Raw genomic sequence first — 48,110 nt, 5'->3', positions numbered from 1 at the left:
CCTTCGCCCCCGACACCGGCAGCAACGGCTCGATGACCTGCCACTGCTCGTCGGTCAGCTCATGCCTACGCACCACGACCGAAGATCAAAGCAGATCACCCGCACCAGCTTTGAGGACAGGCCCTAGCCGGGCTCCGCGGCCATCCCGTGCCAGAGCAGGTCGGCGAGTTCCGCCGCGTCGCGCTTCCAGTCGCCGTTCGGGTCGAGCCAGAGCAGGCCGCCCATGCCCCGCATGACCAGCACCGGTGTCAGGCCCGGCCGGACCGTGCCGGCCGCCCGGTTGGCTTCGAGCATCGCCGCCACCGCGCCGAGCATGTCCTCGAAGGCGTCACCCGGCAGCTCGCCCCGGGCCGCCGTCGCCGTGCGCAGCGCGTCGGCGAGTCCCTTCTTGGTCATCATGTAGTGGGCGACGTGGTCGGTCACCCACAGTCGCAGGGCCTCGTCCGGGGCGTGCTTCTCCAGCAGCACCGGCACGACCTCCACGATGTGCCGGACCTCCCGCCGGTAGACCGCCAGGATCAGCGCCTCCGGGGTCGGGAAGTGCCGGTAGACCGTGCCGACGCCGACGCCGGCCTGCTTGGCGATCGCGTTGAACGAGACCTCGCCCGTGTCGGCCAGCGAGGCCGCCGCCGCGGCCAGGATGCGTTCGTGGTTGCGCCGCGTGTCCGCGCGGCGCGGGCTGACCGAACCGGTCGTCATCGTTCCTCCCGGTGGTCGTGCCGTCCCGCTGAATCTAGCCGAGTACCGGAGCAACTCCAGCCTGTCCGCTTCGTTGCCAAGCGGATTGTAATCCGCTAGCCTCGCGGCGAGTGAAGCGGATGAGTATCCGCTCCCGCCTTTCACCGCCCCACCACACCGTCGGGCAACCACCCGGCTCCGCGGAAAGAGACCAGTGGACATCTCACTCGAAGTCAACGGCAGAACCGAACACCTGGACGTCGACCCCGGCGTCACGCTCCTGGACGCGCTGCGCGAGCGCCTCGCCGTCACCGGCCCGAAGAAGGGCTGCGACCGGGGGCAGTGCGGTGCCTGCACCGTGCACGTCGGCGGCCGGCCCGTGCTTTCGTGCCTCACCCTGGCCGCCACCGTCAAGCAGCCCGTGACGACCGTCGAAGGACTGTCCACTGAGGACCGTCTGCACCCGGTGCAGCAGGCGTTCGTCGACCAGGACGCCCTGCAGTGCGGGTTCTGCACCGCCGGGCAGATCATGTCGGCGGTCGCCGCCGTCGAGCAGGACGTCGAGGACGTGCGGGAGTTCATGTCCGGCAACCTCTGCCGGTGCGCGGCCTACCCGAACATCGTCAAGGCGGTCGAGCAGGCGAGGCGGGCCGATGCGTCCCTTTGAGCTGAGCGCACCGACCACCGTCGAAGCCGCCCTCGCGACGCCCGGCACGTTCCTGGCCGGCGGCACGACCCTCGTCGACCTCATGAAGCTCGACGTCCTCACGCCGGAACACGTCCTGGACATCAACCAGGTCCCGCTGCGCGGCATCGACACGAGCGACGGCCTGCGCTTCGGCGCGCTGGAGCGGATGAGCGCCATCGCCGCCCACCCGCAGGTCTACCCGGCGATCTCGCGGGCCCTGCTGCTGAGCGCGTCGCAGCAGCTGCGGAACATGGCGAGCATCGGGGGGAACCTGCTGCAGCGCACCCGCTGCTCGTACTTCCGCGACGTCGCGATGCCGTGCAACAAGCGCGAGCCCGGCAGCGGCTGCTCCGCGATCGAGGGCGCCAACCGCATGCACGCCATCCTCGGCACCAGTGACTCGTGCGTGGCGACGCACGCCAGTGACGTCGCCGTCGCCTTCGCCGCGTTCGACGCCCGCGTGAAGCTGGCCGGCGCCGAAGGCACCCGCGAAGTCGCGCTGCGCGATTTCTACCACCTGCCCGGCGACACCCCCGCGCTGGAGAACGACCTGCGCCCCGGCGAACTGATCACCGAGGTGATCGTGCCCCGGCTGGACTGGGCCGCGAACTCCACCTACGTCAAGGTGCGCAACCGGCAGTCCTACGAGTTCGCGCTGTGCTCCGCCGCCGTCGCGCTGGACGTGCGGGACGGGGTCGTCGCCGACGCCCGGATCGCGGCCGGCGGCGTCGGGACGGTGCCGTGGCGGCTGCCGGCCGTCGAAGAGGCGCTGCGGGGCGCGCCGGCGACCCAGGCCACCTTCGAGGCGGCCGCGGCCGCGGCCACCGACGGCGCGCGCCCGTTGTCCGCCAACGCGTTCAAAGTGCCGCTGCTGCAGCGGACCATCGTCCGGGCGCTGCTCGAACTGACCGAGGGGAGTTCCCGATGATCACCCGGCTCGACGCGCCGCTGAAGGTCACCGGCCAGGCCAAGTACGGCGCCGACCACACCTTCCCCGGTCTGGTCTACGGCTATGTCGTGCTCAGCACCATCGCCCACGGCGAAATCGAAGCGATGGACGTCTCCGCGGCGAAGGACGCGCCCGGCGTGCTCGGGGTGTACACGTCGTTCGACTCGCTGACGCTGCGCACCCCCAGCTTGCCGATCTTCGGCGACACCTGGGTGCCGCTGCAGGACAAGGAAGTCACCTACTACGGCCAGCCGATCGGCTTCGTGGTCGCGGAGACCTTCGAGCAGGCCCGCGACGCCGCGGGCCTGGTCGAAGTCGCCTACCGCACGCGGCCGGCCCGGACCTCGCTCGCCGAAGGCCTCGCCACGGCGGAACCCGCGTCACCGGGCTTCGACGGCGCTCCCCCGGAAATCGAGGTGCTCGAAGACGGCGTCGAATCGATCGAAGCCGCCCTCGCCGCGAGCCCGGTGGTCGTCGAGGCGACCTACACGACCGCGACGCAGAACCACGCCGCGATGGAACCGCACTCCGCGGTCGCGGTGTGGGACGAGGGCGAGCTGACCGTCTACAGCGGGAACCAGGCGTCCCACATGCAGGCGGCCGAACTGGCCATGGCGTTCGAGCTGGCGCCGGAAGCCGTCCACGCCGTCAACCCGTTCGTCGGCGGCGCGTTCGGCGGCAAGGGGCGGACGTCCACGCCGGCGTTCCTCGCCGCCGCGGCGGCCCGGGCGCTGAGCCGGCCGGTGAAGGCCGCGCTGACCCGCGAACAGGTCTTCACCGCCACCGCCGGCCGGGCCGCGACGGTCCAGAAGCTCGCGATCGGCGCCGAGCCGGACGGCACGCTGGTCGCCCTGCGGCACGACTCGTGGTGCCACACCGACACCGCCCGCTCGTTCGTCGAGCCGACGTCGCACGGCACCTCGCGCGAGTGGTACGCCACGAAGAACCTGTCCATCACGCAGAAGATCGTGCCGCTGAACGTCCCGCCGACGACGTTCATGCGCGCCCCCGGCGAGGCGCCGGGATCGTTCGCGCTGGAAAGCGCGATCGACGAGCTCGCCGTCAAGCTGGGCATGGACCCGATCGAGCTGCGCGCCCGCAACAACTCGACCGCCCCGCCCGGGCACGACCTGCAGTGGTCGAGCAAGCACCTCGACGAGTGCTTCCGGATCGGCGCGGACCGCTTCGGCTGGGCGCACCGCCCGGCGGGCAGCCGCACCGACGGCGACTGGCTCGTCGGCATGGGCGTGGCCACCGCGGTGTTCCCCGCCCTGCGCTTCCCGGCGACCGTCGGCGTCACGCTGCGGGCGGACGACACCGCCGTCGTCGCGACGAGCGGCGCGGACCCCGGCACCGGCCTGCTGACGGTGCTCTCCCTGGTGGGCGCCGAGTCGCTGGACATCCCGGCGGACCGGATCGTGCCGCGCCTCGGCGACTCGGCCCTCCCGCCGGGCGGCATGTCCGGCGGCTCGACCGCGACGGCGAGCGCGGGCACGGCGATCATGCTCGCCGCCACGAAGGCGATCGACGAACTGACCGCGCTCGCCGCCGATCCGGGCGCGCCGTTCGAAGGCCGCCAGGTCACCTACGCCGACGGCCGCGTCTTCGCCGACGGCCACTCGATGACCTTCGGCGAGCTGCTGCGGGCCGTGGGCCGCGAATCGCTCGAGGTGACCGGCACGTCGGCGCCCGGCGAGGAGATGACCAAGCACTCGTTCGCCTCGTGGGGTGCCCAGTTCTGCGAGGTCCGGGTGCACAAGTGGACCCGGGAGGCGCGGGTGTCCCGGCTGCTCGGGGTGTTCGACGCCGGCCGGATCATCAACGACAAGGCCGCCCGCAGCCAGCTCATGGGCGGCATGATCTGGGGTGTCTCCGCGGCACTGCACGAGGGTCTGGAGATCGAGGCCAACGGCCGGCTCGCCAACGGCGACTTCGCGAGCTACCTGCTGCCGGTCAACGCCGACATCCCGGAGGTCGACGTCCAGTTCGTCGAGTACCCCGACACCCTGCACAACGCGGTGGGCGCGCGGGGCCTCGGCGAGATCGGCACGGTCGGCATGGCGGCGGCGATCGCCAACGCCGTGTACAACGCCACCGGCATCCGGGTCCGGCACATCCCGATCACCATCGAGGACCTCCTCGAAGGCTGAGGGCGTGGGGAAGGGCGGCTCCGGGCGTCCTTCCCCACCCCGCACCGGAAATTCACGGCGTCTTCGTCCGCTTGGCGGATCCGGGCCGGACGCCGTTATCCATCCGCGACAACGCGGGAGACGGATCGCCCATGACGGCGGCCCGTCCGCGGTCCTAGGCTGACGGGCGCTTCCCCCGACAGTCCACGAAGGGACCCTCCGCATGACCGACCCCGTCGTCCCCACCACGTCCGGCGCGGTCCGCGGTCAGATCACCCCCGCCGGCGTGGCGCTCTTCCGCGGTATCCCCTACGCCGCCGCGCCCGACGGCGAACTCCGCTTCGCCGAGCCCGTCCCCGCGCCGCCGTGGGAGGGCGTCCGCGACACGCGGAGACCCGGGCCGACGGCGCCGCAACGCCGTCACGACGTGCCGGGCCTCGACCTCACCCCGTTCACCGGCACCGGCTGGCGACCCGGGCCGGAGTACCTGACGGTGGACGTCTGGACGCCGCAGCCGGGCGGCGCGGCGCTGCCGGTGCTGGTGTTCGTGCACGGCGGGGCGTTCCTCGGGGGTGCCGCCTCCGCCGCGGTCCACGACGGCACGGCGTTCGCCCGCGCCGGCGCGGTGCTGGTGACCGTGCAGTACCGGCTCGGCATCGACGGGTTCCTGCCGCTGGACGGCGGGGCGACCAACCTCGGCCTGCGCGACCAGCTCGCGGCCCTGCACTGGGTCCGGGAGAACATCGCCGCGTTCGGCGGCGACCCGGCCAACGTCACCCTCTTCGGCTCGGCTTCCGGCGCCGTCAGCGTCGCCTGCCTGCTGGGCTCGCCGCTCTCGGCCGGGCTGTTCCGCCGCGCGATCGTCCAAAGCGGACACCCGGACATGGTCCGCGACGGCGTCCAGGCCCGGCGGCTGGCCAAGGTGGTCGCCGACGAACTGAAGGCGGAACCGACCGCGGAGGCGTTCCGCAAGGTGTCGACCGAGCAGCTGCTCGACGCGCAGGACGCGGTCCTGCGCCCGGGCGGCGCGCCCGACCTGCGGGACGCACTGGGCTACGACCGCGGGTACGGGCTGAGCCCCTTCCTCCCGGTGGTGGGCGACGACGTCCTGCCGCACCACCCGGGCAAGGCGATCAAGGCGGGCGCGGGCCGCGACGTCGACCTGATCGCGGGCAGCTGCAGCGAAGAGATGCGGCTCTACCTGGTGCCGACGGGCGCGCTGGAAGCGGTCACCGACGACCAGGCGGTGGCGTCACTGGCGGTGTCGCACCCGGACCCGGCGGGCGTGCTGTACGCGTACGGTCTCGGATCCGGCCGGACGGCGGGCGAGGTCCTGGTCGAGGCCCTGACGGACCTGGTCTTCCGCGACGGCGTGCGCGACCTGGCCGAGAACCACAAGGGCCGGACGTTCCGGTACGAGTTCGAGTGGGGTTCGCCCCTGCTCGAGGGCCGGCTGGGCGCGTGCCACGGGCTGGAGCTGCCGTTCGTGTTCGGCGCGCCGGACGCGGTCTCGGGCCCGCGCGGCCTGCTCGGCGAGAACCCGCCGAAGGAGCTGGCCGCCGACCTGAACGGCGCCTGGCTCCGCTTCGCGACGACGGGTGCCCCGGGCTGGGCGGAGTACACGGGCGAGGACACGATGTTCCACGCGTACTGAACAGGGCGGCGCGGCCCGGTGAACCGAGCCCCGCGCGGCCGCGGCCCGAACCCGGCACCGGCGTGCCCGGGCGCAGATCACGAACTGGTCGAGGGCTTTGCTCCCGCGGGCTGGCTCCGGGCCCGGACAGTTGACGACCGGCCTGCCGCGCTGCCAGGCTCAGGCCGCCCGGACGGCCGGATGAATGGGGACCACCGATGCCCGAGGCGGGCTCTGCCGCACCGCCACGCGCCTTAGTCCGCACACTGCTGCGCAGCGGCACACCCGCGGAGCCCGCCGAGCCCGTTTCCGACAGCGGCGACCTCACCGCCGTCGGGGACGCGACGCTCGCCCGGGCCTCGCGCTACTGGGTGGTCGTTCCGCTGGCCTACCGGATCGCCGCGTTCGTCAAGGTGTTCATCGGCTTCACCGCGGCGAACGGCGTGCTCGGGCTCGGGCCGGTGCTGGGCGCCACCGTGTTCGCCGTCGTGGTCAACACCGTCGCGGTGCTCTGGGTGCTGCGTGCGGGCGGGTTACGGGCGCGGCTCACCGGGCGCGCCCTCGGTCTGGACCTTTCGCTCGGCGTGGCCCTCAACCTCGTGGTGGCGATGACCGCGCCCGCCCCGGTGCAGCCGTTCGCCGTCGACGTGTCCTGGACCTGGCTCGTCGGCTCGGTCGCGATGTGGGCGGGGACCTCCGGGCTGCCCGCGGCACTGTGGCTGTTCGCCGCGGCCGTCCCGCTCCGGGCCGCGCTGACGCTGGCCGGCGGCCTGCCGCTGGGCAACCAGCTCGCCCTGACGCGGTCGATCGGCTGCATGGTGGCGCTGGCCGTGGCGATCGTGCTCGCCGTGGCCATCCTGATCCTGCTCGGCGTCGGCACGCGGTTCGCGGTCGACATCGGGCTGCGGCGCGGGCGCGAAGCCGAACGCCACCGGACCCGGCGCATCATGCACGACAGCGTGCTGCAGACCCTCGAGGCGCTGGCCATCTCGGCGCCCGGCGACGACGCCCAGGCCGCCGCGCGGCTGTCGGAGCTGCGCTCGGTCGCCAAGGCGGAAGCGGCCGAGCTGCGCCGCCGGATCACCGAGCCGGTGCCGAGCGGGACGACGCGGAGCTTCGCGGTCGAACTCGCCGACGTCGCCACCGACCTGGCGCGCGACGGCCTGCGCACCCAGCTCGTCGCCGCGGACTTCGCCGACGACCACAAGGTTTCCCAGGACCGGCGCACCGCGTTGTGCGAAGCGGTCCGGGAAGCGCTGCGCAACACGGTCAAGCACTCGGGGACGAAGCAGGTCGTGCTCCGCGTGGAGGAGCGCGACGGCGGCATCGCGGTGGTGGCCCGCGACCAGGGCCAGGGCTTCGACGTGGGCGCCCGGCCGCCGGGCTTCGGCATCAGCCAGTCCATCATGGCCCGCTTGGCCGAGGTCGGCGGACACGGCACAGTGGATTCGCAGCCGGGCCGCGGCACCCGCGTCACCATGTGGGTGCCGGGCTGAGCCACGCGACGGCGGCTCCCGGCCCTGGTTGGCCGGATCCCGGCGGTTCGTGGCAATCCAGCCACTCCCCCACGCCCGCGAAGATCGCTAACTTCGGCGCGTGTCGAAAATCCTGCTCTCGATCCACGTCCTGGCGGCGATCCTCGCCGTGGGCCCGGTCGCCGTCGCGGCCAGCATGTTCCCCGCCGCGGTCCGGCGGGACGACGTCAAGGCGGCGACCCTGCTGCACCGCATCTGCCGCGTCTACGCCTACGCCGCCATCGCGGTTCCGGTGTTCGGCTTCGGCGTCGCCGGCACGATGCACGTCATGGGCGACCCGTGGCTGCTCACGTCGATCGGCCTGACGGCGGTCGCGGCCGCCGTGCTCGCCCTGCTGATCCTGCCGCGCCAGCGGCGGGCGCTGGCCGAGGAGTCCACTTCGGACACCCTCGGCCGGCTGGCCATGCTGACCGGCGTGTTCAACCTGCTGTGGGCGGCGGTGACGGTGCTGATGATCGTCCGGCCCGGGTCGTCGACCGGTGTCTAGACCCCGACCGCCAGCGGGACGCGGACCGCCACGAAGTCCGGCCGGTGCCGCAGGGCGAAGCCCAGGGAGAGGTAGAGGCGGATCGCGGAGGTGTTGCCCGCCGCCGCGTGCATCATCGGGATTTCGCCGCGCTCGCGGATGCCCGCGGCCACCGCGAGCACCAGCCGGGTCGCCAGCCCCTGGCCGCGGTACGCCGGGTCCGTGCAGACCGCGCTGATTTCCGTGTGGCCTGGAGGGTGCAGCCGCTCGCCGGCCATCGCGACCAGTGCGCCGCCGCGCCGGATGCCCAGGTACGTGCCGAGCTCGACGGTCCGCTTCCGGAACGGTCCCGGCCGCGTCCGCTCGACGAGGTCGAGCATCTCGGGCACGTCCGCGGGCCCGAGCCGGACGGCCTCCGGGTCGGGCGCGGCCGCGACCCCCTCGTCGACCAGCTGCACGCCGGGGATCTCGTCGAGCACCTCCCAGCCGGACGGCGGCCGCGCGGTGGCCGCGGCGATCACGACGGTCGCCCCCGGCCCGGCGAGCTCGGCGACGTCCAGCCAGTCCTGCTCGCGGGGGCCGTCGGGCAGGGCCAGGAACGGCGCGACGTCCTCCGGGTAGCGCAGCACGCGCCCCTGCCGTTCCGCGAAGTGCGCGTGCGGGCCGGTCAGCGATGCCCAGGTCGGGTTGTCCAGCGGAGAAGCCATGGCTCCAGCATGCGGACACCCGGCCGGTGGCCGCGGTCACTCCCACATCCTGGGTCGGGGGCCGCCCTCGGGCTCGGCGGGCAGCCGGTGGACGGGCTGTCCTGCGCTCAGCCGACCGTGGTCAGCTCCTCGTTCGAGAGCACTTCCGAGCCGGCCGACACGACCAGCCTGCCGCCGCCGACCTGGTAGCGGTAGTCCCCGTTCACCGCGACGAAGCCGTCCCCGGACGCCTCGGCCGGCAGCGTGATGTGGGTGTCGCCGGAGGCCGCCTGCCCGCGGGCCTGGCCGTCGTAGAAGAGCCGGCCGTCGGGGGTCCGGCAGATCGTGACGACGGACTTCCCGGTCTGCCCGACGAGCAGGGCCGTTCCGGTGCCGCCCGGCAGGTAGCGCGCCGCGTCCGGCGGGCACGGCTTGTCCTTCGCCGTCGTCGTCGTCGACGACGGCGTGACTGACGGCGTGACCGGCGGGGTGACGCCGTTCGCGGTCGTGACCACGGTTCTGGTCGTCGGCAGCACGGGTGTCGTGTACTGCGGGAACGGCCCCGACGCGGCCGGCGCGGGCCGCGGGCGCCCGGTGAACAGCAGGACCCCGCCCACCGCGAGGCCGGCGACCAGCATCAGAGTCAGCAGGACCCACAACGCCCGCGCGCGGGCCCGGCCCGGCGCCAAGCCGCCGCAGGTGCCGCAGCGGCCGGCGGCGGGGTCGTTGACCGCGCCGCACTGTGCACACGTCCAGGGAAAACCCGCCATCGGGCCTCCTTCGGCCCGGCGCCACGCCACGCCGGTGCCCCCATCGTCACCGACGGGGGCACCGGGTGCAACGGCTCGCGGTCAGCCCTGCACGACGTTGACCATCCAGGGGATGCCGAACTTGTCGATGCAGGCTCCGAATTCGTCGCCCCACATCTGCTTTTCGAACGGAACCGTCACCGTGCCGCCGTCACTCAGCTTGTCCCAGTAGCCGCGCAGGTCGTCGGCGTCGTCCCCGCTGAGGCTGACCGAGATGTTCGTGCCCGGGTTGTGCTCCATCCCGGTCGGGGTGTCCGACGCCATCAGCGTGAAGCCGTTTTCGGCCTCCAGCTGGGCGTGCATGACCTTGTCCGTGTCCGCGCCTTCGGGTGCCCCGAATTCCCCGAACGTGTTCAGGGTGAGCGTGCCGCCGAAGACACCCTTGTAGAACTCCATGGCCTGCCGCGCGTCGTCGCGGAAGCTCAGGTACGGGTTGAGGCGAGAAGCCACGGCCATCTCCTTCGATCGGACGAGACCAGCATCCTCGCAGAGCGCCGGGCCTGCGCCAATCGGCGGATTTTCACAGGCCGCGGCCGGTCCGGCGGCACGGTTCAGAGCACGAACCGCCGCTGCGCGACGGGTTCCATCGGCAGCGAGCCGTGCAGCGCGGCGCGGGCCCGCAGCTCGAGGGCCCGGTCCAGCGGCCGGGCCCCCGGCGCCGCGGTGTGGAAGGTGCCGCGGTCGAACAGGTAGACCAGCGCCAGCTTCCCCTCCCGGCGCCCGGCCGGCTCGGCGAACTCGACGGTCGCGAACCGCAGGCAGCCGCCGTAGCCCGCCCTGGCCAGCCGGTCGGCGACGTCGACCAGGTCGCCGGTCAGCACGCGCAGGTCGCGGTTGCGGCGCCAGCACCGGACCGTCGAACGGCCGTGGAGGTCCTGCGTCACCAGCGGGTGCACCGGCAGCCGCGCCGACGTCGCGGCGATCAGCTCCGCCCGGGTGCGCGCCAGCGCGTCCCCGTCGACCTTGAAGTCGACCGTGCCGCCGCCGGTGGGCGCGAGGCCGAGCGCGGCGCGCACCCGCGGGGCGGCCGCGGCGAGGCTGTAGAGGGACTGCAGGTGCGGGCGGGAGGTCCAGCACCGGACGAGCTTGCTGTCCAGCAGGGTCACGACGAACGTTCCTATCCTCATTGCGGAGGCCGCCGGACCGGGCGCACTGGCAGTGTCCACTGTGGACGTCAGGCGCGGGGACGCGGGACCGGAGAGGACATCATGCGCCCGAGGCACGCGTTCCGGACCGCAACAGCCACCGCGGCGCGGCGAACGGCACCGGCCGGCCGCCGAACGGTCACTCCGGGTAGGTTCCGCCGATCAGCGGTATCCCTCTCGCCTCACGCGGTGGCGATCACCACCTTGCCGAAGTTCTCCAGGTCCGTGAGATCGAGTGCGGGGCCGCTGCGGCCGACGAGCGCGATTTCGGCGTGGCACGTCCCGGCGGCCGCCAGGGACTGCGCGAACGTGCCGGGGCCGCGGACCTCGACAATGCGGTCGAGTTCGACCAGCGCTTCCCGGGTCTGCTCGACCTGGCCCTCGCCGAAGCCACGCGCGACTGATCCGCCCTTTCCTCGCCAACCAGACATTTAGCGTTGCTAACAGATCTGGGTCAGAGCTACCTTCGAGAGCATGACCGAACTCGCCGAGCGGCTGCTGGGCGCCGTCCAGGGGATCCGCCGGGTGGTGCGCCGCCGGGTCCGCGCCGGCTCGCCCGGACCGCCCCTGCCCGGTGCCCAGGTCGAGCTGCTGCGTGTCGTGGCCGACCACCCCGGCATCGGCGTCGCCGCGGCCGCACGCGAACTGCACCTGGCCAACAACTCCGTCAGCACGCTGGTGAACCAGCTCGTCGACGCGGGCCTGCTGCACCGCGAGGCCGACCCCGCCGACCGGCGCGCGGCCCGGCTGGTGGCGACCGCCGCGGCCGCCGACCGGATGGCGGCCTGGCGCCGGGCCCGCACCGGGCTGGTCGCCGACGCTCTCGCCGAACTGTCCGAACAGGACACCGCGGCCATCGAACAGGCGTTGCCCGCGCTCGAAAAACTCACGGCTCTCCTGAAGGAGCAGGCATGACCGAACCCGCGGCGGTGCGCTGCACCGGCCTGAGCCACTCGTTCGGCGCGACCCGCGCGGTGGACGGCGTGGACCTCGAGATCCACCCCGGCGAGGTGTTCGGCCTGCTCGGCCCGAACGGAGCCGGCAAGACGACCACCCTCCGGATGATCACCACCCTGCTGCCGACCACGCCGGATCGCATCACCGTCTTCGGCGTCGACGTCGCCCGCCGCCGGATGGCCGTGCGACGGCTGATCGGGTACGTCCCGCAGCAGCTGTCCGCCGACGGCGCACTGACCGGCCGCGAGAACGTCGCGCTCTTCGCGCGGCTCTTCGACGTGCCTCGCCGCGGACGGGCCGACCAGGTGCGGCTGGCCCTGGACCTGGTCGGGCTGGCCGACGACGCCGACCGCACGGCCAAGACCTACTCCGGGGGCATGATCCGCCGGCTCGAACTCGCCCAGGCCCTGGTCAGCTCGCCGCGGCTGCTGATCCTCGACGAGCCGACGATCGGCCTCGACCCCGTCGCGCGGTCGTCGGTGTGGGACCGCATCGGCTCGATCCGCGAAGCCACCGGCATGACCGTGCTCGTCACGACCCACTACATGGACGAAGCCGAGCAGTACTGCGACCGCGTCGCGCTGATGCACGCCGGCCGGATCCGCGCGCTGGGCACTCCGGCCGAGCTGGAGAGCGACCTCGGCCCGGAGTCCACTTTGGATGACGTGTTCCGGGCCGTGACCGGGAACGGCCTCACGAGCGAAGAAGGAGGGATCCGCGGTGTCCGTGCCACTCGCCGTACCGCCCGCCGCCTCGGCTGACCCGGGCCCGCTGGGCCGGCTGCGCGTGCTCGGGTCGCGCGTCGGCGCGATGTGCCTGGTCGAGCTGCAGAAACTGCGCCGCGACCAGACCGAGCTGCTCACCAGGGCGATCCAGCCCGCGCTGTGGCTGCTGATCTTCGGCGAGACGTTCACCCGGCTGCGCGCGATCCCGACCGGCTCGACGCCGTACCTCGATTTCCTCGCGCCGGGCATCCTGGCCCAGTCGGCGTTGTTCATCGCCATCTTCTACGGCATCCAGATCATCTGGGAGCGCGACGCCGGGGTGCTCGCCAAGCTGCTGGTGACCCCGACCCCGCGCGCGGCCCTCGTCGCGGGCAAGGCGTTCGCGGCCGGGGTGCGCGCGCTCGTCCAGGCGCTGATGGTGCTGATCCTGGCCGCGGTCCTCGGCGTCGGGCTGACCGCCAACCCGGTGAAGCTGCTCGCGATGGCCGTCGTGCTCGTGCTCGGGTCGGCGTTCTTCTGCTGCCTGTCCATCGTGATCGCCGGGATCGTGCTGTCGCGGGAACGGCTGATGGGCATCGGGCAGGCCATCACCATGCCGCTGTTCTTCGGCTCCAACGCGCTGTACCCGGTGGACCTGATGCCGTCGTGGCTGAAGGTGCTCAGCCACGTCAACCCGCTGAGCTACCAGGTCGATGCCCTGCGCGGCCTGCTGATCGGGACGCCGGCCCACCTCGGGACCGACTTCGCGGTGCTGGCCGCGGCGACCGCGGTGGCCGTTTCGGTCGCATCGGCCCTTCTCGGCAGGTTGGCCCGGTGAGGCACATGTCTCACCGAACGGAAGCTTTATCGCCGGCTGCCTAATCTCGGAATCGTGAAACGTCGCCGGGGTGTGCTCCCTTTTGCCGGGTTGTGCCTGCTCGCCGGAATTCTGGTGGCCGGGACGATGGCGCCCGCCGCCATCGGCGCGGGCCTGCTTTCGAATCAGGTCAGCGATTCGGTGGACGCCATTTCCGCCCAGCTCGCCGCCGCCGATCCGCCGCTGGTGACCACGGTGACCGACCGCGACGGCACCCCGATCGCGACGCTGTACGCGCAGTACCGCCTGCCGGTCACCGCCGCCGGGATCGCGACCACGATGAAGGCCGCGATCATCGCGGTCGAGGACCGCCGGTTCTACACCGAAGGCGGCGTCGACGTGCAGGGAATGCTGCGCGCGGCGGTCAACGACAGCGCCGGCGGCGCACTGCAGGGCGCGTCGACGATCACCCAGCAAGAGGTCAAGAACTACCTGATCAACGTCGTGGACCGGACCGACCCCGCGGCCCAGCAGGCCGACCGCGAGGATTCTCTCGCCCGCAAGCTGCGCGAAGCGAAAATGGCCGTCCAGCTCAACGCCACCATGCGCAAGGACGACATCCTGGCCGACTACCTCAACGTGGTCGAATTCAGCGGAACCGTGTACGGGGTCGGTGCGGCGGCGAAAGCGTATTTCGGCACGACACCGGACAAACTGACGGTGCCGCAGGCCGCGCTGCTCGCCGGAATGGTGAACAACCCCAGCGTCTACAACCCGTACACCCATCCGGACAAAGCGCTGCAGCGCCGCAACCTCGTCATCGACGACATGGTGAGCAACGGCTCCCTCCCGGCCTCCTACGCGGCGACGGCGAAGGCGGCTCCGCTCGGCCTGCTGCCGAACGGCCCGGTCACGCCGTCGGGTACGTGCCTCGGCGCGGCGCCGGACGCCGGGTTCTTCTGCGCCTACGCCGAAACCTACCTGGTGCACGCGGGGTTCACCGCCGACCGGCTGGCCACCGGCGGGTACACGATCAAGACCACGCTGGACCCCCGCGTCTCGCAGGTGACCAAGGACGCCGTCGACGCGAACGTGCCGACCACCCAGGACGGCGTGGCCAACACCTTCGCCGTCGTCCAGCCGGGCCAGGACGGGCACCAGGTGCTCGCCATGGTCGCCAACCGCGACTACGGCACCGACCCGGCCCGGGGTGAGACGTCGACCGACATCGTCGCGGACGCGAGCAACGAGTTCGGCGCGGGCTCCTCGTTCAAGATCTTCACCTCGGCCGCGGCGCTCGTCACCGGCAAGGCGGGCCTCGACACCCCGCTGCCCAACCCGGACAGCCAGTGCTTCCCGGCGCCGGACGCGCACGCACCCTGCTACACCGTGCACAACGACGGTCACTACGCGGACCCGATCACGCTCGCCGACGGGCTGGCGACGTCGCCGAACGTCGCGTTCGTCGGGCTGGAGAGCCAGGTCGGGATGCCCGCCGTGCTCGACATGGCATACAAGCTGGGCCTGCGGAACACCCTGGCGACCAACGACGCCGGCCGCACGCCGGATCCGAAGTCGGGCAACCCGCAGTACAGCGAGCCGCAGTCGCAGTACTTCGGGAACCTGCTGTCGTTCACCCTGGGCAACAGCCCGGTCAGCCCGCTGGAGATGGCCAACGTCTCGGCAACGCTGATGAGCGGCGGCGTGTGGTGCCCGCCGAACCCGATCCTGTCGGTGACCGACCGGAACGGCAACGCCGTACCCGTCCCGCAGCAGGCGTGCGAACGGGTCATCCCCCAGGGCGTGGCCGACACCCTGGAAGCGGGGCTGAGCAAGGACACCACGAGCGGCACGTCCGCCGAAGCGGCCCGCGCGGCCGGCTGGACCCGGCCGGACATCGGCAAGACGGGCACGACGCAGCTGAGCGAATCGGTCGCCTTCGTCGGGGGCGTCGACGGCTACGCGGTGTCGTCCATGGTGTTCGCCGACGGGCCGCACCCGCGGGAAATCTGCCCGGGAACGCCGGTGCACCTCGGCGACTGCGGCCACGGCGCGTTCGGCGGCACGGTCGCCGCGCCGCCGTACTTCCACGCTATGAGCCGGCTGTTGGCCGGGGTGCCCGACCAGCCGATCCCCGCCGCCGACCCGGCCTACCTGCAGGCGCGGTCGTGACCTACCGCGGTTCGAGGAAGACGAGCGGGATCTCGCGCTCGGTCTTCGTCTGGTACTGCGCGTAGTTCTTGAAGTCGGCGGTGATCTTCGGCCACAGCCGCGCGCGCTCTTCGGCGTCGGCGACCCGGGCGCGCATCGGCCGCTTCGGGCCGCCCTTGAGCGACACCTCGACCTCGGGCCGGTCGCGCAGGTTGAGGAACCACGCGGGGTGCGTGTCGTCGCCACCGCGCGAAGCGACGACCACGAGCGTCTCGCCCTCCTGGTAGGGCGAAGTCAGCAGCACCGACCGGGGCTGCCCGCTCTTGCGGCCGATGGTGGTGAGCTCCAGGACGGGCATGGCGACCTGCCAGCCCACCCGCCCACCCGTGAGCTTGATCAGGCCGCGGTGCACGGCATTCATCGTCTTCAGGGCGAAGTCGCTCGGCATGATCCCAATCTAGTCCGCCCGCGCCGGCCGCCGCGGAACGGACCGAATGTCCGGTTCGCCGGATCCCGGTCGGGACGGGATCGCCGAAACCGCCCCGGCCGCAGGCCACGGTGTGCGAGGCTGCCGGGCGAAGGAAGAACCGAAAGAGAGAAGACCGATGCTGATTTGGGGCTGGCGTACACGGATCTACGTGCTGGCGATGACGACGTTCTTGTGCGGCCGGTGCGGCAACCCTGCTTCGCACGCGGTGCGCAAGGCGGTCACGAAGTTCACGCTGTTCTTCATCCCGCTGTTCCCGATCAGCGTCAAGTACACGGCGCAGTGCACGTTCTGCGGGATCGAGAACCGCATCCCGAAGGAGGACGCGCTCCGGCTGCAGGCCCAGGAGGAGCAGGGCCAGGGCACGCAGCAGGCCGCGCCGGGGTACCCGCCGCACCCTTCGCAGGGTGGTGCGCCGCAGGCGGGGTCCGCGCCGCAGGGATATCCGCAGCACCCTTCGCAGCCGCAGGGCTTCCCGCAGCCGGGGCAGCTGCCGCAGCAGGGTCAGCAGCAGGGGCAGTTCCCGCAGCAGGGTCACTAGGCACCGGTTGTGGCGGGCGGCCCGGTGCGACCCGGGCCGCCCGCCGTTTTCTCACCGCTGCAGGGATTCGAAGCCCGCACCCCGGCCCGCCGCGGGCGCCGTCTCCGGCTCCCGGTTCCGCCGTGGCCATGCTTCACTGTCGAGTTGTCAAACAACGCCGGTCGCCGGGTCAGGCGGCCGATCTCTCGTCGGGGGCGATGAGGGCGCGGCCCGCGGGGGTCAGGACCGCCGGGACCAGCTCGCCGGGGCGGCCCGGGCGGGCCGCGCGGACCAGGCCCTGGTGGGCCAGCGTGTGGGCCGCGAACTGGTCACCGCACGACAGGCCGTCGATGAACAGGTCCGGTTCGCTGCTGCAGGACACCCGGGCGCGGCCGGCACCGACGGCTCGCAGCATGGCCCGCACCCGGTGGTTGACCGCCGGTGAACCGGTGTTCTCGTTCCCGATCATGTCGGTTCCTCCCGCTCGAGGTTCGGCCGCTACCTCTGCGTCGATTCGGTGGACGGGAGTTCGACAGCGAGGCCGGCTGGAGCGTCCCCTCATCGTCACCTCGGGCGATCCAGCGCGGGTCGAAAGCCCGTCGACTGTGTTCGGAGGCGAACCGCGAGCGGACGGGCTCAGAACGGCGGGTCGCCCGCCGCCACCGGTTCCGGTGTCCAGGAGCTGCTGCCCTCACCCCCCGCCGCGCGGCTGAGCTTGGTCACCTTGGCCGTCGCGTACCGCAGGCACGGGCCGATCTCCTCGACGTCCAGCTCCGTCACCGTGCGCTTCTCGCCCTCCTTCGTGTCGTACGACCGCTGTCTCAGCCGGCCGTGGACGACCACGCGGGTGCCGCGCACGAGCGACTCCGCGACGTTTTCCGCGTACTGGCGCCACAAACTGCAGCGCAGGAACATCGCGTCGCCGTCGCGCCAGGCGCCGGATTCGCGGTCGAACACCCGTGGGGTGCTCGCGACCGTGAAGTTCGCGACCGCCGAACCGCCCGGGGTGAAGCGCAGTTCCGGGTCGGTCGTGAGGTTGCCGACCACCGTGAGCGTGGTTTCGCCTGCCATCGGACTCTCCTTTTTCCGCCGGGTGCGGGGTGCACCGCCGTCGCCGATGAGGAGAGCACGGGGGTCCGACAGTTCCGGGCCGGGCGACCGGATGCCGACACCCGAACGGGGTGGTTTCCTCCCGCCGTGCCGACCACGTTCGAGAGGGAACCGGGCACGCGCGCCCGCCTGCTGGCGGACTTGGGCGACCTCGTCGCGGGCGCGGTCGAAGAGGCCACGCGTTCGGTGCCGGAAAGTGACCACACGCTGGGTGGACGTGCGCAGGAGCAGGCCGCCGCGGTGGTCGTGCCCGGGGCCGCGTGCGAAGACCAGGCGTGCGCGCTGCCGGCCTTGCACACCCCTCGGAAGGCGGGAGTGAAGGCGGTTGACACCGCCGCGGATCTCACTCGGATGGGTGGACTTGCGCGGGAGGTGGTGGATCACCGCGAGGGCCGGGCGGCGGCGAGCTGTCCGAGCCCGCAGTCTCCGCCGTGACCCCGCCCACCCACCTCCCTCACCGATCGCGACTACCGTGGCGGGCATGAGCAACACCGAGGCCTCCCCCGCCGAACTCGCCTGTGGTGATCGGCCCGCCGCCGTCGATCCGGAACGGCCGGGTGTCGAGGTCCTCGCTCCTCGGGAGGTTCCGCTCGGCGGTCCGCGGGCCATGCGGGTGCGGCGTACCCTTCCGCAGCGGTCGCGGTCGCTGATCGGGGCCTGGTGCTTCGCCGACCACTACGGTCCCGACGAGGTCGCCGGCGCCGGGGCGATGGACGTCGCCCCGCACCCGCACACCGGGCTGCAGACCGTCAGCTGGCTCTTCTCCGGCGAAATCGAGCACCGGGACAGCCTCGGCACGCACGCCATGGTGCGGCCCGGCGAACTGAACCTCATGACCGGCGGGCACGGCATCTGCCACTCCGAGGTCTCGACCGCCGCCACGAAGACGCTGCACGGCGTCCAGCTCTGGGTCGCCCTGCCCGAACGGCACCGGCACACCGCGCGGGCCTTCGACCACTACGTCCCTTCGGTGAACCGCATCGAGGGCGCGGAAATCCGCGTGTTCCTCGGCTCGCTGGCCGGGCGGACCTCCCCGATCCCGACGTTCACCCCGTTGCTGGGCGCGGAAGTCGTGCTGGGCCCGGACGCGCACATGTCCCTCGGCGTGGACCCCGGCTTCGAGCACGGCGTCCTCGTCGACACCGGGGACGTCTTCGTGGCCGGGACGCACGTCCGGGCTGCGGAGCTGGGCTACGTCGGCACCGGGGTGCGCTCCCTGACCCTCAGCAACCGCGGCGCCGACCCGGCCCGGTTCCTGCTGCTGGGCGGCACCCCGTTCGAGGAGGAAATCCTCATGTGGTGGAACTTCGTCGGCCGCACCCACGAAGAAATCGCCGAGTTCCGGGCGGCTTGGGAAGCCGGGTCGGAGCAGTTCGGCGAAGTCACCGGGTATCCGGGCGAGCGCCTGTCGGCTCCCGCGCTGCCCGCCGTGCGCATCAAGCCGCGCCGCAACCCCGCCTCAAGCCAGGAAGCCGCCCACGGCTGAGGCGAACGCGGGCGCGTCGTCCAGCCAGGGGTAGTGCCCGGCACCGGGCAGCACAACGACGTGGGCGTCGGTGAACAGCGCGGCGAAGCGGCCGGCGACGGCCGGGCTCGCGATCCAGTCCAGGTCACCGGTCAGCACCAGCACCGGCGCGGTGACGGCGCCGAGCGCGGCACGCGTCGCCTCGGGCTCGAACGCGCCGGCGGAGTTGTAGATCCGGGCGGCCGCGGCGTTGCGCTGGCCGGGTTCGCCGGCCTGGTGCCGGCGGGCCGCCGCGTCCCAGCGGCCGTAGTAGAGCGGCGCGAAGGCGGTCCAGTCGGCTCGGGTCGCCTTCTTCGCGGCGATCGATTCGTAGGCGGCGGCCGCGGCGGCGAACCAGGGCTCGCCGGCCCGCCGGGCCATGATCCGCCGTCGCTCGCCGGGCGGTACGTCGAAGCCGACGGCCCGCGGACTCGGCGCGATCAGCGCCAGCCGGCTCAGGCGCTGCGGGTACCGGGCCGCGTACCGGACGGCCAGGCTCGCCCCGGCCGAGTGCCCGAGCAGGGCGAACCGTTCGAGGCCGAGGTGCTTGCGCAGGGCCTCGACGTCCTCGACCTGGCGGTCGCAGCGGTAGGTGGCGGGGTCGGCGGGCGGCTCGGAGTCCCCGGTGCCCCGCAGGTCCAGCACGGCGAGGCGGCGCCGGGCGCGCACCCCGCCGAGGTCGCCGAGGTAGGCGCCGGCGCGCATCGGGCCGCCGGGCAGGCACACCACGGGTGGTTCGGCGCCGGAACCCGAGAGGTGGCAAGCGAGCGCGGTTCCGTCCGGCGCGGAGAAGATCGGCACGCGCCGACCCTGGCACCCGCCGGGCGGCGGGACAAGACGGCGATTCCGGTTACTGCTCCCACGCCGGACAAGCCCACGACATCGCCAACCCCGACGCCTCCCGTCTCCCGCACGAGATCGACCTCCCGCAACGCCAACCCGAGGCGCTCCTGCTCCCGCGTGAGATAAGCCTCCAACGGCCCGACCCGACAACCCCACCTCACCGCTCCCGCGCCGGACAAGCCTCCAACAGGCACCACCCGGCGCCCCAGCTCACCGCTGCCCGGCGAGGTAAGCCTCCAACGCACCCGCCCGACCTCCCGAGGGCGCACTTTCACGTGAAAGTGCCGCCTCCCAGTTCACCGCTCCCGCGCCAGATAGGCATCCAACGTCGCCAGCCGATGTCCTCGCGCGAACCGCTCGACCTCGTCCGGCTCGGCGCCGCCTTCGATCAGAGCCAACAGGCGGTCGTGCTCCTCGACCGACTGCGGGGCGCGGCCCGGGACCGAGGTGAACGTGCTGTCGCGGACCGCGGCCAGGCGGGTCCAGCAGCGGTGGACCAGGTCGACCAGGTTCGGGTTGGGGCACGCGCCGAACAGCACCTCGTGGAACTCGGCGTTCAGCGCCGTGAACGCCACCGGGTCGAACTCGGCGAGGCTGCGGCGCATGCGGTCGTTGAGCTCGCGGGCGTGGCCCAGCGCTTCCGCCGTCAGCAGCGGCGCGGCGAGACCGGTGGCCGCGCCCTCGACGATCGCCACCGTCTGCATCGCGTGCCGGTACGCCACCGGGTCGACGGCCACCACCCGGGCGCCGACGTTGCGCTCGAACTCGATCAGCTCCTCGGCCTCCAGCCGGCGCAGGGCCTCGCGCACGGGCACCGCGCTGACGTCGAGCTCGCGGCCGATCTGGTCGAGCACCAGCCGGTAGCCGGGCCCGTACCGGCCGTCGAGGATCCGGGCTTTGATCGTCTCGTAAGCCAGCTGCGACTTGGCGGCCGGTTTTCCCGCGGAGATCATGTAGGAAACCATATATGCCCAGCTGTCAGCCCAGGCGCTCCAGCACGGCGAAGATGCGGTCGACGTCGGCTTCGGTGGTCCGCCAGTTGCTGAACGCGGCGCGCAACGCCGGGCGGCCGTCGTACACCGTCGGCGTGAGGAACGTGGTCCCCTCCTCGGCGATGGCGCGGACGAGCGAGTCGATGTCGGCCTCCCCCGCCGGGGCGAAGCAGACGACGTTGAGCCGCACCGGCGCCAGGAGGTGCCAGCGGGGCGAAGCGTCGATCCGCGCGCCCAGGTCCCGGGCCAGTGCGACGCAGCGCTCGACGATCTCGCGGTGCCCGGCGCGGCCGTACGCCACGAGCGAGAACCACGCCGGGAGCGCGCGCAGCCGCCGGGAATTCTCCGGCGTGAGGTGCAGGAAGTCCGGTGTCTCGCCGATTTCGCCGAGGTAGGCGGCGTTGTTGCTGAACACGCGCAGCTGCAGGTCGCGGCGGCGGGTGAACTGGACGGCCGAGTCGTAGGGCACGTTGAGCCACTTGTGCAGGTCGACGACCACCGAGTCGGCCTGGTCGAGGCCCGCGGTGAGTTCCGCGTGCTCCGGCGCCAGCGCGGCGAACCCGCCGAACGCGGCGTCGACGTGCAGCCAGAACCCGTACCGCTGCTTGAGCGCGGCGATCGCCCGCAGGTCGTCGAAGTCGACGGTGTTGACCGTCCCCGCGTTCGCGACGACGACGGCCGGGCCGTCGAGCGTTTCGAGCGCCTCGGCGAGTTCTGCGACGTCGACCGCTTCGCGGCCCGGCAGCACCGGCACCTTCCGCAGTGCCGAACGGCCCATTCCCAGCAGCGACAACGCTTTCAGGACGCTCGAGTGCGGCGAACCGGAGAGCACGGTGACGGGCCCGAGCGCGGCGGCACCTTCGGCCGAGACCGTCACGCCGGTCCGTTCGCCGAGCCACTCGCGGGCGATGGCCAGCCCGGTCACCGTGGACATCGTGGCGCCGGTGACGAACGCGCCGGAGAACTCCGGGCCCAGCCCGAACAGCGTGGCCAGCCAGCCGACGGTCTCGCGTTCCAGGTCCTGCGCGGAGGAATCCAGGCCGCTGGCGGGGTTCTGGTCGTGGGCGGCGGTGAGCCAGTCCCCGGCCAGCGCGGCCGGGGTGGCGCCCCCGGTGACGAACCCGAGATACCGCGGACCGGCGCTCGCGGCGAAGCCGGGTTCCCAGCGCCGCGCGAACTCCTCCAGCGCGCCCCGCGCCCCCGCACCTTCGGCCGGCAGGGGCGCCGGTGCCACGGCCACGGGCGGGACGGCGGCCGCCCGGTCGGCCAGCCCGGCGAGTGCTTCCGCCGCGGCTTTGCTTGCGGCGGCGAGGAGATCGGGCAGGGCGTGCAGGTCATCGGCGAGCGTCGGGTCCATCTTCCCGACGCTAGGCGCGGGCGGCGTCCGCTGTCGCGGGCCAATCGCCCGAAACTGGCCCGGTCACCGCTGCCGGAGGCGGCGCACGCGCGTCTGCTGCCGGAGGCGGCGCACGCGCGTCTACCGCCGGAGGCGGCGCACGCGCGTCTACCGCCGGAGGCGGCGCACGCGGGTCTACCGCCGGAGGCGGCGCACGCGCATCTGCCGCCGCAGGCGGCGCACGCGGGTCTCGGCCGGGTCGAACGCCACCCTTTGCAGTGGTCCCGCCAGCAGCAGCACCACCGCCATCGCCGAAAGGGCCGCGAGCACCAGCGCCGCCACGAACTGGGCCGCGCCCGACGTCGCCGTCGCCAGGACCGCGTAGCCGGCCAGTACGACGGCCGACGGGGCCAGCAAGCCGGTCAGCACCGGGATCGGCGGCACCCGGTCACCGTCGGGGCGGCGGGCGGACACCACCGCCGCCCCGGCGCAGGTGACCGCGGCGACCAGCAAGCAGCCGCCGACGGTGTCGCTCAACCGGTGCCAGCCCAGTGCCACCGCCGCCGCCGAGACCCACGCGACGCCGGCGCCGCCGGTCACCAGGACCATCGGCCGGAACCGGCGGGGCAGGACGATCGCGAGCGCCACGAGCACGGCCATCGCCGCGCTGACGTGCCCGCTCGGGAAGCTGTTGTGGCTCGCCACGCCGAGGCGGTCGCCGGTGCTCGGGCGCTCCAGGACGTACAGCTTGAGCAGCTGCGCCACCACCAGCGGCGCGGCCAGCAGCACCAGCGCCATGACGCCGAGGGCCGGCCGCCGCCGCGCGAGGGAGATCGCCACGATCAGCACCGCGACCCCGCCGAGCAGCACCACCAGGTCGGTGTCCCGCAGCGGGGCCGCCCAGTCCACGGTGGTCCCCGCGGACTGGGCGCTGCGGACGACGCCGTTCTCGACGCCGCGGCCGGCTTCGGTGCGCACGAAGAGCAGGTAGGCCGCGACGAACGCGAGCACGAACCCGGCCGCGCCCGCCGCCAGCACCGCCGTGCGGGACGCCGTCCGGGTCACGGGTGCGGGGCCGTCCGGGCGGGCCGCGGAGGGTGCGTCGGAAAGGATCACTGCCATGTCCCCGAGTCTGGAGCGCGCGTTTCGGGATTCCGTCAGTGCCATGTCATGGTTTTGCTACAAGATCGGCCCGGGTCGCCATGACGTGCGCTTTTCCGAATAATGGCGCCGTGGCCGAGGTATTGGTGGTAGAGGACGACGCGGCGGTGCGGGAGGGGCTGCAGCTGGCCCTGCGCAGGCAGGGACACGTGGTGCACACCGCGGAATCCGGCGAGCGCGGCATCGAGGTGCTCGTGCACCACCGGCCCGACCTCGTGGTGCTCGACCTGATGCTGCCCGGCATGGACGGCTTCGAGACCTGCCGCCGGATGCGCGCGGCGGGCCCGGTCCCGATCATCATGCTCACCGCGCGCAGCGACGACTTCGACGTCGTGGCCGGGCTCGAAGCGGGTGCCGACGACTACGTCGCCAAGCCGGTCGAACCGCGGGTGCTCGACGCGCGGATCCGGGCGGTGCTGCGCCGGGCGGCCGCCGACCGGCCGGGCGAGCCGGCGGCGGCCGAGGAGCGGCACGGCGACCTCGTCATCGACCGGGCCGGCCTCGAGGTGACCAAGCACGGCACCCCGGTGTCGCTCACCCCGACCGAGCTCAAGCTGCTGTTGGAGCTCTCGCGCACGCCCGGGCAGGTCTACAGCCGCCAGCAGATCCTCTCCGCCGTGTGGGACCACGACTACCTCGGGGATTCCCGGCTCGTCGACGCCTGCGTGCAGCGGCTGCGCGCGAAGATCGAGGACGTGCCGGCCAAACCCGAGTACGTGCAGACCGTCCGGGGGTTCGGCTACCGGTTCGGCCGCTCGTGACGGCACCGCGGATCCGCTCGTGGCTCGCCGGGCTGCGGCCCCGGCTGGTCGCCGCGTTCGCGGTCATCATGATCCTCGGCGCCACCGCCGCGGCGGGCACGAGCTACGTCTTCGCGCGGCGAGCCATCCTGGAAGGCATCCAGGACCAGACGATGCTGAAGCTGCGCGACCAGATCAGCGCGTACCTGCCGACCGTGTCGCTGCCGGCGTCCCAGGCCACGCTCGAGTCCTTCGCGACGGCGCTCAAGTCCAGCAACGCGCTCGTGGTCTACCGGCAGCTGCACGCGACGTCGGGCCTGTCGATCGACGAGGTGCCCGCCGACCTGCGCCACGCCGTGGCGACCAGCACCAACATCCAGTTCCAGCGCGTCGACGTCCAGGGCTTCCCGTTGTTCTTCGTCGGCGTGCCCGTGCAGACCAGCGCGGGAAAGCCGAGCGGGCTCGAGGTCTACGCGATGGCGCGGCTGACCGATCAGCAGCAGGCGATCGACGACCTGGCCCGCCACGCCTGGTTGTTCTCCGCGCTCGTGCTGCCGTTCGCGGTCGGCGTCGCGCTGCTCGCGGCGCGGCAGGTGCTGCGGCCGGTGCGCGCGCTGAACACCGCGGCGAGCCAGCTCGGCCGCGGACGGCTCGACGTGCGGCTGCGGGCCAAGGGCTCCGACGAACTCGCGCAGCTGGTCACCACGTTCAACCACACCGCCGCGGAGCTGGAGCGCACGGTCGGCACGCTGCGCGCGATGGAGGCCGACGCGCGGCGGTTCGTCGCCGACGTCTCGCACGAGCTGCGGACGCCGCTGGCGGCGATGAACGCGGTCACCGACGTCCTCGACGAGGACGCCGAACAGCTGCCGCCGGACACCGCCGTCGCGGCCCGGCTGGTGTCGGCCGAGACGCGCCGGCTGACCCGGCTGGTGCAGGACCTGATCGAGATCTCGCGGTTCGACGCCGGGCGGGCGGAGCTGCGCCGGGAGGAGCTGGACGTCGCGGCGGCGGTCACCGACAGCCTCGCCGCCCGCGGCTGGGCCCCCGGGGACGGCCTGGTCGCGGACCTGCCGCCGGGCATCACCGCCCGGCTCGACCGGCGGCGGCTCGACATCGTCGTGGCGAACCTGGTCGGCAACGCGCTGCGGCACGGCGCACCGCCGGTCGAGGTGGTGCTGCGGCAGGAGCACGGTGACGTCGTGCTGACCGTCACCGACCACGGACCGGGCATCCCCGCCGACGTGCTGCCGCGCGTGTTCGACCGCTTCACCAAGGCCGACACCGCCCGCGCCCGGTCCGAAGGCAGCGGCCTCGGGCTGTCCATCGCCCGGGAGAACGCGCGGCTGCACGGCGGTGACATCGTCGCGGCCGACACCGGCACCGGCGCCCGGTTCGAGCTGCGCCTGCCCCGGGAGGTGGCGTGAAGAAACTCTTCGTCCTCGCCGTGCTGCTGCTGACGAGCGCGTGCGGCATCAAGCCGACGCCGGTGCTCGCGGCGGGTCCCGCCCCCACGCTGCGGAACCCGGTGAACGACGGGACCGCCACCGACTTGATCCTCTACTTCCTCCAGGACGACCGGGCGGTGCCGGTCGCGCGGCCCGCCGTCTTCCCGACGCGGTTCGAAGCCACGCTGACGATGCTGCTGGACGGGCCGACCGCCGCGGAGACGTCCGACGGGTACACGACGGCGCTGCCCCGCTCCGGCGCGATCACCCTGACACCCGGCCCGCCGACGACGGTCAACGTCTCGTTCCCGCTCCGGACGATCAGCGCCGCCGGCATCAACCAGCTGGTCTGCACCGCGTTCGCCGCACTGGCGGCGCAGAGCCCGTCCTCCGTCGAGGGCACCATCGCCCTCGCCGGGCCGGACGTCCAGCTGCCGTACCAGACCTGCCAGGCGTGAGCGCCGATGTCGACTTGACGGCAAGCCGCCTCAGCCGGGGTAGGGCCGGGCCGCCCGCGCCTCCGCCAGCGACCGCGCCCACCAGCCGAGCTGGTCGAGCATCGCCTTGGCCGCGACGCCCGCCGCGTCGTCGTTCGGCACGCCGTCTTCGCCGAAGCACGCCTGGGCGCCGTGGAAGCTGACCGTTTCGCGGATGGTCACCGCGTGCAGCTCCGCGAAGACCGGGCGCAGGTGCTCGACCGCGCGCAGGCCGCCGGAAATCCCGCCGTAGGAAACGAAAGCGACCGGTTTGGCCCGCCATTCGGGCCGGTGCCAGTCGATGGCGTTCTTGAGCGAAGCCGGGTAGCTGTGGTTGTACTCGGGGGTGACGACGACGAACGCGTCGGCGGCTTCGAGCCGCGGGGTCACCTTCGCGGCCTCGGCCGCGACGGCCGCGGGTGGCTCGGCCCCGAACGCCGGCATGGCCAGCGGGAGGTCCGCCTCGGCGAGGTCGACGACGTCGGCGACGAAGTCACCGTGCGCGTCCGCGGCGGCCGCCACCCAGTTCGCGACCACCGGCCCGAACCGTCCTCCCCGGACACTGCCCACGATCACCGCGACCCGCAGGGGTGCTTCCGACACACTTCCTCCTCGCCTGCAACGGAAACTCTGCCGGTGTCGAGGATGGGACTTCAAGCTCACTTGAAGTCAAGCGTGCCGCTGTGGTTGGGTGTCGGCCATGGTGAACGCCCCCGCCCGCGCGCTGCCCGACCTGACGGTCGGCGAACTTTCCCGGCGCAGCGGAGTACCCGCGTCGGCTCTGCGCTTCTACGAGGACGAAGGCCTGATCCACAGCCGCCGCACCGCGGGCAACCAGCGGCGCTACCGCCGGGACACCCTGCGGCGGGTGACGTTCATCCGGATGTCGCAGCGGGTGGGCATGCCGCTGGCGAAGATCCGGGAAGTGCTCGGGCTGCTGTCGGACGACCGCACGCCCACCCGCACCGACTGGGCGCGGATCTCCCGCTGCTGGCAGGACGACCTGAACGCGCGGATCCGTCAGCTGGAGCAGCTGCGCGACCAGCTGGCCGACTGTATCGGCTGCGGCTGCATGTCGCTGGCCAAGTGCCGGCTGGCCAACCCCGGCGACCGGCTCGGCGCCGAAGGCCCGGGGCCCCGGCGCCTCGCCGACCACCGCGGGGAGGGCTGCGAAGAGTGTTGAACTAGAGCAGGCCGCGGACGTACATCGCCTGCCCGGCGTGCTGGATGTCGTCGTCCAGGACGCTGATCAGCCGCACGCCCAGCGACACCGGTGGGTCCCAGGCCTCGTCGACGATCCGGTCGAGGGCCCGCGCGTCGAGACCGGTGACGAACCGGACCGTCTGCTCGTGCACGGCGTCGTAGTAGCCGGTGAGCAGGTCCGGCCCGTCGACGCGGACCGCTTCGACGTCGGCCGGGCGGTGGCCGTAGCCGGTGTCGCCGGCCGGGAACGGCAGACCGAACCGGGACAGCCAGTCCTGGCCCGTCCACACCTGCTCCGTCCCGGCCACGTCGGCGACGTGGTCGTCCTGGACCCTGGTCAGGTGCCACACCAGCCAGGCGATCGAATTGGCCTCGTCGTCCGGCCGGGTCCCGAGCTGCTTCGCGGTCAGTCCCGCCACCGCCGCGTGCACCGTGCCCTGGACCCGGCTGAACCCCTCGACGAGCAGTTCGGCCACGTTCATCCGGCTGCCTCCCGTTTGCCGACGTTTTCCCGGCAGTGCTTACCCGATCACGGCTTACCCGATCATGGCTTACCCGATCATGCCCGCCGGCAAACGGCGGCTACCGCGGCAGCAGCTGGTCGAAGAACGAGCGGTAGCGGCGCAGCGCGATCCGCAGTTCCTCGGTGGCCGGTTCGCCCTGCTGCCACTGAGACTCCAGCTCGCTCTTGTGCTCGGCGAACGTGGTGGCCAGTGCGCTGATCACGCCGGCGACGAGCTCGTCGGCCTGCTGGACGGCCTGCTTCGGGTCGTCGACGAAACCGGCCTGGACGTTCTGCCAGCGGTCGCGGAACCCGGTGACCTTCTCCTCGTCGATCAGCGGCGGCGCCTCGACGTCTCCACCGGAAGCGGGCGTCTGGACGTTCCCGCCGGAAGCGGCGGGCGTTTCCACGTCACCACCGGAGGCGGGCGTCTCGACGTCCCCGCCGGATCGTGCTTCCACGTCGCCGCCGGATTCCTGCGCAGCAGCCGTGTCACCGGTGTCGTGGTGGCCGGCGGAGGCGAGGTCGGCGGTGCTCAGGCTCTGGTCGTCGGCCGTGGCGGACTCGTGGAAGCCGTCCCGGTGCTGGCCGGGGACGTCCGTGGTGGTGTCGTCCCGGTAGCCCTCGTGGACCCCTTCACGCCCGGTCAGGTCCCGGTCGTCCTCGGCGTCGTGCCGCGTCAGGTGCTCGGTCATGGTCAGCGTCCTCCATTCGACTCGGTCCGCGGGCTCGCGGACGCCTGGCGCTCGGTCACGTGACGGTCGGTCTCGTGCCGGTCGGTCTCGTGCCGGTCGGTGTCCCGCCGCTCGGGGTCACGGTCGTGGTCGCGACCGCTGTGGTCGTGGCCGTTGCGGCGGTCGTGGTGCTGCTCGTCGTCGGCGCCGTCGGTCAGCAGGTCCTCGAACACGGTGCGGTAGCGGACCATCGCGTCGCGCAGGTCCTCAGTGGACGCTCCGTCCCGCTTCTGCTGCGTGGTGTGGGCGGCCCGGTAGTGCTCCAGGGTCTTGGCGTGCCGCACGGACAGGTCGGCCAGCTGCTGCTCGTAGCCCTCGGTCGGGTACCCGCGCTCGGCCATCAGCGCGTTCAGCAGCTGCTCGGCTTCGGCGACCGCACCGGACGGCTGGTCGACGAAGTTTTCCTGCACCTGCGTCCATTCCCGGGCGTAGCGCTCGCGCGCCGACGCCGAAAGCGGCCGGATGTCGAGCTCCTTGTGCCGGCGTTCCCGCTCGGCCAGTTCGCGCTGCGCGGCCCGGGGGCTGTCCTTCTCCGCGACCGTGCGGTCGTACTCGGGACCGAACCGCTGCTGCAGCCGTTTCCGTTGCATCTCCTGCGTCACCAGCCAGATCACGGCGCCGAGCACCGCGACGGCCACGACGACGATCAACACGATCAGCCATGTGGGCATCGCTCAAACTCCTTCAAGGATGTCAAGCCCCCGATGCGACCGGTGTTCCCTGATTAGCCGCGCCGAAAACGGGCACCGGCCGCCCGACGCCGGGATTCGGCCGTCCGGCGGCGGGGATACGGCCGGATGTCCCCGCCCCGCGGCGGGGATGCCGACCACGTCGAACCATCGTTACCAATTTTGTGGTATCATCGATAACAGAAGCGACGGACCGGCCGCCGCCCGGAGAGGAAAGAAGAACCCGATGAGCACCCCCGAAACCCGCGTCGCGATCGTCACCGGCGGCTCCCGCGGCATCGGCCGCCAGGTCGCCGAGCGCCTGGCCGCCGACGGCATGGCGGTCGTCGTCAACTACGCGGGCAACGAAAAGGAGGCCGCGGCCGCCGTCGAGGCCATCACCGCGCGCGGTGGCCGGGCGATCGCGGTCCGGGCCGACGTGGCCGACCCGGCCGCGGTCTCGGAGCTGTTCGACACCGCTGAACGCACCTACGGCGGCGTCGACGTCGTCGCCCACCTGGCCGGGGTGATGAACCCGCCCACCCCGATCGCCGACACGGACTTCGACGTCCTCGACCGCGTGCACCGCACCAACATCCGCGGCACGTTCGCCGTGGCCCAGCAGGCCGCGCGGCGGGTCCGCGACGGCGGCGCGGTGATCACCACCTCGACGTCGGTGCTCGGGCTGAACCTGCCCGGCTACGGCATCTACAACGCGACGAAGGGCGCGGTCGAGGCGATCACCATGATCCTGGCGCGCGAGCTGCGCGGCCGCGACATCACCGTGAACACCGTCGCGCCCGGCCCCACCGCGACCGCGCTGTTCCTCGACGGCAAGGACAAGGAGACGATCGCCCGGATGGCCAAGCAGCCGCCGCTCGAGCGGCTCGGGCAGCCGGAGGACATCGCGGAGGTCGTCGCGTTCCTCGCCGGCCCGGCGCGCTGGGTGAACGGCCAGGTGCTGCGCGCCAACGGCGGCATCGTCTAACGGGTGAACCGGCTGACGATGACGTGGTCCTTGGCCGGCCCGCGCACCGCCCACTCCTGCCGCCACCGGTCGGCGCCGGTCACCCGGTACTCGCCGCGGTAGTGGTCGGCGCGGCAGGGGTGGTCCGCCGTCCAGTGGCCCGCGCGCAGGTCGAGGTCGTGGAAGAACCCGCCGTGGTCGAAGTGGACCGCCGCGCGGCCGGGGCCCGCCGGCCGGTAGTGCAGGGTCCGCGTGACCGGCCCGGTGTGGCCACCGAGCCGCAGGTGCCCCTCCTCGTGGTAGACGAGGACGGCCCCGGTCTCGGTGAAGGTGGCCGTCCCGGTCACCTCACCCGCCGGGTCGCCGTCCGCGGTGCGGATTTCCCGCTCCAGGCGCCAGGCACCGCCGAAATACGCGGCGAGGTCGGGGACGGGCCAGTAGTGCACGCCCTCAGTCTGCCATCCGCCCGGCTGCGGAGCGGCGGGCCGGACCGGAACTGTCGGACCCCCGCTCTATAGTCGGGCGGGTGGCAGAGACCGACCTCGCACCCGCGTCCGACGCGCTGGAGACCCTCCGGCGCGTGTTCGGCTACGACAGCTTCCGCGGCGACCAGGCGGCGATCGTCGAGCACGTGATCGCCGGCGGCGACGCGCTCGTGCTGATGCCCACCGGCGGCGGGAAGTCGTTGTGCTACCAGATCCCCGCGCTCGTGCGGCCCGGCGTCGGCGTGGTCGTCTCCCCGCTGATCGCGCTGATGCAGGACCAGGTCGACGCGCTGCGCAACGCCGGTGTCCGCGCCGGCTTCCTCAACTCCACCCAGGACTACGCGGCGCGGCAGGAGGTCGAGTCGGCGTTCCTCAACGGCGAGCTCGACCTGCTCTACCTGGCGCCGGAACGGCTTTCGGTCGAATCCACCGTGCGGCTGCTCGACCGCGGCAAGATTTCGCTGTTCGCGATCGACGAAGCGCACTGCGTCGCCCAGTGGGGCCACGACTTCCGGCCCGACTACCTCCAGCTCTCGGCGTTGCACGAGCGCTGGCCGGAGGTGCCGCGGATCGCGCTGACCGCCACCGCGACCGAGGCCACGCACAAGGAGATCTCCGCGCGGCTGCAGCTGGACGAGGCCCGGCACTTCGTCGCCAGCTTCGACCGGCCGAACATCCAGTACCGGATCGTCGGCAAGAACTCGCCCCAGCGGCAGCTGCTGGAGCTGCTGCAGACCGAGCACAAGGGCGACGCGGGGATCGTCTACTGCCTGTCCCGCAACTCGGTCGAGAAGACCGCGGAGTTCCTCGTGCAGAACGGGATTCCGGCGGTCCCGTACCACGCGGGGCTCGACGCGCGCACCCGCGCGAGGCACCAGTCGCGGTTCCTGCGGGAGGACGGGCTGATCGTCGTCGCGACGATCGCGTTCGGGATGGGCATCGACAAACCGGACGTCCGGTTCGTCGCGCACCTCGACCTGCCGAAGTCGGTCGAGGGCTACTACCAGGAAACCGGCCGCGCCGGGCGTGACGGCCTGCCGTCGACCGCTTGGCTCGCGTACGGGCTGCAGGACGTCGTCCAGCAGCGCAAGATGATCGACACGTCCGAAGGGGACGAAGCCCACCGGCGCCGGTTGGGCGCGCACCTGAACGCGATGCTCGCGCTGTGCGAAACGGTCGAGTGCCGCCGCGTGCAGATCCTCAACTACTTCGGGCAGCAGGCCGGTCCGTGCGGCAACTGCGACACGTGCCTGAACCCGCCGGAGACGTGGGACGGCACGATCCCGGCGCAGAAGCTGCTCTCGACCGTCGTGCGGCTGCGCAACGAACGGCGCCAGAAGTTCGGCGCCGGCCAGATCATCGACATCCTGCTCGGCAAGTCGACGCCCAAGGTCACGCAGTTCCAGCACGACACGCTGAAGACGTTCGGCATCGGCACCGAGCTGCGCGAGCCGGAGTGGCGGGCCGTGGTGCGGCAGCTGCTCGCCCAGGGCCTGCTCGCCGTCGAGGGCGACTACGGCTCGCTCGTGCTCACCGAAACCAGCGCGGAGGTGCTGGGCGGCGACCGCCAGGTCCTGCTGCGCCGGGAACCCGAGCGGGCCGCCGCCGCCAAGGTCCGCAGCACGCGGAAGTCGTCCGCGGCCGCGGTGGACATGCCCGCGGAGGCGGCGCCGCTGTTCGAACGCCTGCGGGCCTGGCGGGCCGGCGTCGCGAAGGAACAGGGCGTGCCCGCCTACGTCGTCTTCCACGACGCGACCCTGCGCCAGATCGCCACGCAACGGCCGTCGTCGCTGGCGGATCTGGGCACGGTCAGCGGCGTCGGGGAGAACAAGCTCGCCAAGTACGGCGAGGGGCTCCTGGCGGTCCTGACGGCCGAGTGAGCTACCGGCCGGTGGCCGGCCCGGGGTGGCCCGGCTGCCCGGTCACCGAGTTGACCTTGCGGACCGCGCCGGTGATCTGCTGGTGGTACTTGCCCTTGGTCCGGTCGTCGACGAACTTCGCGGCCTTCCCGACGACCTGGTTCACCTTTTCGGGGTTCTTCTTGGCGTAGGCACGAGCCGCACCGGCGGCGCCGGCCAGCATGGTCAGCTTCTTCATCAGAGGCACGGTGGCCCTCCCTCGTCGGTTCCGGTCATCCTGACAACGCGGACGAACCACCCGGAGGTTCCCCGTGTGACGCGGCCCAAAACCTGGAGCCACCGCGGCGGGCCCCGGAAATTGCCGCGCGAACCACCGCCGGGCCGCCTTACGCTCGCGATCATGCGCGACCTGACCGCTCTGCCGAAGGCCCACCTGCACGTCCACCTGGAGAGCACGATCCGGCCGGCGACGCTCCGGGAACTCGGCGAAGCCAACGGCGTCGACGTCCCGGGCGAACCGCCGGTGTTCGACGGCTTCCGGGCCTTCGCCGACTACAACGCGCTCGTCCGGTCCTGCCTCCGGCGTCCCGAAGACTTCGAACGCATCGCCCGCGAGTACGTCGAGGACGAAACCGCACAGGGCACGCGGTACGCCGAACTCACCTTCACCGCGGCCTCGCACGGGGAACGGCTGGGCGACCTCGAAATGCCACTGGCGTCCGTCCTCAGCGGACTGTCGCAAGGCGACGGACTCGAGTGGCGGCTGCTGCTCGACCACTCCCGGCGCCGGTCGGTCGAACGGGCCGAGCGCACCCTCGACCTCGCGCTGAAGTACGACGAAGTCTTCGCGATCGGCATGGCGGGCGAGGAAAACCACTCGCTGCGGCCGTTCGCGACGGTCTTCGAGCAGGCCCGCGCGGCCGGGATCCACCTGCTGCACCACACCGGCGAGGACGCCGGCCCGGACAGCATCCGCGAGGCCGTCGAAGTCGGGCGGACCGAGCGGCTCGGCCACGGCATCCGCGTGCTCGACGACCCCGCCCTGGTCGCCGAAGTGCGGGATCGCGGGCTGGCTTTGGAGGTGTGTCCGTCGTCGAACGTGACGCTGGGGCTGGTGCCTTCCCTGGCCGAGCACCCGCTCCCCCGGCTGCGGGACGCGGGGCTGACGGTCACGCTCAACACCGACGTCCCGTCGGTCACCGGCGCCGCCCTCGCGGAGGAGTACGCCCGCGTGCAGCGCGCGTTCGGCTACGAGGACACGACGATGGCGGACTTCGCCCGCGCGAGCGTCACGGCGTCTTTCGCACCCGAAGCGACCAAAAAGGCCATGCTGCGCGACATCGATGCGTGGCTCACACCGGCAGCAGGCGGGTGACCAGCGTGCCGAGCTGCTGCACGGTGCGGCACTCGTGCATCTCCACGACCTCGGCGTACTCCAGCGCCGCCGAGTCCCCCGTGGACCACAGCGACCGCCGTTCCGGGTTGAGCCAGTGGACGTGCCGGGCGCGGGCCTTGATCGCGCGGACCGCGTCGAGGTTGGGGTCGCCGCCGTTGGTGCGGGCGTCGCCGAGGATCAGCACCGACGTCCGCGGGCCGATCGCGTCCGGCCAGTTCTGGGTGAACTGACGCAGCGAGCCGCCGTAGTCGCTGTGGCCGTCCCAGCGCACCAGCGCCGCTTCGGACAGCATGCGCGCGCCCAGGTGCTCGGGGTCGGCCGCACCGGTGGTGACCAGGTGGGTGACCTCGTCGGTGCTGTCGACGAAGGCGAACACGCGGATCTTGCTGAACTGGTCGCGCAGCGCCTGCACCAGCAGCATGGTGAAGTTCGCGAACCCCGCCACCGAACCGGAAAGGTCGCACAGCAGCACGATTTCCGGCCGTCCGGGCCGCCGGTGGCGGTAGGCCGGGCGCAGCGGCACGCCGCCGGTCGAGAGCGAGCGGCGCAGCGTGCGCCGCAGATCGATCTGCCCGCGCGTCATCCGGCGGCGGCGCGCGGCCAGGCGCGTCGCGAGCTTGCGGGACAACGGCTGGATGGTGCGCCGCAGCTCCGCGAGCTGGGTGCGGCTGGCGATGAGGAAGTCCACCCGGTCCGGCGAGGGCGCGATGGCGTGCTTCGCGACGCGTTCGCGACCGCGGACCTCGGCGGCGCGGCGGCGCGCCTCGGTGCGGACCTGACCGCGGAAGCCCTCGACGCGGCGGCGGATCTCGTCGCGGTCCAGCCGGTCGGTGAACTCGCCGCGCGCGCCGCCGCCGCGGACGGCGGCCAGCACCCGCGCGATGAGCGTCTGCGGCTGGAGCCGCTCCAGCGTCTGGTGGGCGGAGAAGCCGCCGCCCGGGCCGGACGCCGAGCCGTACTGGCCGAGCAGGTCGACGGCGAGCCCGGCCAGCTGGGACAGGGCCTGCCGGTCGCCGTCGGCGAGCGCGGCGGCCAGCTCTTCGCGCAGCTCCTCCAGCGTCGACGGCTCTTCGCGGGCACGTTCCGGCGCACCGACCCCGGCCGGGAAATACAGGTCGAACGCGGCGTCGAAGACCGCGCGCTGCCCGCCGCGGCGGACCAGGGCCGCGGCCAGGCCCTCGCGGACGAGCGCCCGGTCGTCGAGGCCGAGCACCTCCAGCGCGGCCGCGGCGTCGACCGTTTCGCTCGGGCCCGCCGGGATGCCCTGGGCCCGCAGCGCCTTGACGAACTCCGCCAGCCGCTCCGGCAGGCCGCCGGTCACGACGCGTCCAGGACCTGTTCGAGCTTCAGGCCCGCGCCCGCCTTGGCGATGTCGTCCTGGTGCTTGAGCACGACGCCGAGGCTCTCCCGCACGACCCGTTCGTCCAGCGTCGACGCCCCGAGTGCGAGCAGCGTGCGTGCCCAGTCGATGGTTTCCGCGACCGACGGGAGCTTGCGCAGGTCCATCGCGCGCAGCGCGGCGACCACGCGGACCACGGAGTCGGCGAGGGCGGCGTCGATCCCGGGCACCTTGAGCCGGACGATGTCGCGTTCGAGGTCGGAGTCCGGGAAGTCGATGTGCAGGAACAGGCACCGGCGGCGCAGCGCCTCGGACAGCTCGCGCGTGGCGTTGGACGTCAGCACGGCGAACGGCGCGCGGGTGGCGGTGATCGTGCCGAGCTCGGGAACGGTGACCTGGAAGTCGCCGAGCACCTCCAGCAGCAGGCCCTCGACCTCCATGTCGGCCTTGTCGGTCTCGTCGATCAGCAGCACGGTCGGCTCGTCGGAGGAGATCGCGGTGAGCAGCGGGCGGCGCAGCAGGAACTCCTCGCCGAAGATGTCGGTGCGCGCCGCCTCCCACGTCTCGTCGCGGCCGGCGGTGATCCGCAGCAGCTGCTTCGCGTGGTTCCACTCGTACAGCGCGCGGGCCTCGTCGATGCCTTCGTAGCACTGCAGGCGCACCAGCCGCGAACCGCTGACCTGGGCGACGGCCTTGGCGAGCTCGGTCTTGCCGACCCCGGCGGGGCCCTCGACCAGCAGCGGCTTGCCGAGCCGGTCGGCGAGGAACACGGTGGTCGCCACGGCCGTGGAGGCCAGGTAGCCCGCCTCGGCCAGCCGGGCCGACACGTCGTCGACGGAGATGAAGAATCCGGTGCCCACCACGTGCCTCCTAAGCGGTCGCTCACCCGGAGCGTACCCGACCCGCCGCGGAGCCCGCCCCGGTTTCGCGCCGCGCGCGGGTCCGTTCCGCCGCGGCTAGCATCGGCCGCGTGACCTACGTTGCCGCTTCCGGCCGATACGACTCGATCCCCTACCGGCGCTGCGGGCGCTCCGGGCTCAAGCTGCCTGCCATCTCCCTCGGGCTGTGGCACAACTTCGGCCACGACCGGCCGCTGGAGACCCAGCGCGCGATCCTCCGCCGCGCCTTCGACCTGGGCATCACCCACTTCGACCTGGCCAACAACTACGGCCCGCCCTACGGCTCGGCGGAGGAGAACTTCGGGCGGCTGCTGGCCGCCGACTTCAAGCCGTACCGCGACGAGCTGGTGATCTCCACCAAGGCGGGCTACGACATGTGGCCCGGGCCGTACGGCGAGTGGGGTTCGCGCAAGTACCTGCTGTCCTCCTTGGACCAGTCGCTCGGCCGGCTGGGCCTGGACTACGTCGACATCTTCTATTCGCACCGCTTCGACCCCGAGACGCCGCTGGAGGAGACGGTCGGGGCGCTCGACGCCGCCGTCCGCGCCGGGAAGGCGCTGTACGTCGGGATCTCGTCGTACAACTCGGAGCGCACGGCCGAGGCCGCCCGGCTGCTGCGGGAACTCGGCACGCCGCTGCTGATCCACCAGCCGTCGTATTCGATGCTCAACCGCTGGATCGAGGAGGACGCCCTCCTCGACACGCTGGAGCAGGCCGGCGCGGGCTGCATCGCGTTCTCCCCGCTGGCGCAGGGGCTCCTGACCGACCGGTACCTGACGGGCGTCCCCGGCGATTCGCGCGCGGCGCAGGGCAAGTCCCTCGACCCGGACACCCTCGACGACAACCGGCTGGGCCGGGTGCGGGCCCTGAACGACATCGCGGGCCGCCGCGGGCAGTCGCTGGCCCAACTGGCCCTGGCGTGGGCGCTGCGCGACCACCGCATGACATCGGTCCTGATCGGCGCGAGCAGCGTCCGCCAGCTGGAGGACAACGTCGGCGCGCTGCGCAACCTCGAGTTCTCGTCGGAGGAGCTGACCGAGATCGACGGGCACGCGACGGACGCGGACATCAACCTGTGGAAGCGTTCGTCGGACGCTTGAGCCTCGCCGGGGCCCTGGGTTTGCCTTGGGCGCACAGGAGGTGCCGGCCGGATCCGACGACGGACCGGCCGGCATCACCCGGGCCTGGCGTTGCCGACCGGGCGTGCTGTCACCGTTGCGCGCCCGGCCGCGTAGCTCGGCCAACCCGGCACCGGCGCGCGGGGGCGCCCCCCGTTTTCCACGCTACCGGGCGGCACCGACAGTTTCGGCGTCCTCGCCCTGCGCCTGCGCCGACAGGTCCTGCCACTCCGCCCAGGTCGCGAGCCGGTCCGCGTACGCCTGCTGGATCATCGGGTAGAACCCGCGGCCGAAGAGCACCCGCAAGGGTGGGTTCGGTGCGTCGACGACCTTGAGGAGGGCGCGGGCGGCCGCCTTCGGGTCGCCGGCGGGTTGCTTGCCCGCGATCTCGGCGATCCGGCGGCGAAGCCCGTCGTACACCGGGTCGGCCTCGGCGACGTGGCCGTTGGCGAGGGGGTCCGGGTTCTTGCCGTCGCGGGTGGCGTAGCCGCCCGGCTCGACGATCGTCACCTTGATCCCGAACTCGGCGACCTCCTTGGCCAGGGTTTCGGTCAGCGCCTCGATCGCCCACCGGGACGCCTGGTACGCCCCGCCCAGCGGCATCGCGACGATCCCCGCGGCCGACGACAGCTGGACGAAGTGCCCGGAGCCCTGGCCCCGCAGGTGGGGCAAGGCCGCCTGGACCACCCACACCGGGCCGAACACGTTGGTCTCGAGCTGGTCGCGCAGCTCCGCCTCGGTCAGCTCCTCGATCGCGCCGATCTGCGCGTAGCCGGCGTTGTTGACGACGACGTCCAGCCGCCCGAAGTGCTCGGCGGCCCGCTTCACGTTCTCGAAGACGGCGGCCTTGTCGGTCACGTCCATCTCCAGCGGGAGCACCGCGTCGCCGTAGGTCGCGACGAGCTCGTCGAGGCTCGCCGTGGACCGCGCGGTCGCCGCCACCCGGTCGCCGCGGCCGAGGGCGGCCTCGACGAAGCAGCGGCCCAACCCGCGCGACGAACCCGTGACGAACCAGACCTTGCTCATGTGCCTTCCCTTCTCCGGTGGCATTCGATCGCCCTCAAGACAACGCAGGCCCGCTATCCGTGACACCACGGCACGTGACGTCGATCACCCCTTGAAATACGTTTGACCAGATTTCGAATTTAGTCATACGATGTCCAGATGCCTCCCGCCGAAGACCGGGCCGAACGGGCCGAGCGCATCCTCGACGCCGCCGCCGAGCTGCTGCTGCGGGCCGGGTACCGGCGGACCACCGTCGAGGACGTCGCCGAGCGGGCCGGTGTCGGCAAGGGGACCGTCTACCTGCACTGGAAGAACCGCGAGGAGCTGTTCCTCGCCGTCCTGCTCCGCGAGTCCGTCAGGGCGCTCGAAGACCTCGTGGCCGCGCTCGCCGCCGACCCGCTCGCCGTACGGCTTTCGCGGCTGACCGAGCTCCAGTACGCCAACGTCCTGCGGCGCCCGCTGCTGCGCGCGGGGTACGCCGACGACACCGAGACGCTCGGCAAGCTGCTGCCGAAGCTGCACGGCAAGCTCGACCCGCGGCACGCGGAAGCCTTCGCCGAGTACCTGGAGCTGCTGGCGGCGAACGACCTGCTGCGCACCGACCGGCCGGTCCGCGACCTCGTCGTCGCCTTCCAGGCCGTGCTGCACGGCTTCCTCGGCCGCACGCCCCCGCCCGAGCCGGCCCTGATCGCCGACACCGTCGCGCACGCCTTCGAGCCGCTCGCCGTGTCGACCCGGCAGCTGCGCGCCGTGGCCCCGCGGGCGCTCGAGCTGTTCACCGAAGCCGTCGCGCTCGACCGCAAGCAGCTCGAACGCGCGTACTGACCACGGGAGGGACCATGCGCACCGGAATCCTGATCGACGAACTCGGCGTCGGCTTCGACGCCATGACCGCGCAAGCGCGCGAAGCGGCGAAGCTCGGCTACGGCACGCTCTGGGTGGCGCAGCGAGGCGGCTGGGACGCGCTGACGGCGCTGCCGGCCCTCGCCGCGGCCGCACCCGGCGTCGAGCTGGGCACGTGTGTCGTGCCGACGTACCCGCGGCACCCGATCACCATGGCGGCGCAGGCGCTGACCGCCCAGGCGGCGGCCGGCACGCGCGTCCACCTGGGTATCGGGCTGAGCCACAACCCATCATCGAGGGCGAATTCGGATACTCCTACGACCGCCCGATCCGCCACCTGCGCGAGTACCTCGAGGCGCTGACCCCCTTGCTGCGCGGGGAAAAGGCCGACGTCCACGGCGAAACGCTGACGGCGGCGGGCGGGCTGAACACCCCCGGCGCCGGACGGCCCGCGGTGCTGATCGGCTCGGTCAGCCCGCGGTCGACGCGCCTGGCCGGCGAGCTGGCCGACGGCGTGATCACCACCTTCGCCGGGCCCCGGGCGACGGCCGGGTTCGTGGTGCCGGCGCTGGGCCGCGCGTCGCGGGTGGTGTCCGGCCAGCTGATCTGCGTGACGTCCGAAGTGGACGAACGCCGGAGCTGGGTCGAGGAGACGTACGGCGGGGCGGCGAACGTCCCCGCCTACCGCGCGGTCCTCGACCGCGAAGGCCACCGGCGGATCTCGGACACCGCGATCATCGGCGACGAGGAAACCGTTCTCCGCCAAGTGAAATCGCTCGAGGACGCGGGCGCGACGGAACTGCTGGTGATGCCGTTCGGCCCGGCGGAGGAGCAGGCCCGGACCCGCGCCCTGCTGGCCGCGTGAACCGCCTCTGGGTCGACGACCTGCGGCCGGCCCCGCCGGGCTGGACGTGGGCGAAGTCGAGCGCGGAAGCGATCGAGCTGCTGGGCGTGCACCGGTTCGCGGCGATCTCCCTGGACCACGACCTCGGCGGCGACGACACGACCCGCCCGGTCGTGCTGTGGCTGTGCGAACACGACTGCTGGCCGCCCGAAGTCCGCGTCCACACCGCCAACCCGGTCGGGCGCGAGTGGCTGACCGGGATGGCGCGGCGGTACGGGCCGGGCATCCGCTAGCGCGGGGCCGGGAGGTGGGCCGTCTCCGGGAACAGGTTCAACGCCCGCAGGGCCGCGCCCAGCTCGGCGATGTCCGCCGGGTTCGTCAGCGAGCGGCCCAGTTCCTCCGTGATGCGCTTCAGCCGGTGGCGGATCGTGTTGGGGTGGCAGAACATGCGCTCCGACGTCAGCTTCGTCGAACCCTGGCAGTCGAACCACGCGCGCAGTGTCAGCAGCAGCACGTTGCGGTCGTCGCCCGGGAGGTCGAGCACCGGCTGGAGCACGTGGTGGGCCAGCTGCACCGACGCCTCCGGTGCGCTGGCCACCAGGCCGGCCAACGGCGATTCGGTGAACTGGACCAGTCCCGGCGTGCCCGGCGTCATGCTCGACAACGCCACCCGCGCGAGGTGGAGCGCGCGGGCCGTGTTGCCCAGACCGGTGAACACCGGGCTCATCCCGACCCGGCCCACCGGGTGCTCGCGCACCAGCGCCACGATCGCCGAAGCGGCGTCCGGGTCGCGCAGGGACACCACCCCGGCCTGCAGGTCCGGGGTGAGCCGCCACGCCGACGCGTGCTGCAGCGCGCGCAGCCGGGCCTCGACCTGCGGCAGCGGTTCCTGGCCCAGCCGCGGGGTTTCCGCGGCGACGACGACGAACGTGCCGTCCAGGGACAGGTCGAGCACGCGGGCGATGTCCCACAGCGTGCCCTCGGTCGCGGCCCCGCCCGCGAACAGCGCCTCCACCAGCGCCGAACGCCGGTTCTGGTGCGCCACCATGACTTCCGCCGTCGTGTCGCGGTAGGCCGTCGTGAGCGCTTCGGCGAGGTCGTCGATCAGCGCCCAGATCGCCGTCGTCGCCGCGACCAGCGCGGCGAGGTCGTCCCGCTGCGCGGTCAGCTCGACGAACCGGTGCCACACCTCGGTCAGCCCGATCCGGTAGGCGCGCAGCAGCTCCGGCAGCGGCGCGCCCCGCAGGGCCCGCGCCCGGCCCGTTGCGCGGGCCTGCGACAGGTCCGGGACGTCCGAACCGTGCAGCGTCCGCAGCACGTGCTCGAGGTTGGCGCGCACCGAATTCCGGAGTTCGGCGTGCGAGACGAACCGGGCGTCGGCGTAGACGGGCATTTCGGCGAGGATCTGCCGCACGGTGCTCTCGATCAGCCCGGGCAGCTTCCGCTCGACCTCGGCGGCCAGCGACGCGACCTGGGGCGCGCGCCCGTCGGCGAGGAGCGCCTCGTAGTGCATGGTGCCCTCCGGTCCCCGGCCTCCTCGTCGAGGTCCGAGACCGACATCTAACCCGAACGGGGCCGCCACGTTCGGGTGAACTTGCTACAAGAACCGCGGATGCGGAGGTCCTTTTGTCGAACCTCCGCATCCGCGTCAGGCCATCTTGGCGGCCGCGCTCTTGATCGCCTCCCGGATCCGGAAGTAGGTGCCGCAGCGGCACACGTTCTGGATCGCGTCGATGTCGGCGTCCGTCGGGTTCTTCGTCTTCTTCAGCAGCGCCACCGCCGCCATGATCTGCCCCGGCTGGCAGTAGCCGCACTGGGCCACGTCCTGCTCCAGCCAGGCTTCCTGGACCGGGTGCAGCTCGTCGCCGTCGGCCAGCCCTTCGATCGTGGTGACCTCGCGCCCGGCGCACTCCGACACCGGTGTGACGCACGGGTTGAACGCCTCGCCGTCGAGGTGGCTGGTGCAGGCCTTGCAGACGTTGATGCCGCAGCCGTACTTCGGCCCGCGGACCTTGAGCTTGTCGCGCAGCGCCCACAGCATCGGCAGGTCGGCGGGCGCGTCGACGGTGACGGTCTTCCCGTTCACCACGAAGGTGTAGTTGGGCACGGAAACTCTCCTCAGCGCGGGAACGGGTCGAAGTCGACCGGGAAGGTGATCGGGAAGCTGCGGGGCTTGGTCCCGGTCGCCCGGGCGTAGGCGTTGGCGATCGCGCCGACCGGCGCCGGCAGGCCGAGCTCGCCGGCTCCGCCGATGTCGTCGCCGGTCGCGGGCATGACATGCACGGTGACGTCCGTCGGCGAGTTCTTCTGCCGCGCGTAGTGGAACTGCGAGTAGCTGCCCTCCAGCGGCAGGCCCCTGTCGATGTGCAGGCCCGCGGTGAGCGTCGTCGAAATCGCGTCGGTCAGGCCGCCGAGCATCTGCGCCTGGATGCCGCGCGGGTTCACCGGCTTGCCGACGTCGACCGCGATGGTCGCCTTCGTGACGCGCGGGTGCTTCGGGTCGCGCGCGTCCAGCTCGACCAGGCAGGCGGTGTAGGACTTGTACTCGCCGTGCACCGCGATGCCCTGCGCGCACCCGGCGGGCAGCTTCTTGCCCCACTCCCCCAGCTCGGCGACCTTGTCGAGCACCGCGCGCTGGCGCTGCTCCTTGATGAACTCGCGCCGGAAGGCCACCGGGTCCTTGCCGAGCTTCGCCGCGATCTCGTCGACCATGATTTCTTCGGCGCCGCGGGTGTTCGCCGAGTACACCGACCGCCACGCCGAGGTGTGGAACTTCAGCGGGACCTCGTTGAGCAGCTGGGTGGTGACGCCGAAGTTGTACGGCGACTTGACGGTCAGCAGGAAGACCGTCTGCGCGAAGCTGAGGTTGCCCCCGACGGGCAGCTTCGCCGCGAACGCCGTGAGGATTTCGCCGAGCCCGTGGCTCCAGTCGGTTTCGACACTGGCGACGCGGTGTTCGAACGTCAGCACCTGCCCGAGCGCGAAGGTCGCCCGGATCCGGTGGTAGCTCGCCGCGCGCCCGCGTCCGTGGCGCATGTCGTCGATCCGGCTCCACATCAGCCGGACGGGCTTCTTCATCGCCTTCGAGATGTGCGCGGCTTCGAGGGCCGCGTCGAAGAACAGCCGCCGCCCGAAGGACCCGCCGCCCTGCTGGACGTGCACCGTGACCTTGTTCTCCGGCAGGCCCAGCTCCTGGGCGATGGTCTGCTTCGCGACGATCGGCGACTTCAGCCCGGCCCAGATGGTCGCGCTGTCCTCGCGGACGTCGGCGACGGCGGAGTTCGACTCCATCGGCGCGTGACTGGCGAAGGCGAAGTCGAACTCGCCGTCGACGTACTGCGTCAGCAGCGGCGGCACCACTAACGGCAGCGCGGCGGCCCGCAGCTTGTTCTTGATCGTCTCGTTGTTCTCGCCGTCGACCGTGCCCGGGCCCCACGTGACGTCGAGGGCGTTCTTGCCGTCGAGGGCCTGACCGAAGGTCTCCGCCATCACCGCCACCCCGGTCGGCACGACGGCGATGTCGATGATTCCCGGCATGGCCCGCACGGCGGCTTCGTTGTTGACCTTCTGCACCGTCCCGTTGATCGTCGGCGGGCGCCGCACCATCACCGGGTTGGCGCCGGGGACGTCGAGGTCGAGCGTGTAGACCTGCCGGCCGGTGACCATCGCGCGGGCGTCCTGGCGCGAGGTCGGCGTCCCGACGAGCGTGTGCGCCGACTCGGCCTTCGGCTGGATCACGCCGACGCTCAGGCCCGAGCGCGACGCGGGGCCGGCGAGGACGCCGTAGGAGGCGCTGCGCCCGTCCGGCGCCCACACCGCACCGTCGCGTGTGGACAGTCGCGAAGCGTCGGTCCCCCACTGCGCGGCGGCCGCGGCGACCATCCGGGCGCGGGCGGTCGCCGCGGTGCCGCGGACCGGGTCGTAGAGCGAGCGCATCGTGTTGGACCCGCCGGTGAGCTGGTTGAACAGCAGCTCGGTGCGGGCGTCGGACAGCACGACGTCGACGCGGTCCAGCGGCAGGTCCAGCTCTTCGGCGACGAGCATGGCGGTCGCCGTCGTGATGCCCTGGCCGACCTCCGCGCGCGGCAGCTGCAGCCGGGCCCGGCCGGCGGACGTCATTTCGAGCACGAGCATTCCGGCGGTCGGCGCGCACGACAGCGTCAGCACGTCCCCGAGGTCGAGGATCTCCGCCGGCTGCGGCAGGGTCGGGACGACGGCCTCGGCGCGGGCCGGGGCCACGGCGTCGGCGGTGAGTTTCGTGGCGACGGTGAGCGTGGGCGCGGCGACGAGGTAGGTCAGGAAACGGCGGCGGCCGACCCGCCCGGGCTCGGTGGATTCGGCGGGTTCGGCGGGGTCGGCGGGGTCGGCGGGTTCGGTGGTGGGACGGGCCATCGGGAATCCCTTGCTGGGTGGTGGCGGGGTGCGCGCCACGCTATGGACCCCGTTGACCGGCCGTCAACGCCGCGTAGTCGAGTTCGCCCATCTCTGTGACGAAATGACAGCCGAAGCCGCCGAATGTGTGCCCCGCCACAGTGCCGGACGGCGCAACGGACTGGATCAGCCGGCCCCGCGGGCACGCCGGGCCTGGATCAGGTCCTCGCGCGCACGGGCGACGCGGGAGCGGACCGTGCCGACCGGGCAGCCGCAGACGTCGGCCGCCTCGGCGTAGGACAGCCCGAGCACCTGGGTCAGGACGAGCACCTCGCGCCGGTCCGGCGCCAGCCCGTCGAGCAGCAGGCGCAGTGCGACGAGGTCCTCGAAACCGGCCGCGGGATCGCCGGTGCGCTCGGCGGCGGCCTCCCAGTCGGTGTCGGCGATCTTCGGCCGCGCGCCGGCCGCGCGGAGCTGGTCGACGACCACCCGGCGCGCGATGGCCAGCAGCCACGTCCTCGAGGAGGAACGTCCCGCGAAGCGGCGAAGGCTGCCGAAGGCGCGAAGGTAGGTTTCCTGCGTCAAGTCGTCGGCCGCGGCGGTGTCGGTGAGGTGCGCGAGGAAGCGCCAGACGTCGGCCTGGGTGGCGCGGACCCACTCCTCGAGCGCGCGCCGATCGCCGCGGCCGGCGGACAGGGCCAGGGCCGTGACGCGGTCGTCGTCCTCACGGTGAGTCATGAGCCGGAAACATACAGCGGCGCGAAGCGCCCCGGTCGAGGGCGGTGGTGGGGAGGAAGGCGGAGGCGGTGACGGGGAACTCCGCGGATCCGCCGTCCGACTAGTGGACCATGAGGTGCGAGGACTGCCGTGAAGCGCTGTCGGCCCGGTTGGACGGCGAGACCGAGCCGGCGTCGCCCGACGAGCACCTGGCGTCCTGCGCGGAGTGCCGGGAGTGGCTCGCGGGCGCGGAACGGCTGCGGCGCACGATGCTGCTGCGCCCCGCGCCGCCGGTGCCGGACCTGACCGCCGCGATCCTCGACCGCACACCGGCGCCGTCCGGCGAGGGCTGGGGACTGCGGATCGCGTTGACCGTGGTGGCGATCGCCCAGCTGGGCTTGGCTTTCGCGGAGTTGCTCGGGACGGCCCACGGCGGCGTCCACCTCGGCCACGAGAGCGGCGCGTGGAACCTCGCGGTGGGGATCGGCCTGCTGGCGGCGGCCCTGCGGCCGGGCACGGCGGGCGGTCAGCTGCCGTTGCTGACCGGGTTCGTCGGCGTGCTGCTGGCCCTTTCGGCGGGCGATCTGGCGGCGGGCCAGGTGACGCTGTCCCGGCTGGCGACCCACGTGCTCGTGGTGCTCGGGCTGGCGTTGCTGTACGCGGTACACCGGGCGCAACGCGATCGGGGCGCCCCGCTCCCCGCGGCGACGGCCGACGACGGCACGGTGACACGAGGGTCCACTGTGGACCGACCGGCGGCGGGGCACCGGCGGGCGCGCGGTTTCCGGCGCCAGGCCCACGGCCGCCACGCGGCCTGAGCAGCGCCGGGTAGGCCGTTAGCCGCCGCTCACCGGACCTGCTCGACCGCCCACTCCGCCCACTCGCGCTGCATCGCCGAAAACCTCTTCCCCCACTCCAGCACCAACCGGCCGTACAGGGACTGGTTGTCCTCGCCCCAGTCGATCGTCGATTCCAGCTCCGCGAGCCGCTTTTCGCGCTCCCGGCCCGCCTCCCCCAGCGTCGCGAGATAACCGCGCGCCCGCTCCGGGGCGACCGACCCGAGGAAGTACACCCGCAGCAGGGCGGCGCTGCGCGGCGGACCACCCGGCCCGACGTCGACGAGCCAGTGCCGCAGCTCCGCGAGCCCGGCGTCGGTGATCTCGTACTCCTTGCGCCCGCGCGGGCCCTCGGCGAGGACGCGGATCATGCCCGCGGCCTCCAGTTTGCCGAGCTCGCCGTAGAGCTGGCTCTGCGTGGCCGGCCAGACGTTGGCCATCGCCCGCTCGAACCGTTTCAGCAGGTCGTAGCCGCTTCCGGGCTCGTCGGCCAGCATCCCCAGCACCGCGTGTCGAAGGCTCATGACCCCATGATGACATTCCACTATTGACATGTCCACCGCAGACGTTCTAACTTCGACCTGTCAAAGTTGGAACGTCGGGGAGGACCGTCGTGAACTACCTGAAGAGCCTGCTCCCGTGGATCGCGTTCGCCGTGGTCGCGACGCAGTTCGACTGGCGCTGGTCGGCCCTGACCGGCCTGGTCATCTCCGCCGCGCTGCTGCTGCTCGCCCGCCGCGCGGGCCGCAGTGCGGACACGCTGATCATCGAGTGGAGCGGGTTCGCGTTCTTCACCCTGCTCACCGCCGTCGCGTTCAGTTTTCCCGCGTCGCCGCTGAAGACCTACACCGGCGCCCTCACCGACGCCTGGCTGGCGCTCACCGCCTGGGGATCGCTGGCCATCGGCAAGCCGTTCACCCTCGGCATCGCCCGCCAGTCGACGCCGGAGCAGTTCTGGGACAACCCGGTGTTCAAACGGGTCAACGTGCTCATCACGCTGGTCTGGGCGGCGAGCTTCACCGTCGGCGGGGTCGCGGGCATCGCCCTGCTGAACTTCGCGCCGCACGCCACCTTCGCGCTGATCGCGCTCAAGGTCCTCTGCTTCGCCGTCCCCGTCGCCTTCACCATCCGCTACCCGCGCATCGTCCGCGCCCGGGCCCGGGAAGCCGCATGACCACCACCGATTTCCACCTCGCCGGTCCCTACGCACCCGTCCACGACGAGCTGACCGCGTTCGACCTCCCGGTGACCGGCGCCCTGCCGCCCGAGCTGACCGGCTGGTACCTGCGCAACGGCCCGAACCCGCGCGACGACAACCAGCACTGGTTCACCGGCGACGGCATGGTCCACGGCGTGCGCCTCGAGCGCGGCCGCGCCGCCTGGTACCGCAACCGCTGGGTGCGGACCGAGAGCTTCGCGAACCCGGATCTGAAGCTCTACAACGAAGACGGCACGCGGAACCTGCACAGCAGCGTCGCGAACACGCACGTGGTGAACCACGCCGGCCGCACGCTCGCGCTCGTCGAATCGTCGCTGCCGTACGAGATCACGACGGAGCTGGAAACCGTGGGCGTGTACGACTTCGGCGGCGAACTGGCCGACGCGATGACCGCGCACCCGAAGATCTGCCCGGCGACCGGAGAGCTGCACTTCTTCGGCTACGGCAGCATCACCGCGCCGCACGTGGGCTACTACCGCGCCGACGCGGCCGGGAAGCTCGTCGTCAAGCAGCCGATCGACGTGCCCGGGCTGACGATGATGCACGACTTCGCCCTCACCGGGGAGCACGTCGTCTTCTACGACCTGCCCGTCGTGTTCGACCGGGCGTCGGTCGGCCGCGGCATGCCCTACCGCTGGGACACCGGCTACGGCGCCCGGCTCGGCGTGCTCCGCCGCGACCGGCCGGAGGCGGGCGTGCGGTGGCTGGACATCGAGCCCTGCTACGTCTTCCACACGCTCAACGCCTTCGACACGGCCGACGGCCGGATCGTCGTGCACGTCCTGCGCTACGACCACCAGTGGTGGGCGGGGCACGAGGACCCGCCGGCGTCGCTGTGGCGCTGGACGATCGACCTCGCGGCCGGCACGGTCACCGAGGACCGGCTGGACGACCGCCCCGGCGAGTTCCCCCGCATCGACGACCGGCTCGCCACCTCCGACACGCGCTTCGGGCACGTGACCGGCCACGGCGTCCTGCGACGGCACGACCTCCACACCGGGACGGCCACCGAGCACGTCTTCGCGCCCGGCCGCACGCCCGGTGAAGCCGTGTTCGTCCCGGCCGAGGACGGCGAAGGCTGGCTGCTCACCTACGTCCACGACGCGGCGGAGGGGCGCAGCGACCTCGTCGTGCTCGACGC

General features: G+C 72.5%; 53 protein-coding genes and 1 pseudogene (1 of these 54 running past the window's edge). 27 read left to right on the top strand and 27 right to left on the bottom strand.

Translation table 11 applies throughout. The annotated features are described in order from the left end of the window. Positions 1 to 123 precede the first annotated feature (123 nt). Positions 124 to 699 carry a TetR/AcrR family transcriptional regulator gene (locus tag ACLJOU_RS24665; RefSeq protein ID WP_410570274.1) on the bottom strand — a complete coding sequence of 192 codons (576 nt, stop codon included), beginning with the start codon at positions 697 to 699 and terminating at the stop codon, positions 124 to 126. 193 nt (positions 700 to 892) lie between these two features. On the opposite strand from ACLJOU_RS24665, the gene ACLJOU_RS24660 reads away from it, so the two are divergent. The 6 genes from ACLJOU_RS24660 (at position 893) to ACLJOU_RS24635 (ending at position 8,099) form a co-directional block, all read left to right on the top strand. Then, positions 893 to 1,345, top strand: coding sequence for a (2Fe-2S)-binding protein (locus ACLJOU_RS24660; RefSeq protein WP_410570272.1), 453 nt, complete (start codon positions 893 to 895; stop codon positions 1,343 to 1,345). After that, the gene (locus tag ACLJOU_RS24655; RefSeq protein ID WP_410570270.1) at positions 1,332 to 2,294 is read left to right on the top strand and encodes an FAD binding domain-containing protein; all 963 of its coding nucleotides are present in this window, start codon (positions 1,332 to 1,334) and stop codon (positions 2,292 to 2,294) included. The genes ACLJOU_RS24660 and ACLJOU_RS24655 overlap by 14 nt, the downstream gene beginning before the upstream one ends. After that, positions 2,291 to 4,465 carry a xanthine dehydrogenase family protein molybdopterin-binding subunit gene (locus ACLJOU_RS24650; protein ID WP_410570268.1) on the top strand — a complete coding sequence of 725 codons (2,175 nt, stop codon included), beginning with the start codon at positions 2,291 to 2,293 and terminating at the stop codon, positions 4,463 to 4,465. Before ACLJOU_RS24655 ends, ACLJOU_RS24650 begins: the two co-directional genes overlap by 4 nt. A 202-nt stretch (positions 4,466 to 4,667) precedes the next feature. Then, positions 4,668 to 6,098 carry a carboxylesterase/lipase family protein gene (locus ACLJOU_RS24645; RefSeq protein ID WP_410570266.1) on the top strand — a complete coding sequence of 477 codons (1,431 nt, stop codon included), beginning with the start codon at positions 4,668 to 4,670 and terminating at the stop codon, positions 6,096 to 6,098. Between the two features lie 197 nt (positions 6,099 to 6,295). Continuing rightward, the gene (locus tag ACLJOU_RS24640) at positions 6,296 to 7,573 is read left to right on the top strand and encodes a sensor histidine kinase (protein ID WP_410570264.1); all 1,278 of its coding nucleotides are present in this window, start codon (positions 6,296 to 6,298) and stop codon (positions 7,571 to 7,573) included. A gap of 100 nt (positions 7,574 to 7,673) precedes the next feature. Then, positions 7,674 to 8,099: a DUF2269 family protein gene (locus ACLJOU_RS24635; protein WP_410570263.1), complete on the top strand. Its 426-nt coding sequence runs from the start codon at positions 7,674 to 7,676 to the stop codon at positions 8,097 to 8,099. Here ACLJOU_RS24635 and ACLJOU_RS24630 read toward each other — a convergent pair. The 5 genes from ACLJOU_RS24630 to ACLJOU_RS24610 form a co-directional block, all read right to left on the bottom strand. Next, complete coding sequence (locus ACLJOU_RS24630) at positions 8,096 to 8,785, bottom strand: GNAT family N-acetyltransferase (RefSeq protein WP_410570261.1); 690 nt, start codon at positions 8,783 to 8,785, stop codon at positions 8,096 to 8,098. The two genes, ACLJOU_RS24635 and ACLJOU_RS24630, sit on opposite strands and share 4 nt — an antisense overlap. A gap of 107 nt (positions 8,786 to 8,892) precedes the next feature. Beyond that, entirely contained in the window at positions 8,893 to 9,534 is a 642-nt protein-coding gene (locus tag ACLJOU_RS24625) for a hypothetical protein (RefSeq protein WP_410570259.1), read from the bottom strand. A gap of 81 nt (positions 9,535 to 9,615) precedes the next feature. After that, complete coding sequence (locus ACLJOU_RS24620) at positions 9,616 to 10,023, bottom strand: VOC family protein (RefSeq protein ID WP_410570257.1); 408 nt, start codon at positions 10,021 to 10,023, stop codon at positions 9,616 to 9,618. Positions 10,024 to 10,124: 101 nt separating this feature from the next. After that, positions 10,125 to 10,679 (bottom strand): PspA-associated protein PspAB, encoded by a 555-nt coding sequence (pspAB, locus tag ACLJOU_RS24615; RefSeq protein WP_410570255.1) that lies wholly within the window; start codon positions 10,677 to 10,679, stop codon positions 10,125 to 10,127. A gap of 221 nt (positions 10,680 to 10,900) precedes the next feature. Beyond that, complete coding sequence (locus tag ACLJOU_RS24610; protein WP_410570253.1) at positions 10,901 to 11,149, bottom strand: hypothetical protein; 249 nt, start codon at positions 11,147 to 11,149, stop codon at positions 10,901 to 10,903. Between the two features lie 43 nt (positions 11,150 to 11,192). Here ACLJOU_RS24610 and ACLJOU_RS24605 point away from each other — a divergent pair, with 43 nt between their 5' ends. The 4 genes from ACLJOU_RS24605 to ACLJOU_RS24590 all read left to right on the top strand — a co-directional run bounded on the left by ACLJOU_RS24605 (position 11,193) and on the right by ACLJOU_RS24590 (position 15,368). After that, a complete protein-coding gene (locus tag ACLJOU_RS24605) occupies positions 11,193 to 11,633 on the top strand; it encodes a MarR family transcriptional regulator (RefSeq protein ID WP_410570251.1) in 441 nt (146 codons plus the stop codon). Next, the gene (locus ACLJOU_RS24600) at positions 11,630 to 12,436 is read left to right on the top strand and encodes an ABC transporter ATP-binding protein (RefSeq protein WP_410570249.1); all 807 of its coding nucleotides are present in this window, start codon (positions 11,630 to 11,632) and stop codon (positions 12,434 to 12,436) included. The genes ACLJOU_RS24605 and ACLJOU_RS24600 overlap by 4 nt, the downstream gene beginning before the upstream one ends. Beyond that, positions 12,396 to 13,217 (top strand): ABC transporter permease, encoded by an 822-nt coding sequence (locus tag ACLJOU_RS24595; protein ID WP_410570248.1) that lies wholly within the window; start codon positions 12,396 to 12,398, stop codon positions 13,215 to 13,217. Before ACLJOU_RS24600 ends, ACLJOU_RS24595 begins: the two co-directional genes overlap by 41 nt. A 126-nt stretch (positions 13,218 to 13,343) precedes the next feature. Next, complete coding sequence (locus tag ACLJOU_RS24590) at positions 13,344 to 15,368, top strand: transglycosylase domain-containing protein (protein WP_410570300.1); 2,025 nt, start codon at positions 13,344 to 13,346, stop codon at positions 15,366 to 15,368. Position 15,369: 1 nt separating this feature from the next. Here the strand turns inward: ACLJOU_RS24590 and ACLJOU_RS24585 are convergent, their stop codons facing one another. After that, positions 15,370 to 15,795 carry a nitroreductase/quinone reductase family protein gene (locus ACLJOU_RS24585; RefSeq protein ID WP_410570246.1) on the bottom strand — a complete coding sequence of 142 codons (426 nt, stop codon included), beginning with the start codon at positions 15,793 to 15,795 and terminating at the stop codon, positions 15,370 to 15,372. A 157-nt stretch (positions 15,796 to 15,952) separates the two neighbouring features. Between ACLJOU_RS24585 and ACLJOU_RS24580 the strand changes: the two genes are divergently transcribed. Then, positions 15,953 to 16,375, top strand: a complete 423-nt coding sequence (locus ACLJOU_RS24580) for a zinc-ribbon domain-containing protein (RefSeq protein ID WP_410570244.1) — start codon at positions 15,953 to 15,955, stop codon at positions 16,373 to 16,375. A 169-nt stretch (positions 16,376 to 16,544) separates the two neighbouring features. On the opposite strand, the gene ACLJOU_RS24575 is transcribed toward ACLJOU_RS24580, so the two are convergent. Next, positions 16,545 to 16,823 carry a hypothetical protein gene (locus tag ACLJOU_RS24575; protein ID WP_410570242.1) on the bottom strand — a complete coding sequence of 93 codons (279 nt, stop codon included), beginning with the start codon at positions 16,821 to 16,823 and terminating at the stop codon, positions 16,545 to 16,547. 167 nt (positions 16,824 to 16,990) lie between these two features. Beyond that, positions 16,991 to 17,425 carry a single-stranded DNA-binding protein gene (locus tag ACLJOU_RS24570; protein WP_410570240.1) on the bottom strand — a complete coding sequence of 145 codons (435 nt, stop codon included), beginning with the start codon at positions 17,423 to 17,425 and terminating at the stop codon, positions 16,991 to 16,993. 126 nt (positions 17,426 to 17,551) lie between these two features. On the opposite strand from ACLJOU_RS24570, the gene ACLJOU_RS24565 reads away from it, so the two are divergent. Next, entirely contained in the window at positions 17,552 to 17,899 is a 348-nt protein-coding gene (locus ACLJOU_RS24565) for a hypothetical protein (protein WP_410570238.1), read from the top strand. 46 nt (positions 17,900 to 17,945) lie between these two features. Further along, on the top strand, positions 17,946 to 18,950 hold the full coding sequence (locus ACLJOU_RS24560) for a pirin family protein (RefSeq protein WP_410570236.1): 1,005 nt from the start codon (positions 17,946 to 17,948) through the stop codon (positions 18,948 to 18,950). Here the strand turns inward: ACLJOU_RS24560 and ACLJOU_RS24555 are convergent. From ACLJOU_RS24555 to ACLJOU_RS24540, 4 genes are all read right to left on the bottom strand, one after another. Further along, entirely contained in the window at positions 18,924 to 19,769 is an 846-nt protein-coding gene (locus ACLJOU_RS24555) for an alpha/beta fold hydrolase (RefSeq protein ID WP_410570234.1), read from the bottom strand. The genes ACLJOU_RS24560 and ACLJOU_RS24555 overlap by 27 nt on opposite strands. 338 nt (positions 19,770 to 20,107) lie before the next feature. Then, entirely contained in the window at positions 20,108 to 20,776 is a 669-nt protein-coding gene (locus ACLJOU_RS24550) for a GntR family transcriptional regulator (protein WP_410570233.1), read from the bottom strand. Positions 20,777 to 20,789: 13 nt separating this feature from the next. After that, entirely contained in the window at positions 20,790 to 22,160 is a 1,371-nt protein-coding gene (locus ACLJOU_RS24545; RefSeq protein ID WP_410570231.1) for a pyridoxal phosphate-dependent decarboxylase family protein, read from the bottom strand. A gap of 174 nt (positions 22,161 to 22,334) precedes the next feature. Next, entirely contained in the window at positions 22,335 to 23,261 is a 927-nt protein-coding gene (locus ACLJOU_RS24540; protein ID WP_410570230.1) for a phosphatase PAP2 family protein, read from the bottom strand. A 110-nt stretch (positions 23,262 to 23,371) separates the two neighbouring features. On the opposite strand from ACLJOU_RS24540, the gene ACLJOU_RS24535 reads away from it, so the two are divergent. From ACLJOU_RS24535 to ACLJOU_RS24525, 3 genes are read left to right on the top strand one after another with little or no spacing between them, the layout of a single operon-like run. Continuing rightward, entirely contained in the window at positions 23,372 to 24,061 is a 690-nt protein-coding gene (locus ACLJOU_RS24535; protein WP_410570228.1) for a response regulator, read from the top strand. Continuing rightward, complete coding sequence (locus ACLJOU_RS24530; RefSeq protein WP_410570226.1) at positions 24,058 to 25,467, top strand: ATP-binding protein; 1,410 nt, start codon at positions 24,058 to 24,060, stop codon at positions 25,465 to 25,467. Before ACLJOU_RS24535 ends, ACLJOU_RS24530 begins: the two co-directional genes overlap by 4 nt. Continuing rightward, positions 25,464 to 25,946, top strand: a complete 483-nt coding sequence (locus tag ACLJOU_RS24525; protein ID WP_410570225.1) for a hypothetical protein — start codon at positions 25,464 to 25,466, stop codon at positions 25,944 to 25,946. The genes ACLJOU_RS24530 and ACLJOU_RS24525 overlap by 4 nt, the downstream gene beginning before the upstream one ends. A gap of 30 nt (positions 25,947 to 25,976) precedes the next feature. Here the strand turns inward: ACLJOU_RS24525 and ACLJOU_RS24520 are convergent, their stop codons facing one another. After that, positions 25,977 to 26,567 carry an NADPH-dependent FMN reductase gene (locus ACLJOU_RS24520; RefSeq protein ID WP_410570223.1) on the bottom strand — a complete coding sequence of 197 codons (591 nt, stop codon included), beginning with the start codon at positions 26,565 to 26,567 and terminating at the stop codon, positions 25,977 to 25,979. Between the two features lie 97 nt (positions 26,568 to 26,664). Here ACLJOU_RS24520 and soxR point away from each other — a divergent pair, with 97 nt between their 5' ends. After that, positions 26,665 to 27,147, top strand: coding sequence for a redox-sensitive transcriptional activator SoxR (gene soxR, locus ACLJOU_RS24515; protein WP_410570222.1), 483 nt, complete (start codon positions 26,665 to 26,667; stop codon positions 27,145 to 27,147). A 1-nt stretch (position 27,148) separates the two neighbouring features. Here soxR and ACLJOU_RS24510 read toward each other — a convergent pair whose 3' ends face one another. The 3 genes from ACLJOU_RS24510 to ACLJOU_RS24500 all read right to left on the bottom strand — a co-directional run bounded on the left by ACLJOU_RS24510 (position 27,149) and on the right by ACLJOU_RS24500 (position 29,074). Further along, positions 27,149 to 27,649, bottom strand: coding sequence for a mycothiol transferase (locus ACLJOU_RS24510; RefSeq protein ID WP_410570220.1), 501 nt, complete (start codon positions 27,647 to 27,649; stop codon positions 27,149 to 27,151). A 100-nt stretch (positions 27,650 to 27,749) separates the two neighbouring features. Continuing rightward, positions 27,750 to 28,364 carry a hypothetical protein gene (locus ACLJOU_RS24505; RefSeq protein ID WP_410570218.1) on the bottom strand — a complete coding sequence of 205 codons (615 nt, stop codon included), beginning with the start codon at positions 28,362 to 28,364 and terminating at the stop codon, positions 27,750 to 27,752. A gap of 2 nt (positions 28,365 to 28,366) precedes the next feature. Then, the gene (locus tag ACLJOU_RS24500) at positions 28,367 to 29,074 is read right to left on the bottom strand and encodes a hypothetical protein (RefSeq protein ID WP_410570216.1); all 708 of its coding nucleotides are present in this window, start codon (positions 29,072 to 29,074) and stop codon (positions 28,367 to 28,369) included. Positions 29,075 to 29,318: 244 nt separating this feature from the next. On the opposite strand from ACLJOU_RS24500, the gene ACLJOU_RS24495 reads away from it, so the two are divergent. Continuing rightward, the gene (locus ACLJOU_RS24495) at positions 29,319 to 30,059 is read left to right on the top strand and encodes an SDR family oxidoreductase (protein WP_410570215.1); all 741 of its coding nucleotides are present in this window, start codon (positions 29,319 to 29,321) and stop codon (positions 30,057 to 30,059) included. On the opposite strand, the gene ACLJOU_RS24490 is transcribed toward ACLJOU_RS24495, so the two are convergent. Continuing rightward, positions 30,056 to 30,484 (bottom strand): DUF6314 family protein, encoded by a 429-nt coding sequence (locus tag ACLJOU_RS24490; protein ID WP_410570213.1) that lies wholly within the window; start codon positions 30,482 to 30,484, stop codon positions 30,056 to 30,058. The two genes, ACLJOU_RS24495 and ACLJOU_RS24490, sit on opposite strands and share 4 nt — an antisense overlap. An 80-nt stretch (positions 30,485 to 30,564) precedes the next feature. Here ACLJOU_RS24490 and recQ point away from each other — a divergent pair, with 80 nt between their 5' ends. Continuing rightward, entirely contained in the window at positions 30,565 to 32,403 is a 1,839-nt protein-coding gene (gene recQ, locus ACLJOU_RS24485; protein WP_410570211.1) for a DNA helicase RecQ, read from the top strand. 1 nt (position 32,404) lies between these two features. Here the strand turns inward: recQ and ACLJOU_RS24480 are convergent, their stop codons facing one another. Beyond that, a complete protein-coding gene (locus tag ACLJOU_RS24480; protein WP_410570209.1) occupies positions 32,405 to 32,629 on the bottom strand; it encodes an antitoxin in 225 nt (74 codons plus the stop codon). Between the two features lie 153 nt (positions 32,630 to 32,782). On the opposite strand from ACLJOU_RS24480, the gene add reads away from it, so the two are divergent. Next, a complete protein-coding gene (gene add / locus ACLJOU_RS24475; protein ID WP_410570207.1) occupies positions 32,783 to 33,757 on the top strand; it encodes an adenosine deaminase in 975 nt (324 codons plus the stop codon). Here the strand turns inward: add and ACLJOU_RS24470 are convergent. Together ACLJOU_RS24470 and ACLJOU_RS24465 are read right to left on the bottom strand one after the other, a co-directional pair. Further along, complete coding sequence (locus ACLJOU_RS24470) at positions 33,735 to 35,099, bottom strand: vWA domain-containing protein (RefSeq protein ID WP_410570206.1); 1,365 nt, start codon at positions 35,097 to 35,099, stop codon at positions 33,735 to 33,737. The two genes, add and ACLJOU_RS24470, sit on opposite strands and share 23 nt — an antisense overlap. Beyond that, positions 35,096 to 35,977 (bottom strand): AAA family ATPase, encoded by an 882-nt coding sequence (locus ACLJOU_RS24465; RefSeq protein WP_410570204.1) that lies wholly within the window; start codon positions 35,975 to 35,977, stop codon positions 35,096 to 35,098. Before ACLJOU_RS24465 ends, ACLJOU_RS24470 begins: the two co-directional genes overlap by 4 nt. 110 nt (positions 35,978 to 36,087) lie before the next feature. Here ACLJOU_RS24465 and mgrA point away from each other — a divergent pair, with 110 nt between their 5' ends. Continuing rightward, the gene (gene mgrA / locus ACLJOU_RS24460) at positions 36,088 to 37,116 is read left to right on the top strand and encodes an L-glyceraldehyde 3-phosphate reductase (protein ID WP_410570202.1); all 1,029 of its coding nucleotides are present in this window, start codon (positions 36,088 to 36,090) and stop codon (positions 37,114 to 37,116) included. Positions 37,117 to 37,299: 183 nt separating this feature from the next. On the opposite strand, the gene ACLJOU_RS24455 is transcribed toward mgrA, so the two are convergent. Continuing rightward, positions 37,300 to 38,160 carry an SDR family NAD(P)-dependent oxidoreductase gene (locus ACLJOU_RS24455; protein ID WP_410570200.1) on the bottom strand — a complete coding sequence of 287 codons (861 nt, stop codon included), beginning with the start codon at positions 38,158 to 38,160 and terminating at the stop codon, positions 37,300 to 37,302. Between the two features lie 138 nt (positions 38,161 to 38,298). On the opposite strand from ACLJOU_RS24455, the gene ACLJOU_RS24450 reads away from it, so the two are divergent. The 3 genes and pseudogenes from ACLJOU_RS24450 (at position 38,299) to ACLJOU_RS24440 (ending at position 40,119) form a co-directional block, all read left to right on the top strand. Continuing rightward, positions 38,299 to 38,964: a TetR/AcrR family transcriptional regulator gene (locus ACLJOU_RS24450; RefSeq protein ID WP_410570199.1), complete on the top strand. Its 666-nt coding sequence runs from the start codon at positions 38,299 to 38,301 to the stop codon at positions 38,962 to 38,964. A gap of 14 nt (positions 38,965 to 38,978) precedes the next feature. Next, positions 38,979 to 39,847 (top strand): annotated as a pseudogene (locus tag ACLJOU_RS24445) (TIGR03564 family F420-dependent LLM class oxidoreductase). After that, positions 39,844 to 40,119 carry a cyclic-phosphate processing receiver domain-containing protein gene (locus ACLJOU_RS24440; protein ID WP_410570197.1) on the top strand — a complete coding sequence of 92 codons (276 nt, stop codon included), beginning with the start codon at positions 39,844 to 39,846 and terminating at the stop codon, positions 40,117 to 40,119. Before ACLJOU_RS24445 ends, ACLJOU_RS24440 begins: the two are co-directional and overlap by 4 nt. Here the strand turns inward: ACLJOU_RS24440 and ACLJOU_RS24435 are convergent. The 4 genes from ACLJOU_RS24435 to ACLJOU_RS24420 all read right to left on the bottom strand — a co-directional run bounded on the left by ACLJOU_RS24435 (position 40,116) and on the right by ACLJOU_RS24420 (position 44,935). Continuing rightward, entirely contained in the window at positions 40,116 to 41,339 is a 1,224-nt protein-coding gene (locus ACLJOU_RS24435) for a PucR family transcriptional regulator (protein ID WP_410570195.1), read from the bottom strand. The two genes, ACLJOU_RS24440 and ACLJOU_RS24435, sit on opposite strands and share 4 nt — an antisense overlap. Before the next feature lie 135 nt (positions 41,340 to 41,474). Beyond that, on the bottom strand, positions 41,475 to 41,933 hold the full coding sequence (locus ACLJOU_RS24430) for a (2Fe-2S)-binding protein (protein WP_003056009.1): 459 nt from the start codon (positions 41,931 to 41,933) through the stop codon (positions 41,475 to 41,477). Between the two features lie 11 nt (positions 41,934 to 41,944). Next, positions 41,945 to 44,218: a molybdopterin cofactor-binding domain-containing protein gene (locus ACLJOU_RS24425; protein WP_410570193.1), complete on the bottom strand. Its 2,274-nt coding sequence runs from the start codon at positions 44,216 to 44,218 to the stop codon at positions 41,945 to 41,947. Positions 44,219 to 44,383: 165 nt separating this feature from the next. After that, on the bottom strand, positions 44,384 to 44,935 hold the full coding sequence (locus ACLJOU_RS24420; protein WP_410570191.1) for a sigma-70 family RNA polymerase sigma factor: 552 nt from the start codon (positions 44,933 to 44,935) through the stop codon (positions 44,384 to 44,386). Positions 44,936 to 45,045: 110 nt separating this feature from the next. On the opposite strand from ACLJOU_RS24420, the gene ACLJOU_RS24415 reads away from it, so the two are divergent. After that, positions 45,046 to 45,732, top strand: a complete 687-nt coding sequence (locus ACLJOU_RS24415) for a zf-HC2 domain-containing protein (protein ID WP_410570189.1) — start codon at positions 45,046 to 45,048, stop codon at positions 45,730 to 45,732. A 29-nt stretch (positions 45,733 to 45,761) separates the two neighbouring features. On the opposite strand, the gene ACLJOU_RS24410 is transcribed toward ACLJOU_RS24415, so the two are convergent. Next, on the bottom strand, positions 45,762 to 46,274 hold the full coding sequence (locus ACLJOU_RS24410; RefSeq protein ID WP_410570187.1) for a PadR family transcriptional regulator: 513 nt from the start codon (positions 46,272 to 46,274) through the stop codon (positions 45,762 to 45,764). Between the two features lie 89 nt (positions 46,275 to 46,363). Between ACLJOU_RS24410 and ACLJOU_RS24405 the strand changes: the two genes are divergently transcribed. Together ACLJOU_RS24405 and ACLJOU_RS24400 are read left to right on the top strand one after the other, a co-directional pair. Continuing rightward, entirely contained in the window at positions 46,364 to 46,924 is a 561-nt protein-coding gene (locus ACLJOU_RS24405) for a hypothetical protein (protein ID WP_410570186.1), read from the top strand. Beyond that, a protein-coding gene (locus ACLJOU_RS24400; protein ID WP_410570185.1) for a carotenoid oxygenase family protein crosses the window boundary here: on the top strand, positions 46,921 to 48,110 show its 5' portion. The gene runs 91 nt beyond the window's last position; 1,190 of the gene's 1,281 nt are visible here — the first part of the coding sequence; it begins with the start codon at positions 46,921 to 46,923; the stop codon falls past the right edge of the window. Before ACLJOU_RS24405 ends, ACLJOU_RS24400 begins: the two co-directional genes overlap by 4 nt.

It is taken from the genome of Amycolatopsis sp. cmx-4-61 (assembly GCF_046548775.1).
Taxonomy (GTDB): domain Bacteria; phylum Actinomycetota; class Actinomycetes; order Mycobacteriales; family Pseudonocardiaceae; genus Amycolatopsis.
This window is presented reverse-complemented; position numbering and strand designations above follow the sequence as displayed.

Coding starts and splice junctions, on each gene's coding strand:
- ACLJOU_RS24665 (WP_410570274.1), bottom strand. CDS start 699: ATGACGACCGGTTCGGTCAGCCCGCGCCGCGCGGACACGCGGCGCAAC.
- ACLJOU_RS24655 (WP_410570270.1), top strand. CDS start 1,332: ATGCGTCCCTTTGAGCTGAGCGCACCGACCACCGTCGAAGCCGCCCTC.
- ACLJOU_RS24650 (WP_410570268.1), top strand. CDS start 2,291: ATGATCACCCGGCTCGACGCGCCGCTGAAGGTCACCGGCCAGGCCAAG.
- ACLJOU_RS24645 (WP_410570266.1), top strand. CDS start 4,668: ATGACCGACCCCGTCGTCCCCACCACGTCCGGCGCGGTCCGCGGTCAG.
- ACLJOU_RS24640 (WP_410570264.1), top strand. CDS start 6,296: ATGCCCGAGGCGGGCTCTGCCGCACCGCCACGCGCCTTAGTCCGCACA.
- ACLJOU_RS24630 (WP_410570261.1), bottom strand. CDS start 8,785: ATGGCTTCTCCGCTGGACAACCCGACCTGGGCATCGCTGACCGGCCCG.
- ACLJOU_RS24625 (WP_410570259.1), bottom strand. CDS start 9,534: ATGGCGGGTTTTCCCTGGACGTGTGCACAGTGCGGCGCGGTCAACGAC.
- ACLJOU_RS24610 (WP_410570253.1), bottom strand. CDS start 11,149: ATGTCTGGTTGGCGAGGAAAGGGCGGATCAGTCGCGCGTGGCTTCGGC.
- ACLJOU_RS24605 (WP_410570251.1), top strand. CDS start 11,193: ATGACCGAACTCGCCGAGCGGCTGCTGGGCGCCGTCCAGGGGATCCGC.
- ACLJOU_RS24600 (WP_410570249.1), top strand. CDS start 11,630: ATGACCGAACCCGCGGCGGTGCGCTGCACCGGCCTGAGCCACTCGTTC.
- ACLJOU_RS24590 (WP_410570300.1), top strand. CDS start 13,344: ATGGCGCCCGCCGCCATCGGCGCGGGCCTGCTTTCGAATCAGGTCAGC.
- ACLJOU_RS24585 (WP_410570246.1), bottom strand. CDS start 15,795: ATGCCGAGCGACTTCGCCCTGAAGACGATGAATGCCGTGCACCGCGGC.
- ACLJOU_RS24580 (WP_410570244.1), top strand. CDS start 15,953: ATGCTGATTTGGGGCTGGCGTACACGGATCTACGTGCTGGCGATGACG.
- ACLJOU_RS24575 (WP_410570242.1), bottom strand. CDS start 16,823: ATGATCGGGAACGAGAACACCGGTTCACCGGCGGTCAACCACCGGGTG.
- ACLJOU_RS24570 (WP_410570240.1), bottom strand. CDS start 17,425: ATGGCAGGCGAAACCACGCTCACGGTGGTCGGCAACCTCACGACCGAC.
- ACLJOU_RS24560 (WP_410570236.1), top strand. CDS start 17,946: ATGAGCAACACCGAGGCCTCCCCCGCCGAACTCGCCTGTGGTGATCGG.
- ACLJOU_RS24550 (WP_410570233.1), bottom strand. CDS start 20,776: ATGGTTTCCTACATGATCTCCGCGGGAAAACCGGCCGCCAAGTCGCAG.
- ACLJOU_RS24545 (WP_410570231.1), bottom strand. CDS start 22,160: ATGGACCCGACGCTCGCCGATGACCTGCACGCCCTGCCCGATCTCCTC.
- ACLJOU_RS24540 (WP_410570230.1), bottom strand. CDS start 23,261: ATGGCAGTGATCCTTTCCGACGCACCCTCCGCGGCCCGCCCGGACGGC.
- soxR (WP_410570222.1), top strand. CDS start 26,665: ATGGTGAACGCCCCCGCCCGCGCGCTGCCCGACCTGACGGTCGGCGAA.
- ACLJOU_RS24510 (WP_410570220.1), bottom strand. CDS start 27,649: ATGAACGTGGCCGAACTGCTCGTCGAGGGGTTCAGCCGGGTCCAGGGC.
- ACLJOU_RS24505 (WP_410570218.1), bottom strand. CDS start 28,364: ATGACCGAGCACCTGACGCGGCACGACGCCGAGGACGACCGGGACCTG.
- ACLJOU_RS24500 (WP_410570216.1), bottom strand. CDS start 29,074: ATGCCCACATGGCTGATCGTGTTGATCGTCGTCGTGGCCGTCGCGGTG.
- ACLJOU_RS24495 (WP_410570215.1), top strand. CDS start 29,319: ATGAGCACCCCCGAAACCCGCGTCGCGATCGTCACCGGCGGCTCCCGC.
- add (WP_410570207.1), top strand. CDS start 32,783: ATGCGCGACCTGACCGCTCTGCCGAAGGCCCACCTGCACGTCCACCTG.
- ACLJOU_RS24455 (WP_410570200.1), bottom strand. CDS start 38,160: ATGAGCAAGGTCTGGTTCGTCACGGGTTCGTCGCGCGGGTTGGGCCGC.
- ACLJOU_RS24450 (WP_410570199.1), top strand. CDS start 38,299: ATGCCTCCCGCCGAAGACCGGGCCGAACGGGCCGAGCGCATCCTCGAC.
- ACLJOU_RS24435 (WP_410570195.1), bottom strand. CDS start 41,339: ATGCACTACGAGGCGCTCCTCGCCGACGGGCGCGCGCCCCAGGTCGCG.
- ACLJOU_RS24425 (WP_410570193.1), bottom strand. CDS start 44,218: ATGGCCCGTCCCACCACCGAACCCGCCGACCCCGCCGACCCCGCCGAA.
- ACLJOU_RS24420 (WP_410570191.1), bottom strand. CDS start 44,935: ATGACTCACCGTGAGGACGACGACCGCGTCACGGCCCTGGCCCTGTCC.
- ACLJOU_RS24415 (WP_410570189.1), top strand. CDS start 45,046: ATGAGGTGCGAGGACTGCCGTGAAGCGCTGTCGGCCCGGTTGGACGGC.
- ACLJOU_RS24410 (WP_410570187.1), bottom strand. CDS start 46,274: ATGAGCCTTCGACACGCGGTGCTGGGGATGCTGGCCGACGAGCCCGGA.